Source organism: Sphingobium sp. JAI105 (assembly GCF_015752145.1).
In the GTDB taxonomy this organism is placed as follows: domain Bacteria; phylum Pseudomonadota; class Alphaproteobacteria; order Sphingomonadales; family Sphingomonadaceae; genus Sphingobium; species Sphingobium xenophagum.
Map to the genome: position 1 here is coordinate 3543013 of NZ_JADOUC010000001.1, position 42873 is coordinate 3585885.

The 42873-nt window shown below is 61.7% G+C and carries 41 protein-coding genes, 2 tRNA genes and 2 pseudogenes (1 of these 45 only partly in view); 24 read left to right on the plus strand and 21 right to left on the minus strand.

The genetic code is table 11. The features are described 5' to 3' along the window. Positions 1-502: the 3' portion of a peroxiredoxin gene (locus IWY39_RS17255; RefSeq protein ID WP_107123637.1), read on the plus strand. The gene continues 38 nt to the left of window position 1, outside the view; only the last 502 of its 540 coding nucleotides appear in the window; its start codon lies off the left edge, out of view; it ends in the stop codon at positions 500-502. Then, positions 499-1002, plus strand: coding sequence for a 2'-5' RNA ligase family protein (locus IWY39_RS17260; RefSeq protein WP_019051421.1), 504 nt, complete (start codon positions 499-501; stop codon positions 1000-1002). Before IWY39_RS17255 ends, IWY39_RS17260 begins: the two co-directional genes overlap by 4 nt. A 119-nt stretch (positions 1003-1121) precedes the next feature. Here the strand turns inward: IWY39_RS17260 and IWY39_RS17265 are convergent, their stop codons facing one another. Both IWY39_RS17265 and IWY39_RS17270 read right to left on the minus strand, forming a co-directional pair. Then, positions 1122-2348, minus strand: coding sequence for an NAD(P)/FAD-dependent oxidoreductase (locus IWY39_RS17265; RefSeq protein WP_107123635.1), 1227 nt, complete (start codon positions 2346-2348; stop codon positions 1122-1124). A 287-nt stretch (positions 2349-2635) separates the two neighbouring features. Next, a complete protein-coding gene (locus tag IWY39_RS17270) occupies positions 2636-3976 on the minus strand; it encodes a PAS domain-containing protein (RefSeq protein WP_107123634.1) in 1341 nt (446 codons plus the stop codon). Between the two features lie 188 nt (positions 3977-4164). Here IWY39_RS17270 and IWY39_RS17275 point away from each other — a divergent pair. The 10 genes and pseudogenes from IWY39_RS17275 to IWY39_RS17320 all read left to right on the plus strand — a co-directional run bounded on the left by IWY39_RS17275 (position 4165) and on the right by IWY39_RS17320 (position 13296). Then, a tRNA-Thr gene (locus IWY39_RS17275) sits at positions 4165-4240 on the plus strand. 130 nt (positions 4241-4370) lie between these two features. Further along, positions 4371-4911, plus strand: a pseudogene (locus tag IWY39_RS17280) (transposase). Positions 4912-5155: 244 nt separating this feature from the next. Beyond that, positions 5156-5935 (plus strand): glucose-1-phosphate cytidylyltransferase, encoded by a 780-nt coding sequence (rfbF, locus tag IWY39_RS17285; protein WP_026002289.1) that lies wholly within the window; start codon positions 5156-5158, stop codon positions 5933-5935. Next, on the plus strand, positions 5932-6999 hold the full coding sequence (gene rfbG / locus IWY39_RS17290; protein WP_196871621.1) for a CDP-glucose 4,6-dehydratase: 1068 nt from the start codon (positions 5932-5934) through the stop codon (positions 6997-6999). Before rfbF ends, rfbG begins: the two co-directional genes overlap by 4 nt. Continuing rightward, a complete protein-coding gene (locus tag IWY39_RS17295; RefSeq protein ID WP_107123632.1) occupies positions 6996-8237 on the plus strand; it encodes a class I SAM-dependent methyltransferase in 1242 nt (413 codons plus the stop codon). Before rfbG ends, IWY39_RS17295 begins: the two co-directional genes overlap by 4 nt. Next, the gene (locus IWY39_RS17300) at positions 8237-8779 is read left to right on the plus strand and encodes a dTDP-4-dehydrorhamnose 3,5-epimerase family protein (protein ID WP_107123631.1); all 543 of its coding nucleotides are present in this window, start codon (positions 8237-8239) and stop codon (positions 8777-8779) included. The genes IWY39_RS17295 and IWY39_RS17300 overlap by 1 nt, the downstream gene beginning before the upstream one ends. After that, a complete protein-coding gene (locus IWY39_RS17305; protein WP_107123630.1) occupies positions 8772-9677 on the plus strand; it encodes an NAD-dependent epimerase/dehydratase family protein in 906 nt (301 codons plus the stop codon). Before IWY39_RS17300 ends, IWY39_RS17305 begins: the two co-directional genes overlap by 8 nt. A 34-nt stretch (positions 9678-9711) precedes the next feature. Next, positions 9712-10464 (plus strand): cephalosporin hydroxylase family protein, encoded by a 753-nt coding sequence (locus tag IWY39_RS17310; protein ID WP_107123629.1) that lies wholly within the window; start codon positions 9712-9714, stop codon positions 10462-10464. 10 nt (positions 10465-10474) lie between these two features. Further along, positions 10475-11284, plus strand: coding sequence for a glycosyltransferase family 2 protein (locus tag IWY39_RS17315; protein ID WP_181316579.1), 810 nt, complete (start codon positions 10475-10477; stop codon positions 11282-11284). Further along, positions 11272-13296, plus strand: a complete 2025-nt coding sequence (locus IWY39_RS17320; RefSeq protein WP_196871622.1) for a GtrA family protein — start codon at positions 11272-11274, stop codon at positions 13294-13296. The genes IWY39_RS17315 and IWY39_RS17320 overlap by 13 nt, the downstream gene beginning before the upstream one ends. Here the strand turns inward: IWY39_RS17320 and IWY39_RS17325 are convergent. The 4 genes and pseudogenes from IWY39_RS17325 to IWY39_RS17340 all read right to left on the minus strand — a co-directional run bounded on the left by IWY39_RS17325 (position 13206) and on the right by IWY39_RS17340 (position 18115). Beyond that, the gene (locus IWY39_RS17325) at positions 13206-14279 is read right to left on the minus strand and encodes a glycosyltransferase family 2 protein (protein WP_315899104.1); all 1074 of its coding nucleotides are present in this window, start codon (positions 14277-14279) and stop codon (positions 13206-13208) included. The genes IWY39_RS17320 and IWY39_RS17325 overlap by 91 nt on opposite strands. Positions 14280-14341: 62 nt before the next feature. Further along, positions 14342-14509 (minus strand): annotated as a pseudogene (locus IWY39_RS24135) (transposase); the annotation flags it as partial. A gap of 181 nt (positions 14510-14690) precedes the next feature. Continuing rightward, positions 14691-17138, minus strand: coding sequence for a TonB-dependent receptor (locus IWY39_RS17335; protein ID WP_196871623.1), 2448 nt, complete (start codon positions 17136-17138; stop codon positions 14691-14693). Between the two features lie 86 nt (positions 17139-17224). Beyond that, positions 17225-18115, minus strand: a complete 891-nt coding sequence (locus IWY39_RS17340; protein WP_107123625.1) for a LysR family transcriptional regulator — start codon at positions 18113-18115, stop codon at positions 17225-17227. Positions 18116-18201: 86 nt separating this feature from the next. Here IWY39_RS17340 and IWY39_RS17345 point away from each other — a divergent pair, with 86 nt between their 5' ends. Further along, positions 18202-19347, plus strand: a complete 1146-nt coding sequence (locus IWY39_RS17345; RefSeq protein ID WP_107123624.1) for an acyl-CoA dehydrogenase family protein — start codon at positions 18202-18204, stop codon at positions 19345-19347. Positions 19348-19412: 65 nt separating this feature from the next. On the opposite strand, the gene IWY39_RS17350 is transcribed toward IWY39_RS17345, so the two are convergent. After that, on the minus strand, positions 19413-19751 hold the full coding sequence (locus IWY39_RS17350; protein WP_017182566.1) for a DMT family protein: 339 nt from the start codon (positions 19749-19751) through the stop codon (positions 19413-19415). A 63-nt stretch (positions 19752-19814) separates the two neighbouring features. Here IWY39_RS17350 and IWY39_RS17355 point away from each other — a divergent pair, with 63 nt between their 5' ends. Next, positions 19815-21416 carry a carboxyl transferase domain-containing protein gene (locus IWY39_RS17355; RefSeq protein WP_107123623.1) on the plus strand — a complete coding sequence of 534 codons (1602 nt, stop codon included), beginning with the start codon at positions 19815-19817 and terminating at the stop codon, positions 21414-21416. 38 nt (positions 21417-21454) lie between these two features. Here the strand turns inward: IWY39_RS17355 and IWY39_RS17360 are convergent, their stop codons facing one another. Then, complete coding sequence (locus IWY39_RS17360; protein ID WP_107123762.1) at positions 21455-21772, minus strand: GIY-YIG nuclease family protein; 318 nt, start codon at positions 21770-21772, stop codon at positions 21455-21457. A 67-nt stretch (positions 21773-21839) separates the two neighbouring features. Here IWY39_RS17360 and IWY39_RS17365 point away from each other — a divergent pair, with 67 nt between their 5' ends. From IWY39_RS17365 to IWY39_RS17380, 4 genes are all read left to right on the plus strand, one after another. Continuing rightward, positions 21840-23750: an acetyl/propionyl/methylcrotonyl-CoA carboxylase subunit alpha gene (locus tag IWY39_RS17365; protein WP_107123761.1), complete on the plus strand. Its 1911-nt coding sequence runs from the start codon at positions 21840-21842 to the stop codon at positions 23748-23750. Positions 23751-23989: 239 nt separating this feature from the next. After that, positions 23990-24442: a MaoC family dehydratase gene (locus IWY39_RS17370; RefSeq protein ID WP_107123622.1), complete on the plus strand. Its 453-nt coding sequence runs from the start codon at positions 23990-23992 to the stop codon at positions 24440-24442. 84 nt (positions 24443-24526) lie between these two features. Next, positions 24527-24602: transfer RNA gene (locus IWY39_RS17375), tRNA-Ala, on the plus strand. A 137-nt stretch (positions 24603-24739) separates the two neighbouring features. Next, entirely contained in the window at positions 24740-25726 is a 987-nt protein-coding gene (locus tag IWY39_RS17380; protein ID WP_107123621.1) for a threonine ammonia-lyase, read from the plus strand. An 11-nt stretch (positions 25727-25737) separates the two neighbouring features. Here the strand turns inward: IWY39_RS17380 and IWY39_RS17385 are convergent, their stop codons facing one another. The 5 genes from IWY39_RS17385 to IWY39_RS17405 form a co-directional block, all read right to left on the minus strand. Next, positions 25738-27054, minus strand: a complete 1317-nt coding sequence (locus IWY39_RS17385) for a DUF3422 domain-containing protein (protein WP_107123620.1) — start codon at positions 27052-27054, stop codon at positions 25738-25740. 91 nt (positions 27055-27145) lie between these two features. After that, complete coding sequence (locus IWY39_RS17390; RefSeq protein WP_019053788.1) at positions 27146-27904, minus strand: TIGR02186 family protein; 759 nt, start codon at positions 27902-27904, stop codon at positions 27146-27148. Further along, complete coding sequence (locus tag IWY39_RS17395) at positions 27904-28818, minus strand: sulfite exporter TauE/SafE family protein (protein ID WP_017182574.1); 915 nt, start codon at positions 28816-28818, stop codon at positions 27904-27906. Before IWY39_RS17395 ends, IWY39_RS17390 begins: the two co-directional genes overlap by 1 nt. 57 nt (positions 28819-28875) lie before the next feature. After that, positions 28876-29643 carry a hypothetical protein gene (locus IWY39_RS17400; RefSeq protein WP_229380572.1) on the minus strand — a complete coding sequence of 256 codons (768 nt, stop codon included), beginning with the start codon at positions 29641-29643 and terminating at the stop codon, positions 28876-28878. Between the two features lie 317 nt (positions 29644-29960). Continuing rightward, complete coding sequence (locus IWY39_RS17405) at positions 29961-31373, minus strand: glycosyl transferase family protein (RefSeq protein WP_107123618.1); 1413 nt, start codon at positions 31371-31373, stop codon at positions 29961-29963. A 98-nt stretch (positions 31374-31471) separates the two neighbouring features. Here IWY39_RS17405 and nhaA point away from each other — a divergent pair, with 98 nt between their 5' ends. Next, positions 31472-32665, plus strand: coding sequence for a Na+/H+ antiporter NhaA (gene nhaA / locus IWY39_RS17410; RefSeq protein ID WP_107123617.1), 1194 nt, complete (start codon positions 31472-31474; stop codon positions 32663-32665). A 121-nt stretch (positions 32666-32786) separates the two neighbouring features. Next, positions 32787-32966, plus strand: coding sequence for a hypothetical protein (locus tag IWY39_RS17415; protein WP_130754494.1), 180 nt, complete (start codon positions 32787-32789; stop codon positions 32964-32966). An 11-nt stretch (positions 32967-32977) separates the two neighbouring features. On the opposite strand, the gene IWY39_RS17420 is transcribed toward IWY39_RS17415, so the two are convergent. Then, a complete protein-coding gene (locus IWY39_RS17420) occupies positions 32978-33376 on the minus strand; it encodes a low affinity iron permease family protein (protein WP_026002083.1) in 399 nt (132 codons plus the stop codon). A 74-nt stretch (positions 33377-33450) separates the two neighbouring features. On the opposite strand from IWY39_RS17420, the gene IWY39_RS17425 reads away from it, so the two are divergent. From IWY39_RS17425 to IWY39_RS17440, 4 genes are all read left to right on the plus strand, one after another. Beyond that, on the plus strand, positions 33451-33774 hold the full coding sequence (locus tag IWY39_RS17425) for a hypothetical protein (protein WP_107123616.1): 324 nt from the start codon (positions 33451-33453) through the stop codon (positions 33772-33774). A gap of 146 nt (positions 33775-33920) precedes the next feature. Then, a complete protein-coding gene (sucC, locus tag IWY39_RS17430) occupies positions 33921-35120 on the plus strand; it encodes an ADP-forming succinate--CoA ligase subunit beta (protein ID WP_017181339.1) in 1200 nt (399 codons plus the stop codon). A gap of 96 nt (positions 35121-35216) precedes the next feature. Next, positions 35217-35966, plus strand: a complete 750-nt coding sequence (locus tag IWY39_RS17435) for an electron transfer flavoprotein subunit beta/FixA family protein (RefSeq protein ID WP_026002082.1) — start codon at positions 35217-35219, stop codon at positions 35964-35966. Continuing rightward, positions 35963-36892, plus strand: a complete 930-nt coding sequence (locus tag IWY39_RS17440; RefSeq protein ID WP_107123615.1) for an electron transfer flavoprotein subunit alpha/FixB family protein — start codon at positions 35963-35965, stop codon at positions 36890-36892. Before IWY39_RS17435 ends, IWY39_RS17440 begins: the two co-directional genes overlap by 4 nt. A gap of 59 nt (positions 36893-36951) precedes the next feature. Here the strand turns inward: IWY39_RS17440 and IWY39_RS17445 are convergent, their stop codons facing one another. From IWY39_RS17445 to IWY39_RS17475, 7 genes are all read right to left on the minus strand, one after another. Next, complete coding sequence (locus IWY39_RS17445) at positions 36952-37311, minus strand: glycine zipper 2TM domain-containing protein (RefSeq protein ID WP_017181336.1); 360 nt, start codon at positions 37309-37311, stop codon at positions 36952-36954. Next, positions 37311-37508, minus strand: a complete 198-nt coding sequence (locus IWY39_RS17450; RefSeq protein ID WP_017181335.1) for a hypothetical protein — start codon at positions 37506-37508, stop codon at positions 37311-37313. The genes IWY39_RS17445 and IWY39_RS17450 overlap by 1 nt, the downstream gene beginning before the upstream one ends. Before the next feature lie 96 nt (positions 37509-37604). Beyond that, positions 37605-37817 carry a hypothetical protein gene (locus IWY39_RS17455; RefSeq protein WP_107123614.1) on the minus strand — a complete coding sequence of 71 codons (213 nt, stop codon included), beginning with the start codon at positions 37815-37817 and terminating at the stop codon, positions 37605-37607. Between the two features lie 77 nt (positions 37818-37894). Next, a complete protein-coding gene (locus IWY39_RS17460; protein WP_006948571.1) occupies positions 37895-38110 on the minus strand; it encodes a cold-shock protein in 216 nt (71 codons plus the stop codon). Between the two features lie 1061 nt (positions 38111-39171). Next, positions 39172-39981: a DNA adenine methylase gene (locus IWY39_RS17465; RefSeq protein WP_196871624.1), complete on the minus strand. Its 810-nt coding sequence runs from the start codon at positions 39979-39981 to the stop codon at positions 39172-39174. A 146-nt stretch (positions 39982-40127) separates the two neighbouring features. Next, positions 40128-41216 (minus strand): phage portal protein, encoded by a 1089-nt coding sequence (locus IWY39_RS17470; RefSeq protein ID WP_231377540.1) that lies wholly within the window; start codon positions 41214-41216, stop codon positions 40128-40130. Positions 41217-41230: 14 nt separating this feature from the next. Next, a partial coding sequence (locus tag IWY39_RS17475) for a terminase large subunit domain-containing protein (protein WP_196871625.1) occupies positions 41231-42873 on the minus strand: 1643 nt, incomplete at its 5' end.

Genomic DNA, 42873 nt, shown 5'->3' on the forward strand with positions numbered 1-42873 from the left:
CCGCGTGCGCGACGAAAGCGTCGAGGGACCGAACCCGTTTCGCTGGGAGGATGTGCATACCGGCGACCTTTTCGCCGGCAAGCGGGCGGTGGTGTTTTCTCTGCCCGGCGCGTTCACGCCCACCTGTTCGACCGAACAATGCCCCGCCTTCGAACGCTATTATGATGATTTCAAGGCGCTGGGCGTGGATGATGTCTATTGCGTGTCGGTCAACGATGCCTTCGTCATGTTCCAGTGGGGCAAGCATCTGGGCGTCAGCAATGTGAAGCTGCTGCCGGACGGATCGGGTGATTTCACGCGCCGCATGGGCATGTTGATCAAGAAAAATCATCTGGGTTTTGGTGACCGCAGCTGGCGCTATGCGATGGTCGTGGACGATGGCAAGGTCGTCGCCTGGTTCGAGGAGCCGGGGATCAACGATGTGGGCGAAGATGACGATCCCTATGGCGAAACCCGGCCAGAACCCGTGCTGGACTGGCTGAAGGCGCATCCCGCCGGGTGAGCGCCCCGATTATCGTCAGCGCCCTGATGGGCGCGGCGGACTTTGCCTGGGCGGATGGATTGCGCCGCGCGCATTTTCCGCCCGACCGCAATGTCCTGTCCGCGCACATCACCCTGTTCCATCATCTGCCGCCTTCCGCACTGGCGGAGGTCAGCGCGCGCATCAAGGCGCTGTGCCGTGGCCCCGCGCCGGTCGCGCGACTGAGCGAGGTGATGCTGCTGGGGCAGGGGGTGGCCTTTCGGATCGACAGCCCGCAGCTGTCGGCGATGCGCGACGAAATGGCCGACGCCTTCACTGGCCTGCTGACGCCGCAGGACCAGGCCCGGCCGCGCCTGCATGTGACGGTGCAGAATAAGGTGAAGCCGGCAGAGGCCAAAGCGCTGGCGGAGGCCCTGCGCGCGGATTTCCAGCCGCGCCCGTTCGTCATCGCGGGCCTTGCCGCCTGGCATTATCGCGGCGGTCCGTGGGAACTGGCCATGAAGGCAAGTTTCCGGGGGTAGGGGACTTATCGCCCAATCCGTTCGGGCTGAGCCTGTCGAAGCCCAACCCTTCTTCGCCAGGAAGAACGCCCCTTCGACAGGCTCAGGGCGAACGGATCGTTATTTCGGTAGCTGGCGTTTCAGGCCAACCCGACTTCCTTCAAAGGCACACTCGCATCCGCCAGTTGCTCCGGATCGAGCGCCGCGCCCGCCAGCACATGCGGGCGGCCCTGGACATAATCCTTGACCATATTGACGCAATCCAGCGCGATCACCTTGCCGCCCTTGAGATATACTATCGAGAAGCTGCGCGCAGCCGGATCGCCACGCAGGATCGTCTGGTCATAACCGGTCGAAAGGCCGACGGTCTGGAGTTTCAGATCATATTGGTTCGACCAGAACCATGGCACCGCGTTATAGGCTTCTTCCTTGCCCATGATGTGCGCCACGGCGGTCTTGGCCTGGTCATTGGCGTTCTGCACCGATTCCACGCGCATCTGCGCGCCGCCCGCAAAGCGGTTGGCATGGGCGGCGCAATCGCCCACGGCATAAATGTCGGGCAGGCTGGTGCGGCAATATTCGTCGACATCCACGCCATTGCCCCCCGCAGCGCCCGCCGCGATCAGCGGGCCGGTTTCGGGGATGATGCCGATGCCCACGATGACCATGTCGGTGACGATCCGCTCACCATCGGCCATCAGCACGGCCGTTGCCTTGCCGTCTGTGACTTCGATGCAATCCATCCGCGCGCCGGTGCGCAGGTCGACGCCATGGGCGCGATGTTCCGCTTCGTAAAAGCGCGACAATTCCTCGCCCGCGACCCGCGCCAGCACCCGGTCGAGCGCTTCCAGAAGAACGACCTTCTTGCCGAATTTGGAGAGGACGGCGGCGGCTTCCAGCCCGATATAACCACCGCCGATGATGGTCACATGGTTTATGCTGTCGATCTTTGCCATCATCGCATCGACATCGTCGCGACGGCGCACGGCATGGACATTGGCCGCATCCGCCCCGTTGCAGGTCAACATCCGGGGATTGCCGCCGGTGCACCAGATCAGCTTGTTATAGCCGATTTCCTGATCCCCTACGGTCACGAACTTGCCAACGGGATCGACGCTCTTCACGCGGCGACCCAGCAGCATGTCGACATTGCGCTCACCCCAGAAGGCGGCGGGACGGATCAGGATGCGGTCGAAGCTCTTGTCGCCTGCGAAATATTCCTTCGACAGCGGCGGACGTTCGTAAGGCGGGTCCTTTTCGTCGCCGATCATCGCGACGGAGCCTTCAAAGCCCGACTGACGCAGGGAAATCGCCGCCTGTGCTCCCGCATGGCCTGCGCCCACGATCAATACGTCATAATAGCTCATTGGCCCGCTATCCTCTTTATCCCCATTGCGCCGCTGATTGGCGCGCTTTGCCGGTGGTGGCAAGGGCGATGTGCGGCAATTGCGGTCAAAAGAGCGACGCCCGTGCTGCGCCCCCGCGCTGTTCCGGCTGCGAATTGTGGCGCTTTGATCGCTCCGCAAGCGCGCTAAGGCGTCGAAAATGCCGGCAGGCCAGACCCGCGAAGGAAGCAGGTCATCGCGCCGATACAGTATATCGGTCGATTCGCGCTTCCACGCCTGCGGGGATCGCTCGCGGGTTGCTTTCCCGCTTAACGCGCGGCGGCGAGCATGACCCGTTGCGCCAGGTCCGATCCTTCGGGCAACTGCGCGACCAGCGCCAGGCTGCCGTCGGCTTCGCGCCGTGCGACGACAATCGCCAGCCCGTCTGTGTCCATGGCCAGGGCCTGCGGATCGATGGCAGCGGCGGCCTTCATCGCGTTTCGCGCCGTTTCGCGCTTGTCGGGGCGCGGGGGTGCCTCGGCCCGGCGCAACGCCCGCTCGTCGCGCACCAGCGCCTTGAGCCCGCCTGCATAGTTTGACAGATGGTCGGCCAGCATGCCCACGCCCAGGCCCAGGGCACGGCCATGGTCCAGAACGGTCGCATATTCGGTGATCCGCGTCTTGTCATATCCGGCGCCGAAAACCAGCTTGATGATCGCGGTCATCGGGCTGCGCGCCTGCACCTTGATGCCGCAATCGGCCAGCAGTTCGGCATAGTCGTCGGGCCGCGCCTGCGCCACCAGCGCAAAATCATAGGCCAGGCCGATCGCGCGATAGAGCGCGGCATGGCTGCGCGCTTCGCTGGTACGGAACTGGTCGGCACCGTCGCGCGCCAGCGCCAGCCAGTCGGCGAGCGGCGCGTCATCGGTCGGGCTTTCCATGCCGGACAGGTCCAGCGGCTCTTCATCGAGCGAAGCGACGGGCATGGGGGCGGAAGGAGCGGCGGAAGGGGGCAGGGGGGCGGCATCGACCGTGTCGCCACCCGCCGGGCCATCTGCCCATACGGGCACGTTCGTCGGCGCTGGCATGATGCTGGACAGCGCCGCGCTGACTTCCAGTTCCAGCGCCTGCCGCTCGTCGCGGCTGGCCAGTTCCTTCCAGTTGATCACGCCGAACACGAAATCGATCGTCTCGTCGTCGGACGAAAAGGGCATCAATATGCCGCGATATAATATCTCTGCATCGCGCTGGTTGACGAATTCGGCTTCGAACCCGATCGGCGCGGCATTGGCGATAATCTGGAGATAATGATCGGTCAGCCGCGACAGCAGCGACCGGGCGGGCACATCATTGATATAGCTGATGGACCCGTCAATTTCGCACTCCTGCCGCAAGGCGGAGCCAAGATATACGATGGCGGGATTGTCGAGCCCGGTGGAAAAATCCAGCAATACGCTGTGCGGACCGAAATCTTCCAACTGGTCAGGCGACAGATCCTCGATCGATGGCAGGGTGCGATCCCCCAGCAGCGACGCCCAGTAATTATAGGCGCGCACCTGCATCCGCCGCTCGTCCGATACCACCGTCAACGGTGCGTCGATCGCCGCATCATCGGCATAATCGAAATCGTCCTGGTCGTTGGCGACGTCATGCCCCCGCAGAGTGTCCATCCGGTCCGTCCCTATTTCAGGCAAAATTCTGCCTCTTTGGGACTCGACAGTGGCATCGGATGGTAAATTTGCCGTAAAGATGGCAGCGCCGAACGGCCATATGCCGTGCCGCCTGCAAAAAGACCGACCCGACAATGCAATTGCCCGCTTGTCCTAAGGCCCAACCACTGTTATCTGCCCGCCGCAACGCCGCTTTAGCTCAGTTGGTAGAGCATCGCATTCGTAATGCGGGGGTCACGTGTTCGAGTCACGTAAGCGGCACCAGTCCCTCGGTAGGGAATCCCTGAAATCTTTAGCAAAATTGCCTTTCGGCTGATGGTCGGGGGGTGTCTAGGGTCAGGATCCACTGATGTGGTGGGCGCGATGAGATTCAGGCTCCTTGAGGAGCCTGGATTTGAGAGATTTGTACTGGCTGACGGACGAGCAGACGGCGCGGCTTGAGCCGTATTTACCGAAGAGCCACGGCAAGCCGCGAGTAGATGATCGACGGGTTTTGAGCGGGGTTATCTTCGTTAGCCACAAAGGGCTGCGCTGGCTGGTTGCGCCCCAGGCTCCGAGCGCAACACGGTGATGATCGACGCGACCTATCTCAACCCGCACCGCACTACATCGGGCCTGGTGGTAAAAAGGGAATGCGAGCCGCCTGATCGGACGCACGAAAGGCGGCATGAACACCAAGCTTCATGCCGTGACGGACGCGAATGGTCGCCCGTTGAGCTTCTTTATGACCGCGGGCCAAGTCAGGGATCACGCCCTGCATCCTGGGCCGCAAATCCCGGAACACGGCCATCAAATATGACAAGCGCCGAAACCGCATCGAGATCATGTTCGGCCGCCTGAAGGACTGGCGGCGGGTCGCTACCCGCTATGATCGATGCCCAACCGCGTTCTTATCCGCCATCGCCCTCGGCGAAACCGTCATTTTCTGGCCCTGATCAGTGAGTCCTGACCGCTAACTCCTTCGTCGTCCAAAATAACAGGGATTTTGGACCATTCAGAAGGGGGCAGATCAAATTTCCTTCCCAGATATTTCCCGCGACAGCCAACCATTCTCAGGTTGATCAAGCTTTGCGACATAACCTATTTGTTAACCAAGTCATATTAGCAGCCATAAACCATAATTGCCCCGCCGACAGTAAGCTGCGGTGGGAAAAGCAGGCAGGAACGGGGCGAATATTAATGCAGGTAGCTCTTTTGTGCGGCGGTCTGGGGACACGATTGGGCGAGGAAACGGTAAACCGCCCCAAACCCATGGTCGAAATCGGTGGCAAGCCGATCCTGTGGCACATCATGCGCTTCTATCGGCAATTCGGACATGACAGTTTCGTCCTGTGCGCTGGTTACAAGCAGGAAGTCATCAAGGATTTCTTCCTCAATTACGACAATTATTCCAATGACTTGCTGATCGATTTCGCCAGTTCCTCGGTTTCGTTGCTGGGCGGCGAGCGAGACAGGATCGACTGGAAAGTTGTGATCCAGGATACCGGCGAAGCGACGTTGACTGCGGCGCGCCTCAAACGGGCATTGCGCCATATTGAGGGTGATATCTTCATGGCCACCTATGGCGACGGGCTGTGCGATGTCGACCTTGATCAGCTACGCACTCATCACGAAACGTCGGGTAAACTCGCCACGGTAACCGCGGTGCGCCCCTCTTCCCGTTTCGGTGAACTGGGGCTCGACGGCGATTCTGTCACCTCGTTCGAAGAGAAACCGCAGACCGGCAAGGGCTGGATCAACGGGGGTTTTTTCGTCCTGCACCGTTCGATCTTTGAACGCCTGCCCGATGATCCCAATCTCACTTTGGAGGCCGACGTGCTCCAGCCGCTTGCGCGCGAAGGGCAGTTGTCCGTTTTTCGCCATGACGGATTTTGGCAGTGTATGGATACGCCGCGCGAAAAGCACTTGCTTGAGAATTACTGGAAAGCCGGACGGGCACCTTGGAAAGTCTGGGCGTGAGCAAGAATTTCTGGAGCGGGCGATCAATTTTCCTGACCGGACATACCGGCTTCATGGGCGGCTGGCTGGCTGCCTATCTGATCCATTGTGGCGCCCACGTGCACGGCTATGCGCTCGCGCCCAATACCGAACCGGCCTTCTTCGATGCGACCGGTCTTCCGAGCAGGCTTGCCTCGTCCGTTCTGGCTGACATCGGCGACCTTGATCAGCTTTGCCGTGTGCTCGACCAAGCCGCTCCTTCGGTCGTGTTCCATTTGGCGGCGCAACCGCTGGTGCGCTATGCTCATGCCCACCCGATCGAGACCGTCAGGTCCAACGTCATGGGGACAGCCAATTTGCTCGAGGCGGTTCGTCGCAACCCTGGGGTGAAGGCCGTTGCCGTAGTCACTACCGACAAGGTATATCGTAATCTTGAGCGCGCTGAACCCTATACAGAGGACGACGAACTTGGCGGGCGCGAACTGTATAGCGCCAGCAAGGCCGCCAGCGAATTCATCGTTGATGCCTGGCAGCACTCTTATCTGAACGAACAGGGCAAGGGCCTCGCCACTATCCGCGCCGGCAACATTTTTGGGGGCGGTGATTGGGCGGCGGACAGGCTGGTGCCAGATGCCATCCGCACTTTTTCGACCGGCCAGCCGCTGGTGCTGCGCAATCCGACTTCGACCCGGCCGTGGCAGCACGTCCTTGACCCGCTGCGCGGCTATCTTGTTCTTGCGGAAGGACTGGTGAACCAACCAAAGCAATTTTCCGGCAAGTGGAATTTTGGTCCCGACGTGCAGGACTGTCGCCCAGTCGGCGATCTTGCCCACCTGCTCGCCGCTAGTTGGTCGGACGGCGCGCGCGTCGAGACGCAAGCCAGTGACAGCGTTTTTGAAGAACGGTTGCTCGCGCTGGACTCGTCAAAGGCCGCCGACCGGCTGGGCTGGATCCCGCATTGGCCGCTGGAAACCGGAGTTGAAAAAGCCGTGCAATGGTATCGAGCCTATGCCGCTGGAGCGGACATGTGGGACGTGACGATCCGCCAGATCGAAGCCATGGAACAGGGGGGCGCGAGCGCATGACCGAGACTTGCCGCTTCTGCGCGACCAAGCTGACCACCACCGTTGCGGATCTCGGGTTGACGCCGGTATCAAACGAACTTCGCAATATTCGCGACGCTGCCGGGCGCGGGCAGACCTTCTATCCGCTCAAGGCGATGGTGTGCGAGGCGTGCTGGCTGGTCCAGCTCACCCGTGTCGAGACGCCCGCACACTTTACCGAGGATTATGTCTATTTCTCGTCGTTCTCAGAAAGCTGGCTGCGCCATGCGCGGGATTACGCCCATGCCATGATTGCAGCACAGGCCCTAAACGGCGATTCCCTCGTTGTCGAACTGGCGAGCAATGATGGCTATCTGCTGCAATATTTCAAACAGGCCGGAATACCCGTGCTTGGCATTGATCCTACCGCAAACACTGCGCGCGCCGCGAAGGAAAAGCACGGTATTGAAACCGTGGTCGATTTCTTTGGTGTCTCACTGGCAGCAAGGCTGGCCTCGCAAGGGATTGCGGCAGACCTGATCGCGGCCAACAATGTCTTGGCGCACGTTCCTGACCCCAAGGATTTCATTGGCGGCATCCCGGCTATCTTGAAGCCAGGGGGCACCTTCACCATCGAATTTCCGCACATCTTGCGTATGCTTGAGAGCTGCCAGTTCGACACAATCTACCATGAGCATTTTTCCTACCTTTCACTGCTCACCGTTGAGCGGATGCTGGGCGCGTACGGCCTGGAGGTATACGGTGTGGAGGAGTTGCCGACGCATGGCGGCTCGCTTCGCGTATATGCCAGCCACGAGGGGGCCGGGCTTGGCAGTGTTGAATTGGCCGTTGGTCTTGACCGGGTCCGGTTGGCCGAGAAGCGCGCGGGGCTCGACAGTGCGGCTACCTATCGGGGCTTTGCGAATGAAGTTGAGCAGCGCAAGATCGAACTTCTCGATTTCCTCATCAAGACGAAGCGCGCAGGCAAGAAGGTGCTCGGCTACGGCGCGCCGGCCAAGGGCAGTACCATGCTCAACTATTGCGGGGTGGGTCCCGAACTGCTGCCATTCACCGTCGATCGCAGCCCGCACAAACAGGGGCACTATTTACCGGGCGTCAACATCCCGATTCTCGCACCTGAGGAATTGATCGAGGCACGGCCGGACTATGTCCTGATCCTGCCCTGGAACCTGCGCGACGAGATTGCGGCGCAGTTATGCCAGTTGCGCGACTGGGGCGGTCGCTTCGTTGTCGCTATTCCTCGGATAGAGATATTCTGATGCAGTTCACCGCGACCCCGATCGGTGGAGTTTTTGCCTTTTCCGGCGGGGTTCATACCGATGCGCGCGGCAGCTTCCAGCGCACCTATTGCAGTGCCGCGTTTGCTGAGCATGGTCTTGAGTTGGTGGAGGCGCAGGCGGCGATTTCGCGCAACACTGCAACGGGAACTTTGCGCGGTTTGCATTTCATTCCCGAGGCTGACGGCGAGGCGAAGCTTGTCCGCTGCATCGCTGGCCGGATCTTCGATGTCGCGGTTGACCTCCGTCCCGCGTCGCCAACATACCTCCAGCATATCAGCGTCGAACTTGATGCCGCACGAGGCAATGCGCTTTACCTGCCGCGCGGCGTGGCGCACGGTTTCATCACCCTTCAGGATGACTGCGACGTCCTCTACCAGTTCAGCAGAGCGCATCGGGCAGGCGTTGAAATGGGCGTGCGTTGGGATGATCCTGATCTGGCGATCAATTGGCCGATGCCGCCCACCGTTCTTTCCGATCGCGACCGGACGCTGCCCTTCGTCAAAGACTTGACCGGTGACTGACACGCGCTCCGACCGTATCCTTCTAACCGGCGCCACAGGTTTCATCGGGCGCCAGGTATTGAGAAATTTGCCCGCCGATGCGGATATCCACTGTACCACGCGCAAAACAGGCGGCGCTGATGTCGGAACCTGGCACAACATTGACCTGCGTAGTTCCGGCGCTTGCGCTGCGCTGATCGATACGCTCAAACCTGACATCCTGATCCACTGCGCCTGGACCACCGCACATGGTGCCTTCTGGCACGATCCCCAGAATGCCGCATGGCTCGAAGCGGGCATGGCCTTGTTCGATGCCTTCGTGCGACAAGGGGGCAGGCGGATCGTTGCCTGCGGCACCTGCGCTGAATATTCAGGTCATAGCACCGCTCCGCGCCGTGAGGATGAAACGATTGAGCCGGGGCAGATTCCCTTTCCCTATGGCCGCGCAAAATTCGCTCTGCTTCAACACCTGCGCAGCCTTGATGTAAGCCATGCCTGGGTGCGCATTTTCAACGCCTATGGTGAAAGCGAAGACCCGCGTCGACTGGTGCCGAGCGTGCTGCGCGCTCTCACTGCGGGCGAACCGGCCTTATGCTCCTCTGGCACGCAAATCCGTGATTTCCTCGACGTACGCGACCTTGGCACTGCCATTGCTCGCCTTGGCGCCTCCGATCTGGAGGGCGTCGTCAATCTTGGCTCTGGTGAGCACAAGACTATTGCGGAAATAGTCGAAGCGCTTGGCGGCATTGTCAAACGCCCAGACCTTGTCCGGCTAGGCGCCCTGCGCGACCGCGAAGGCGAACCACATCTGCTGGTTCCCGACATTACGCGCCAGACCAAGGAACTCGGCTTCGTGCCCCGGATCACTCTGCTCCGTGGACTGGTGGATGCCGCAAAGGCTTCGTTAGAGAAAAATTAACCATAATTTTACCAATCCCGCGCAAGGAGTTTATATGACTAGCACCGACATAGCCTTCGCGCAGCAACGCAGCGAACTCGTTGCCGAACTCGGCTCGAACGAGACAATGGCAGATCTTACCAATCACTGGCTGGGGAAGGCGCAGGAACTGGGTTATTCCTACAACTTCGACTGGCTCGGCCTGCCGATTATTCAGTACCCGCAAGACATTGTTGCCATGCAGGAACTGATATGGAAACTGCGCCCTGAAGTTGTGGTGGAAACTGGTGTTGCGCGCGGCGGATCGCTGATTTTCTACGCCTCGATGCTCGAACTGCTGCAGACCTGCACCGGAACAAGCGGCGGGCGCGTGATCGGTATCGATATTGATATCCGCGAGCCTAATCGCAGAGCGATCGAGGCCCATCCGCTCTCGCGCCGCATCGACCTCGTCCAGGGATCGAGCATTGATCCCGCCGTGGTCGCTCAGGTCGGCAAATTGGTTGGCGATGCCAAGCGCGTGTTGGTCTGTCTCGACAGCAACCACACCCACGATCATGTTCTTGAAGAACTGCGTGCCTATGCCCCGATGACCAGTTTGGGCAGCTATTGCGTCGTTTTCGATACCCTTGTCGAACATCTGCCCGATGAAGCCATCGGGGATCGCCCCTGGGGCCGCGGCAACAATCCTTTGACCGCGGTGAAGGCATATCTGGCGGAAACCGATATGTTCGAAACCGACAACGCGCTGCACGACAAGCTGCAGATTTCGGTTGCCCGCGAAGGCTACCTCCGGCGCTGCAAGTAAGAGCAGGCAGGTGGCCGCCTTCACCGTAGCCATACCCGTCTACAACGGCGAACGATTCCTTGCAGAGGCACTGCGTTCGATCGCGGTGCAAAACCTTGATGGTGTGGAAGTGCTCGTCAGCGACAACGCCTCGACCGATGGCACCGCCGCTATCCTGGCTGAGTGGCAGGATCGCTTGCCCCTGCGCGTGATCCGCCGAACACAGACCCTGCCAATGCGCGATCACTTCAACGCGCTGCTGGATGACGTGACCAGCGAAGCATACATGCTGCTTTGCCATGACGACTATCTGGCCGACCCCGCTGCACTGGACCTCGCCCAGGCAGCGCTGCGCGACAATCCCGATGTTGCCAGCGTCTATTGCGACCTCGTTTACGTCGACGATCAGCGCCGTACACTGGCGCATCGTCGATTCTCCCGATCGGGCCGGTTCGATCCGGATGCCACGGGCAGAAAATGCCTTGCGAGCGGGCGCAACCTGTTCGGCATTCCAATCGCCATCAGGCGCAGCGCGCTTGGCGAAACGCGCTATGGCGACGATTTTCTCTATGCAATGGACATCGACCTGTCTTGGTCACTGGCGTCTAAAGGCGGCGCTTTTCACATCGATCGGCCGCTGATCGCCAACCGCTATTCCAACGACAACATGACATGGAAACTGCTCGGTACGACGCTGAGTGAATATCTGGGCCTCGCGCGCAAGCACGATAGTGCTCCCGGCGCCATTAGCCGGGCCCGTTTAGCGGCGGTCTGCCAGTTCGTCACGGCGCAGAAATTAGCCTTCCGCTATTATGCCAGGGCCAGAGCGTGGCTAGGTTAAGCGCACGGACCAATCTGGCCCGTGAGAGCGGCCAATTGCTGCGTTTCATCATTGTAGGAGCGGCAAACACAGCCATCGCCTTCGCGATCTACGCGGCGGGTATCGCGCTTGGCCTCGGCTATCAGTTTGCCAGCCTCGCAGCGCTGGTTGCCGGGATTTGCAGCGGCTTCGTGGCTCAGGGCAAGGTCGCCTTCCGTTCGCAACTGGATAGTCGCTTCGCGCCGTTCGTGGCACTGTGGGCGCTGCTCTATCTCACCAATATCCTGCTCATCGGCGCGCTCGCTTTCTTCGGGATCGATCTCTATCTGGCCGGCCTGCTTGCCGCCGTCCCGGTGAATGCGGTTTCCTTTTTGGCCTTGCGCACAGTGATCTTTGCGCCGCAACCGATTTCTCTCCAGCGCACGGCCCTGCTATGGCTGATAGGTCTTTTGTTCGTGGCGCGGCTCTACGTGGTCACGCATCTGGCGTTGAACTGGGACGAGTTCCTCAACCTCTCCATGCTCTACGATTTTCGCCGCGGCGAAATGACCGAAATCTTCCAGACTGCTTTCGTCCACCTGTTCCATTGGTTGCCGATGGTCTCGACCAATGAGGTTGACCAACTCATCGCCGCCCGCTTCTTCACTCTCGGCTGCGCCGCTTTCACCAGTCTTGCCATTTTTCATGCCGCACGCCGGTTCATGGCCATCGATCCGGCGCTTGTTGCAGTTATCGCTTACAACTGCTTCGGGGCGTCCTTACTCTATGGCACCGATTTCAGGACCGACACGTTAGCAAGTGCGGCAATGATCGGCGCGATTGCGCTGGCAACGCATCGGATCATGACCTGGCCACAGATGGTCGCCATGGGCATACTCATCGCCATCGGCGGCGCGCTGACGATCAAATCGGTATTCTTTCTTCCTTCCATCGGCCTGTTGGTGCTGGTCAACGTCTGGGCGTCGCGCGACTTTGTCCGAACCGCTAAAATCATGGCCGTCAGTGCGGCGATCAGTGTGGCCGTGCTTGGCCTTATCCTCGGCCTTCACGCTGTCAGCCTGGCGAAGACAGCATCGGCCGCCAGCTTTCTTGGACGCACCGGCGGTGCAACGCTGCTGACAGGCGATTACTCCGTCCTGTCCGTCTTTTGGCCTGCGGCAGTGCTAGGCAATCTCGGCTTTTGGGTGCTTGTGCTGTGTGGGGCCGTCGCGCTTGCCCGCAATGACCAGTACGACGCGAAGTTGGGCGGGAGCGATCGTCTGGCGCTCGCTGCCTTTGCGATTCCCGCGCTCGTCCCTTTGATCTACAGCGAGGTCTATCCCTACTTTCACCCATTCCTGATTGCGCCGATTTCAGTCCTGGCCGGTTTCGGTTATGCACGTCTGCGCTGCGTGACACGGACGGCCCTGCTGGTCCTGCTGCTCTTTGGCGCCGCCAGTGCGGTCTGGCACCGGATCGACAACGGGCTTGCCCAGCAGCGCGCGACGCTGGCGCTGGTGCACAGCCTGTTTCCCCATCCCGTGCCCTATATTGACCATACCTCGATGGTCTCATCCTTTCCCAAGAAGGGCTTCTTCATGAGCCGCTGGGGCGTGACCGATTATCGCAAGAGCGGACACCCGGTGATGGCCGCCACTGTGCGGAACGATCAGCCCGCCTTCATGCTCCAGACGCGTGCGCTCCTGGCGGTTGATCGGATCACGCCGGAAGAATCGCAGCGATCCGAATACGGCTTGTTCGGCGCCGACCTCGATGTCCTGCGCGACAATTATATCCGTTACTGGGGGCCGCTGTTCCTGCCCGGCAAAATGCTGACTGGCAGCGGGCGGACGCGGATCGAGATCGGCGGCGCTTACCGCGTGGAAGGCCAAGGTCGCCTGGTCGCAAATGGCAGATCCTATTCGGACGGCGAGATAGTCCGTCTGAACCCCGGCGAATATGCCTATGCCGCCGATGGTCCGCTTCGTCTCTTCTGGGCAGCTCCACCGCCGCCTGCAACACCGCCCCCGGCTAGCCTGTTTTCGGGCTGGTAATCCTCGAGAAGGCTTCCTTGGGGGGAATCCGGCTCGGGATCGACAAAATATAGTGGCCTGCGCTTCACCTCGTTGTGGATGCGACCGATATACAGGCCCACGATACCCAGCATCAGCAATTGCAGACCGCCGAGCAGGGTCAGCACCAGCACGGTCGAGGTCCAGCCCTGCACAACATGATCGTTGAAGAACCAGCTCGTCAGGATGTATAGGCCGAACAGCAAGGCCAGGACCGAGATCGTCATTCCGAACCACAAGGCCAACCGCAACGGTACGTCGGAAAATCCCACCACCCCGTTTACGGCCAGCCGAATCATCGCGCGTAACGGATACTTGCTCTCGCCCGCGACGCGTTCGTCACGCTGGAACGGAACTTCTGTGGTACTGAAGCCCAGCCAGCTGATCATGCCGCGCAGGTACCGGTCCTGCTCCGGCATTCGTGCCAGAGCGTTGACGACCTTGCGATCGATCAGGCGGAAATCTCCTACGTCGAGCGGCATATCGACCGATGAGAGCCGCCGGATGAAGCGATAGAAAAGCGCCGCAGTGGTACGCTTGAACAAGCTTTCACCTGACCGAGCCACGCGCCGGGCAAGGACGATATCATATCCCTCGCACCATTTGCCGAGCAATTGCAACGCCACCTCTGGAGGGTCCTGCAAGTCAGCGTCCATCACTATTACCGCATCGCCGTTCGCGGCATCGATGCCGGCAGTAACCGCCGTCTGATGGCCAAAATTGCGGGACAGATTCACAATCCTGAACCGGTCATCCTGCGCCCGCATTTCACGCATGATCTTCAGCGAGCCGTCCTTGCTTCCATCGTTTACGAGAATGACTTCCGCCTTTCCCGTGACCTGATCAAGGATGCTCACCATACGTTGGTGGAGCAATGGCAGAGTGTCTTCCTCGCAATAGACAGGAATAACAAAGCTTACCAGACGTGCGTGCCTCACCAGTTTGCTTCCCCATCCTGTGTCCACTTCTCGGCCCTTACAGCCTTTGCCCAGTTGGACCAACAGGTCCAGAACATGGGGTCCAGATGATTGTTTCGAAAACCATCGACATCGGCCCTTCGCTTGATTTCCTTGTTTACCCTTTCCAGCGAATTGGTGGACGCGACCTGCGCCCAGTGGTCCTTCAGCAACGCCATGTAGGCAAGCACATCCTCGCCCGATCCGTCAGCAAAGGCAGGAGGGCTTTCCAGGAGGGCTCCGTCTCCGAAGGGTCGATAGATGCCCGGCACTTCGCGGCGGCCATCGGTGTTGACGCCAACAGCAACTATCGCCGCCGTCGAGCCGATCCGCCCGCGTTCGCGGACCTCCTCAATCTCCAGATCCATCAAACGCTCACCCGCGCCGGCGCATCTTGCACCGGCGCGGGTTGGGGCGTCGTCAGAATTTGTAGCCCAGCGTCATGCCATAGGTGCGCGGCGGCAGGTAGGTGACGCCGATGATGCGGCCGGTGGAGATCGCAAAGGTGCTGCTTTCGCGCAGCGTGTTGTTGATATTCTTGATCCACAGCGACGCCGTCACCGTTTCGGTCCGGTCGATCCAGCGTAATGAGGCGTCGAACATCGTATAGGCGCGTGTGCCTTCCACCAGTCGCTTGAACTCGGTGAAATAGACATTGCTCTTGCCCGACATGTCGCCGCTCAGCGTCATCGTCCCGGTTTCGGTCAGGATCGGCAGGTCGACCTCTATCCCGGCGCTATAGGCCCATGTGGGCGAATTGCGCGTGGGATTGCCGGCCAGCTGGATGTTGCACGGCGCATTGGCATTGAGCGCACCGGGGCCGCACGGCGCGCCAAAGGCGGTCGGATCGGGATTGGTGACGGGGTTATAGGCGGGCTGGCCCGCCTGCGCGACGTTGACGGGGTTGAGCGGGTCGACCGTGATGAAATCGTCATATTTGCTGTCGGTGTAGGACAGGGAACCGCGCAGGCGCACGCCATCCACCGGACGGGCCATCATGTCGGCTTCCACGCCGGTCGCCGACGTCTTGGCGGCATTTTCAAAGATGGTGGTAAAGCCAGCAGGTCCGCCGCCGATCGTCTTGTTGATCTGCAAATCGTCCAGCTTGTAATGATAGGCGGCCAGATTGATCTGCAAGCGCCGGTCGAGCAGTTCCGCCTTTATCCCCAGTTCGTGGTTCTTCATTTTTTCCGGGCGCACGATCGTGGTGCTGCCCGCCGCATTTTCGCCCGACCCGGCCTTGAAGCCTTCGGAATAGGTGTAATAGAGCAGCAGGTCACGATTGGGTTGCCATTGCAGGCCGATTTCCGGGGTGAAGTCCTTGAACGTCTTTTCGCGATAGGTGCCTTCGACGGTCGTCTTGCGCACCTGCGCCACGGCGGGGTTGCCATTGGCGGTCAAGATGATCGACGGGTTGGCGCTGTCGACCTTTTCATGGCTGTAGCGGCCGCCCAGCTTCAGCGACACGCCGTTCAGCCCAAATGCCTCACCCATGTCGAAATTGAGCTGCCCGAAAGCGGCATAGGCGCGGGTGCCAAGGCTGGATTTCAGGCAGACGCGGTTGAGCGAAGTGCCGGCCGGGAAGTTGCACATGGCCAGCGCTTCGGCCAGCGTCACGGAACCCACGGGCGCAGCGACATTGTCGACGAAGGTCGGCCGCGTCGCCAGCACGGTGATGTTGGACGCCAGATCGTTGGTCGAACTCAGGCCCACCTGATCGCGCGGGCGCTGCCGTTCGTGAAAATAATACAGGCCGACCACGCCCTTCACGATGGCGCTGTCATATTTGAATTGCAGTTCGTTGCTGAACTGCTGCGCGTCGATGGTGCGGGTCTGGATCGACGTCGAGTTGGGCAGGGTGGCGACCAGCGCCGACCCGTCGAGATCCTGGATCAGTTGCGTCTTGAAATCGCGATAATTGGTGATGTTGCCGATGCTCAACGCATCGCTCAGCTCAATATTGAGCGTGCCGGTGACCGAATAGCTTTTGGTGTCGACCGAGGGCGGCTCGTCGCTGCCCAGATCGCGCGGTTTGCTTGCAAAGCCGCCCGTACCCGTCGGGGCCAGCCGGGGGACACCGGGGAAGGCGGGGCCGCGATAATGCACCGCGCCGCTATTGTCGTTCTGACGGAAATATTCGCCCGACAGCAGGAAATCGACCTTGTCCGACGCGATCAACTGGATCTGCCCGCGGACCATATAGCGGAACAGGTCATCGACATCGCTGCCGCCCTTGAACGGATTTCCGCCAAAGCCGTCCCGCGCCTCGACCTTGCCTGCCAGGCGGAAGCGAATCGCATCGATGATCGGGCCGCCGACCGCGGCTTCGGCAATCATCGCGCTATAATTGCCATAGCCGATCCGGGCATAGCCGGTGAAATCGGCGGTCGGCTTGGCCGTGATGAGGTTGATCGAGCCGCCGACCGCGTTGCGGCCATACAGGCTGCCCTGCGGGCCGCGCAGCACTTCCACCCGCTCCAGATCGAACAAGGATGTCAGTTGCGCTTCTGCACGCGCGACATAGGCGCCATCGACATGCAGCGCGACGCCGGTGCTGGACCCGGTGGTGGACGTATTGGCCCCCACGCCGCGAATGAACACCTTGGCCTGGTTGAAATCATTGCCGAAGGTGACGGATGGCACCAGCTGCTGGATGTCCTGCAGATTGTTCACCCCGGCATTGGCGAGTGCATCGCCGCTGACCGCCGACACGGCCAGGCTGACATCCTGCAAGGACTGGCTGCGCTTTTGCGCGGTGACAATGATGTCCATGCCGTCGGTCTGTGCCTGCGCTACGGGCATCAGCCCGATGCTGGAAACCGATGCGAACAAAGCGCACATCGCACGTGCATTGATGGATGCCTTCAAAGCGTCTCTCCCTGGAACCGGACATCGTTGATTTGTGTCCCAGGAATACAATTAGCATGGTCGATATTGTCATACAATCGGCCCCATTACCTGTCTTTTGGGGAATGTGGCTTTTCAGCAACAATCGCTTCCAGCGCCGTCAGGATGGGCGGCATCGCTTGGCTTAACCCCTGTGCGCGCGCGCTGAACAACAGGCCGATCGTGCGTCGTGCGCCAAAATCGGCCAGCGCAGCGCGCACCATGCCCGGCCAGCTATAGGCCATTGGCATGACTGTCACGCCCAGGCCCACCGCAACCATCTGCATCACTCGCTCGTCGTTGGTCGCGCGAAAGGCGAAATGCGGACGCACGCCACGATCGACGAAATAGCGGCTGGTGGCCGACAGCGCCTCGCAATGTCGCCGCACGATCATCACCTCGCCTGCCAGTTCCTCCGCCGCGATACGCGCCCGGCCGGCCAGATTGTGGCTGGAGGGCAGGGCCAGTCCATAGCCTTCCTGCATGATCGGTCGCGCGGCATAGCGATCCACCCCGTCGCGCACCACCGTCAGCGCAACGTCGATCCGCTCCGCATCCAGCCGCGCCAGCAGTTCGCGCTCCGTCCCCGGCACCAGTTCCAGCGCCTGCGCGTCGCCGGGGCTGCAAGCGGCCACGGCCTGTGCCACCAGGGCGCCGGGGATGCTGGTCAACAGGCCGATCCGCAGCGGCGCGCCCTGCGTCGTCCGGGCACCCGCCTGTTCGGCCAGGTTGAATTCCCGCTCGATCCGCCGTGCATGACCCAGTAGCCGCGCGCCGGCCTCGGTCAGTTCGACCCGCTGGTTGCTGCGCAGGAACAGCGGCGCGCCGACCGTCTGTTCCAGTTTCGCGATGCCCACGGACAGGGTCGGCTGCGACACATGGCAATGCGCCGCCGCGCGGGAAAAATTGCCCTGGTCGACCACGGCCAGGAAATAGCGCAGCAGATAGCGTTCGATCATAGACAGAAACTATACACTAAGCACTGTCCTTTCAATTTTTCTCTTGGGCGCGCTGGCGCTAGGATAGGGGTAATGGAGAGACGCCAATGACCGATTTCGATTTCGCCCTGGGTGAGACTGCGGACATGATCCGCGACAGCAGCCGCCGCTTCGCCAATGACCGCATCGCCCCTCTGGCCACCCGGATCGATGCGGAGGACTGGTTCCCGCGCGCGCTGTGGCCGGAAATGGGCGAACTGGGCCTGCACGGCATTACGGTGGAAGAGGCCGATGGCGGCCTGGGCCTGGGCTATCTGGAGCATGTCGTCGCGCAGGAGGAAGTTGCCCGCGCGTCGGCGTCCATAGGGCTGAGCTATGGCGCGCACTCCAACCTCTGCGTCAACCAAATCCGCCGCTGGGGCAATGCCGAACAGAAGGCACGCTACCTCCCCAGGCTTATTTCGGGCGAGCATGTCGGTTCGCTCGCCATGTCGGAAGCGGGGGCCGGTTCTGACGTGATGGCGATGAAGCTGCGCGCCGACAAAAAGGGCGACCGCTACGTCTTGAACGGCACCAAATATTGGATCACCAACGCGGCCGAAGCCGACACGCTGGTCGTCTATGCCCGCACCGGGGACGGCACGAAGGGGATCACCACCTTCCTCATCGAAAAATCCATGCCCGGCTTTTCGATCGGGCAAAAGATCGACAAGGTCGGCATGCGCGGATCGCCCACCGCCGAACTGGTGTTCGACGATTGTGAAGTGCCCGAAGAGAATATCATGGGTCCGCTGAACGGGGGGGCGGGTGTGCTGATGTCGGGGCTGGACTATGAACGCACCGTGCTGGCGGGCATCCAGCTTGGCGTCATGCAGGCCTGCCTCGACGTCGTGCTGCCCTATGTCCGCGAACGTCAGCAGTTCGGCAAGCCGATCGGCGCGTTCCAGCTGATGCAGGCCAAGATCGCCGACATGTATGTCGCCCTCAACAGCGCCCGCGCCTATGTCTATGCCGTCGCCAAAGCTTGCGACGCAGGCCGCACCACCCGCTACGACGCGGCGGGCGCGATCCTGCTGGCCAGCGAAAATGCGGTGAAGGTCGCGCTTGAAGCGGTGCAGGCGCTGGGCGGCGCGGGCTATACCAAGGACTGGCCGGTCGAACGCTTCATGCGCGATGCCAAGCTGCTCGACATTGGCGCAGGCACCAATGAAATCCGCCGCATGCTGATCGGGCGAGAGCTGGTCGGGGCATAGAATATGGTCGGGTCATGCTGTGACAACCTCGTCCGTTTGTTTCGAACGGAGGTTGGTTTGACGGATCAGTTCTTGCCCACGAACAGGAACGCGACCCCCGCCATGATGCAGGCGAAGGCGGCGAAATGGCGCCAGTGCAGCGGTTCGCCCAGCACCGTCACCATGAACCCGCCGAAGATCAGCAGCGCGATGGCCTCCTGCGCGATCTTGAGCTGCCCTGCGGACCAGCCATGGGCAAATCCGATGCGATTGGCAGGGACCGCAAAACAATATTCGACCAGCGCGATGCCCCAGCTGATCAGGATGACCACAACGAGCGGCTTGGTCATTCCGCCTTTCAGGTGCCAATACCAGGCGACGGTCATGAAGAGGTTTGAAATGACAAGGAGAGCGATGGTGGGCATGAACGGCCTCGAACAGGGCAGGGGGAACCGCACTGCCACCACCGGGCGCGGGAGCGCAAGGGCATGAGCGCGCCGGTCCTCGACACCAAATTGTTCCCCGACAGCGAAGCCTTCCGCAACAACGCCGCGCATAACCGCGCGCTGGCGCAGGAATTGCGCGCCAAGGTTGCGGCGGCCGCAGCGGGCGGGTCCGCCAGCGCCCGCGACAAGCACACAGCGCGCGGTAAACTCCTCCCCCGCGACCGCGTCGAGCGGCTGCTCGATCCCGGTTCGCCTTTCCTGGAAATCGGCCAGCTTGCCGCCAACGGCCTCTATGGCGATGATGTCCCCGGCGCGGGCCTGATCGCCGGCATTGGCCGCGTCGCCGGTCGGCAAGTCATGATCGGCTGCAACGACGCCACGGTGAAGGGCGGCACCTATTATCCCGTCACCGTGAAGAAGCATCTGCGTGCGCAGGAAATCGCGCTCGAAAACCGGCTGCCCTGCATCTATCTGGTCGACAGCGGCGGCGCGAACCTGCCCAATCAGGCTGAAGTGTTTCCTGATCGCGACCATTTCGGCCGCATCTTCTATAACCAGGCGAACCTGTCGGCGCAGGGCATTCCCCAGATCGCCTGCGTCATGGGCAGTTGTACGGCGGGCGGCGCCTATGTTCCCGCCATGTCCGACGAAACCGTCATCGTCCGCAACCAGGGCACGATCTTCCTCGCCGGCCCGCCGCTGGTGCAGGCGGCGACCGGCGAAGTCATCTCTGCGGAAGATCTGGGCGGTGGTGACCTCCATGGTCGCAAATCGGGCGTGGTCGATCATGTTGCCGACAATGACGATCATGCGCTCACCATCGTCCGCGACATTGTTTCGACCCTGCAACCCGACCGCAAGCCGGACCTCAATCTGCGCGAACCCCGCCCGCCCAAATATGACGCGAGCGATCTTTACGGCATCATCCCCGATGATGTCCGCGCGCCCTATGATGTACGCGAAGTCATCGCCCGCATCGTCGACGCCTCCGAATTTCATGAATTCAAGCCGCTCTATGGCACCACGCTCGTCTGTGGTTTCGCCCATATCTGGGGCATGCCCGTCGCCATCCTCGCCAATAACGGCGTCCTGTTCAGCGAAAGCGCGCAAAAGGGCGCGCATTTCATCGAACTCGCCTGCCAGCGGCGGATACCCTTGCTCTTCCTCCAGAATATTTCCGGCTTCATGGTCGGCGGCAAATATGAGGCGGAGGGGATCGCCAAACATGGCGCGAAACTCGTCACCGCCGTCGCCACCGCGCAGGTGCCCAAAATCACCGTGCTGATCGGCGGCAGTTTTGGCGCGGGCAATTACGGCATGTGCGGCCGCGCCTATCAGCCCCGTTTCCTCTTCACCTGGCCCAATGCCCGCATCAGCGTGATGGGCGGCGAACAGGCCGCGTCCGTCCTCGCCACCGTCCACCGCGACGCAGACAAATGGTCGCCGGAGGAAGCCGAAGCCTTCAAGGCGCCGGTCCGCCAGAAATATGAAGAGGAAGGCAATCCCTACTACGCCACCGCGCGGCTGTGGGACGATGGCATTATCGACCCTGCGCAAACCCGCGACGTACTGGGCCTGGCCTTCGCCGCGACGCTGAACGCGCCGGTGGCTGAGAGGGCGCAATTCGGCGTGTTCCGGATGTGATGGGGGTGGCCAAACTCAGCCGTCATGCTGAACTTGTTTCAGCATCCATTGGGCAGCAAAGGCGGAAGCCCGATCGAAGACGCAAGGTCCGCCCAATGCGGATTGTCGCTCTCGATCAGGTTGATCTTCCATTGGCGATGCCAGCGCTTGAGCTGCTTTTCCCGCAGGATTGCACCCTCCATATCGCCGAACATCTCGAAGCGTACCAGATGATGGACATTGTACCGGCTCGTGAAGCCCGGACAACTGCCGGTACGGTGTTGATAAAGCCGACCGAGAAGGTCGGATGTCACACCGATGTAAAGCGTCCCATAGGGCGCTCTACTCAGAATATAGACGCACGGTTGCTTTTCCATCGCAGCACCGAGCCTGCCGCCAAATGGATGCTGAAACAAGTTCAGCATGACGGATTGGGAGATCCCTGTGCTTGAATCCCTCCTCATCGCCAATCGCGGCGAAATCGCCTGCCGCATCATCCGCACCGCGCGTGCGATGGGTATCCGCACGGTCGCCGTTTACTCCGACGCCGACGCGCAGGCGCTCCACGTCCGCTCCGCCGACGAAGCCGTCCATATCGGCCCGGCCCCGGTGCGCGAATCCTATCTGCTGGGTGACCGGATCATCGCCGCCGCGCTCCAGACCGGGGCGCAGGCGATCCACCCCGGCTACGGCTTCCTGTCCGAAAATGCCGAATTTGCGCAGGCTGTCATCGACGCGGGGCTGATCTGGGTCGGTCCCAACCCGTCCTCCATCACCGCCATGGGCCTCAAGGACGCGGCCAAGCAATTGATGCAGGACGCCGGCGTCCCCACCACGCCCGGCTATCTGGGCGCGGATCAGTCCCCCGCTCATCTGGCCGCGCAGGCCGACGCCATCGGCTACCCCGTCCTCATAAAGGCGGTCGCGGGCGGCGGTGGCAAGGGGATGCGCAAGGTCGACAGTCCCGCCGATTTCGCCGACGCGCTCGCCTCCTGCCAGCGCGAAGCGGCGTCCAGCTTTGGCAACGATCATGTCCTGCTCGAAAAATGGGTCACCAACCCCCGCCATATCGAGGTGCAGGTGTTCGGCGACACGCATGGCAATGTCGTCCACCTGTTCGAACGCGACTGCTCGCTCCAGCGCCGCCACCAGAAGGTGATCGAGGAAGCCCCGGCACCCGGCATGGACGCCGCCACCCGCGAAGCCATCTGCTCCGCCGCCGTCCGCGCCGCCAAGGCGGTCGACTATGTCGGCGCAGGCACGATCGAATTCATCGCCGACGGATCGGAAGGCCTGCGCGCCGACCGTATCTGGTTCATGGAAATGAACACCCGGCTTCAGGTCGAACATCCCGTGACCGAGGAAATCACCGGCGTCGATCTGGTCGAATGGCAACTCCGCGTAGCATCGGGCGAACCGCTGCCGAAGCGGCAGGAGGAACTGAGCATCAACGGCCACGCCATGGAAGCGCGGCTCTATGCTGAAAATCCGGCAACCGGTTTTTTGCCATCGACCGGGCAGCTTGATCATCTGACATTGCCGTCAAACGAGCGTATCGAAACGGGCGTGGAGGAGGGCGACGTCATCTCGCCCTTCTATGACCCGATGATCGCCAAAATTGTTAGCTGGGGTCAGAACAGAGCTGAAGCTCTCACCGACCTCCGAACGGCCTGCGGAGCGGTAGAATGCGAACCGGTCAGGACAAACGCCTGGTTCCTTCGGCGATTGCTGGCCGAGCCAATGTTCGAGGAGGGCACAGTAACCACCGCCTTCATTGGCGATCATATTGATACGCTCTGCGCGCCGCCTGTGCCTTCCAGCGCTTTGCTACAATATGCGGCCGATGATCTCGCCTTCAGCAGCGACCATATGCCCGATTCTTATGGAAGCCCAAAATATGAATTGACCAAGACATGCTTTGGCTTCCGTCTGAATGCCCCTGCGAATCCTTCGGTGCGTCTGCTGGTCGACGGGGTCGCTACCGAGGTTTTGGTAGGCGAAAAGGCATTGTGGCATGATTACGCGCGAACAATTGTCAGCGATGGTCGGGAAACCACCTATTTTGAAGCTGGGGCCAGCTTCGTCATCTCGGCTTGCCGCCATGAAGGCGCGGGCGGCAATTCAGCTTCCGACGGCGCGATCCTCTCGCCGATGCCGGGCCGCATCATTTCCGTGTCGGTCGCGGCGGGCGACGCGGTGGTCAAGGGCCAGAAACTGCTGACGCTGGAAGCCATGAAGATGGAACACAGCCTCATCGCCCCCTTCGACGGCACGGTGGCCGAACTCAACGCCAGCGAAGGCGGGCAGGTGAGCGAAGGCGTGCTGCTGGCAAAGATCGAGAAGGCGGAAGGGTAAGGCGCGCATCACGCCCTCCCGCCGTTCGTTTCGAGCGAAGTCGAGAAACCCATGCGCGCCGTTTCTCGACTTCGCTCGAAACGAACGGGCCGTATGTCCTATTGGGCAGAGAGACGGGCAGCCCGCTGTCCTACCGAACTTCCATCTGCTATAACCAACTGTAATCACTAAACTTTCGATTAAATCCCATCGATCATACGGGCGAAGATCGAAAAGTTAGACCCAAAAAGGGGGCAAAAATGGCCGGACGCTATTTCGACCAGTGGACCATCGGCGACAGAATCGCTCATGACATCCGCCGCACCGTGACGGAGACGGACAATCTCCTCTTCACGACGATGACCCATAATTCCCAGCCGCTCCACCTCGACGCGGAAGCCGCCAAAGCCTCGGAATTTGGCCAGATTCTCGTCAACGGCACCTTCACCTTCGCGCTGATGATCGGCCTGTCGGTGGGCGACACGACGCTCGGCACGCTGGTCGCGAACCTGGGCTATGACAAGCTCGTCATGCCAAGGCCGGTATTCATCGGCGACACCATGCGCTGCGAATCCGAAGTCACGGACCTGAAGGAAAGCCGGTCCCGCCCGGACGCGGGAATCGTCACTTTCACCCATCGCCTGATCAACCAGCGCGACGAAATCACCTGCCAATGCCTGCGCATGGCGCTGCTCAAAAAGGCGACGGCCTGAGCGATGATCGGGTGAGCCATGGCCAATATTTTGCGCAAAAGACCGTTGCCAGCCCGATTTCCCTCGCCTATAGCCGCGCACATCGGGGCCTTAGCTCAGCTGGGAGAGCGCGTCGTTCGCAATGACGAGGTCAGCGGTTCGATCCCGCTAGGCTCCACCAATATTCCCGAAAAGCCGGATTTCGCGCAGCAGCGAAGTCCGGCTTTTCCCGTTGGTCCCCGGCTCCAGTCTGGCGGCAATGGCCCTTCTCCGGTCGGCCCTGCCGCACTAGATCGGCAGCAATAGGGGTATCAGTCCATGTCCAACGCATCTTTCGCCATCACCGCCCACGACGTTACCGATGCCGCCCGCATCATCGCGCCCGCCGCCATCATCACGCCCTTGCTTGAAAATGCGGCACTCAACGCATTGGCTGGCCGCCGGGTTTTCCTGAAGTTCGAGGGCGCACAGCATACCGGATCGTTCAAATTTCGCGGGGCCTATAACCGGCTGGCCCGGCTGAATGCGGTAGAACGTGCCGCTGGCGTCGTTGCCTGGTCATCGGGCAATCATGCGCAGGGCGTGGCCGCAGCCGCCCGGCTGCTGGGCATCCCCGCGACCATCGTGATGCCCGTGGACGCGCCCGCGATCAAGCTGGCCAACACCCGCTCGCTGGGCGCAGACGTCGTGACCTATGACCGCCTTCGCGAGAGCCGCGAAGCGATAGCGACCCAATTGGCGAATGATCGGGGCGCGACGATCGTGCCCTCCTTCGATGATCCTCATATCATCGCAGGGCAGGGGACAGCCGGACTGGAAATATTGGCGCAGGCGGATGCGGCGGGCGCGTCGGTCGGCCAGATATTGGTGTGTTGCGGCGGTGGTGGGCTGACCGCCGGGATCGCGACCGGCGTGAAGGCGCAGTCGCCTGCCACCGCCATCTACAGCGTCGAGCCGAGCGATTTTGACGATACCGCCCGGTCGCTGATCAGTGGCATGCGCGAACAGGTCGCACCCGGTGCGCGCTCCATTTGCGACGCCTTGCTCTCGCCCAGCCCCGGCGCATTGACCCTGCCGATTATGCGCGCATTGGTGACCGCTGGGCTGACCGTCAGCGACGATCAGGTGCGCGATGCGATGCGCTTTGCCTTTTCGACGCTCAAGCTGGTGGTCGAACCGGGTGGCGCGGTGGCGCTGGCGGCGATGCTCGCGGGCCTCGCACCGCCATGCGATGGTGCGAGCGTTGTCGTCATGTCGGGCAGCAATGTCGATCCGGCCATGTTTGCGGAGATCATCGCCGGATGATCGAAGGACTGTCAGTGCGGTGCAGCCTCGCCACGCGCGGGCGGACGCTTCACCTTCCTGATCTGCCGGACGCCCAGCCATACTGTCACCAATGTGGCCGGCAACAGCGCGATGTCGATCCAGCCGGGCAGATGCGCGCCCTGGCGTTCCAGCGCTGCTTCAAGATGATGCCACAGGCCCAGCGCATAATAGCTGATCGCGACGACCGACAGTCCCTCGACCGTATGCTGCAAGCGCAGTTGCAGGCCGGTGCGCCGGTCCATCGACGCCAGCAAATCGCGATTGCGCCGCGCCAGCGCGGTGTCGACGCGCGTACGAAGCATGGCGCTGGTCCAGGCGGTGCGTTGCGACAGATCCTCCAGCCGCCGGGTGAAGGCGTCGCAGGTACGCATGGCCGGGAGCAGCCGCCGTTCGGTAAAATCGTCGAGCGATCGGAACCCGCGCACCGTCGCCATGTCGAGCCGCCGGATGCGGTCGAAGCAGAGTTCGGCATAGGCGTGCGTCGCGCTCATGCGATAACGGGTGTGGGCGACGATCTGCGCCAGTTCGGCACTGAGCGCGGACAGTTGCGCCAGCACGCTGTCGGCGTCCGCGTCCTTTTCCGCGACGCGCGCCGTGATATTGGTCAGCCGCTGCTCCAGCGCGGTGACGACCGGCGTCGCCCGCTGCGCTTCGGGCAGGCCCAGCAGCGCCATCTTGCGATAATTGCCCAGTTCCTGAAGCCGCTGAATCAACTGCGATGGCTCCGCACCGGCCAGCCCGTTGTCGCGGATCAACAGGCGACCAAAGCCATTGGCGTGCAGGCGAAAGTCGCTCCAGATGCGGGCGCGGCCCTGCGCCACGTCGGAAATGATGAGGTCATCGGTCGCAAAATGGCTGGCGATCATGGCGTCGGATGGGGGCGTCCTGACCAGCGCGATCTGGGTCGATCGGATGATCCGCCCCGGCAGGCCAGCGATCCACTGTGCCGTCGCGGCAAAGGGCGTCAGGTCGAAAGGGTCGCCATCGCCGTCCGCGATAAAGCTGTACGTCATGAATTCGGTGTGACGTTCGCAGGAAAATTCGAGCATGCCAAGGCGGCAGGTCAGGAAGCGGTCGCCAGTATCGGCGGTGACGCCATGGGCCGCGAGCAGCGCGGCCAGCGCCCCGCTGCTCTCACGCGCTTCGCCCTCATCCACCAGCAGGACGAATTGCAGCAGGCGGGCCGGGGCGGACAGCCGGGGCATGGTGCGCACATGCATTTCCTGCGACAGGGGCGCGCGCAGGGGATGATCGCGCAGTTGAAGCGTCGTGAAAGGATCGTCCCGGTGCTGCGCGTCGTCGGTCATGTTTTTGCTCCCCCTGATCGGCTTCTAGTCTGACAAAAGGCGCCCGCGCAATTGGATCATGCCAAAGGATGAGAGGCGATGGCCAGCGTCGTCAGACGCGCCGGGCGATGGCCCCCGCGGCCCAGCCCATGCCGACTGCCAGCGCAATGGCGGTCAGTCCGTAAAGGAAGGACCATTTCTCCGCCGCAACGGCCATGAACTGTTCAAAGCCGGATTTGCGCACGGTAATGTCACGGACGGCGGCGGCGACCACGCGCCCGTCCTGCACCAGAAAGGTCTCCGCAGTATAATCGCCCACGATCACGCGCGCCGATAGCGGCAGGCGCGCCCGGTACAGCACGCCGTCACTGATTTCGACCGTGCCGGGCCGTTCGACGAAGAGGCCGGATCGTTCGCGCAGATCGACCAGCCCTTCCTGGAACCGGCTGAGTTCCGCGCTGTCGTTGAGCGAAGATGGCGACAATTGCAGCTTGTCGACGCCCAGTTCATATATCGCGGCGGTACGTTCGTCGACGATGCGGTCGATCGGGCGGGACGATGCCATCGCGTAGAAACTGGGCGCTGACCGGAAGCTGGCGCGATCGGCATTGACCCAGATGCCGGCCACCTTCTGCTTTTCGCGCATGGTGATCGACTGTTCCGGCCCCTTGAGCACCACGACGATATCGGCGGGCTTTTCCGGGCGGTTGCCATCGGGATAGACGATCGCGCCGAACAGCAGCAGGTCAGCGCCGGTGAAACTATACTGGATCTCGATGTCGCGCTGCGACACATCTGGCACCAGTTGCGGCGCAGCGGCCGCGCCGAGCAACAGGACCGGCGCCAGCCGCCAAAGGTCACGCCTCCGCATCAGTTCAACTCAATCGTGAAGATTTCATCGGGCCGCCAGCCCAGTCCCAGCGCCATGCGCGCAGCGACCAGCAACACGATCAGCGCGAGCAACACGCGCAGATATTCGGGCCGGATCGTCATCGACAGCCGCGTGCCGACCTGCGCGCCCGTGACGCTGCCGATCAGCAGCAGCATCGCCAGCACCAGATCGACGGCCTTGGTCGTCATTGCGTGCATCATCGTCGTCGCCATGGTGACGAACAGGATCTGGAACAGCGATGTGCCCACCACGGACTGGGTGGTCATGCCCAGCAGATAGAGCATGGCCGGGACAAGGATGAAACCGCCGCCCACGCCCAGCAGCATCGTCAGGATGCCGGTCGCCATCCCCAGAAGCAGCGGGGCGAGTGGCGAGATATAGAGGCCGGAGCGATAGAAGCGCCAGCGCATCGGCAGCGCCGCGACGAGCGGGTGGTGCCGCCGTTTGCGCGCCTGCGGACGCCTGCCGGTCTTGAGCGCGATCAGCGCCTGAATCGATTCCTTGGCCATCAACAGGCCGATGCCGCCCAGCATCAGCACATAGAGGATGCCGATGACCGTATCGATCTGCCCAAGATATTGCAGCAGGCGAAAGATCAGCACGCCAAGCCCGGCGCCGACCACGCCGCCAGCGATCAGAACGCCGCCCATGCGAAAATCGACAGTGCCGCGAGATATATGGGTGAAAACACCCGATACGCTGGCCCCGGTCACCTGCGACGCGGCGGATGCGGCGGCGACGGTGGGGGGGATGCCGTAAAAAATGAGCAGCGGCGTCGTCAGAAAGCCGCCGCCGACGCCGAACATGCCCGACAGCAGACCCACGATCCCGCCCAGGCCAACAATGACCAGCGCGTTCACCGAAAGATTGGCGATGGGCAGGTAAAGATCCATGGCCCGACCGGGGTAGTGGCAAAATGTGTCGAGTGAAAGCGCGCGATGCGCCCAGCGTCAAAAATCCGCAGCCAGGGTGATCGCAAGGCCGGACGAGGGCGCGGCGCGACCGGCAATGCGTTCCCGCCATTCGACCGCGATGCGGGCGGGGATGTTGGGCAATGGCAATCGGATCTGCATTTCCGGGCCAATGTCGATCCGCTCGACGCCCGGCTGCGCTCCGCCGGACAGGGCCGCACCGATTCGCAGCTTTGTCGTGTCGATCGGGGCTAGCAGTGAGAGTTTGCCGTCGATGAAAGCGTCGCGCTGGTTCAGCCCGACCATGCCTGCCTGCGCATAGGCTTCCGCCTCCAGCCCGCCGCCGATCCGTGTGGGGCCAAAGCCGCCCACGGCCATGATCGCCATCGCGTTGCGCGCCCGCTTGTCCAGCGCGATCCGGCGTTCGACGGCCAGGCTGACTGGGACGGTACGCGCGGGCTGGATCGAAAGGCCGATCGCCGCTTCCGGGGCAGACGGGCGCTGGAGCGCACTGGTCGCGCGGGCATAGGCGACGGTGCGGATCGGGGCGGAAGGGGTCAGGTCATAATCGACGCGCAGGCCAGCCTGCGACGCGCCCAGCCGACCAAGGGCGGCATCGGTCGGTGACGTGCCATTGTCCCGCCACAGTATCCATGCGCTGCCATGCCAGCGATCCGGCCGCGTCGACGCCGAGCGCAACAGCGGCGCGGGGGAGGGAGTGCCGTAATTAGCATCCGAATCGCTCGCATAGTGGCGGTTGGCAAAGGCTATGGAAAAGGCGATGAAATTCAGCAGGTCGACCGGCATGGCGTCTTGGACGTGCGCTTGGGTCGGGATTGGACCGGCTGAGTGGAGACGGGCATTTGTCGTGATCGGGACGGCCGGGGACACAAGGGAGGCCAATTGGGCTGGCCACGGCCTGAGCGGCAAAGGAAAGCTCATTTCGGTGGCATTTCCCGACCTTGTGGGTTGCGACGCTGGCAGGCGCGTGGCTGCCGATGCCGCGAGTTTCTGGTGGGCTATCAATGGCAGGGGTGGTTCCGGCTGGTTCCACAGCCGGATTGCGATCCAGCCGACCATCAAGAACCCAAAGAAACGGAGTGGACGGCCACTGGCGGTTGCGATCATGGATCGGACTGCATGTCGGGAAAGCGATGCTGGGTCTTGTCCCAGGCAAGCGGACGGCCCAGCAAGGACCGCACATATTGGAAGATGGCGCGCCGCGCCGCGAGTATGGCGATGAGATTGGCGATGAAGGTGCGCGGTACTGCACCAAGGCCGTGACGCCAGCCATAGGCCTGTCCCACGAACAGCACGCGCATCAGACCGCGCCAACTCATCAGCCCGACATTGATCCACAGGAGGGCCACGATCATGGGTGTCAGCGGACGCGGCGGGATTGGCAGGACGAGGCTGATGAGCCAGAGCATCCCCCATAGAGCGATCGTCAGATAGGCGGCGAACAGGACAAAGGCGGACAGGGCCGCGCGCCGATCGCGCAGGCGCATCCACCATTCGAACGGGCCGCCGCGCCAACCCATCCGGTCCCATCCCGCCAGAGAAATGCCCACGATCCAGCGGGCTTTCTGTCTGACGGCGCTGTCGATCGTGTCCGGAAAATATTCGCGGGTCGCAACCAGTTCGCCGTCTGCGTCGCGCATCCGGACGAATATGCCGCGCCCGCCATTGTCGCGAATCCGCAAGCCGGCTTCATAATCCTCCGTCAGCGATGACGGATCGAACGGACCATGGCCTGGATCGCGGGCGAGCGCTGCGAGCGTGTCCCGCTCGAACGCGCAGGCGACCCCGGCGGACGGCACGGACGCGCCCAGCGCCTCGCGGATGGTCAGATATTTCCCATGGCTTTCTGCGAACTCGTCGCAATAGTGATTGGCGATGGCGCGGGAGAGCCAGTTGCCTTGGCCCGGCAGCGGCAGCACGGGCAATTGCACCAGTTGGAACCGGTCGATCATCACGTCGAACAGGCGAATCTCATCGGCATGGACGACATCCTCTGCATCGTGGAGCACTATCGCCTTGTAACGGAATCCTTCGCGCGTCTCTTCGTCCAGCATCGCCTGCCACAGAAGATTGAGGCAATCGGCCTTGGTCGTGGGACCGGGATGGGGGGTGATGCCCAGCAGGATGCGCGGATCGCCCTGCGCAACGGCGGCGATGGCGTCGATCGTCGCGGGGTCGTTGGGATAGGCGCCGACGAAAATGCGATAATCCGCATCGCCCCAGCGCCCCAACGCATGGCGCAGCATCGGTCCGATCACGTCCGCTTCGCGCCAGGCTGGAACGAAAATGGCGATCCGGCCGGGATTGGGCGATGGTGGCAGGGTTGCCGTCGTCATACGGTCATGGCGACCATATATGAACAGATCGCGCCATGCCTTGCGCGCCAGAAACAGCAGGTCGATCAGAAAATCGTCCACACCGCCGATGGCCAGTCCAACGGCGGCAAATAACAGGATTTCATGATGAAGGAGCGCAAGGCCAGCGACCAAAATGTCCCCCAAAGCCTTGACCCCCATGCCTCGACAGGGGAGAGGATGGCATTGGTGTCAGCCGCTTCCAAGTCTTTTGCGCAAATTGCGCAAAAGGGAGGCAAAAAAACAGGAAGATCGAAAGAATGACAAAGCCACGCCCATCAGTATTACGCGAATTCCTTGCCAGTCAGGCGGGCAGCGCTGTGTTGCTGATGATCGCGGCGACGCTGGCCATGGTTCTGGCCAATCTGCCGGGTGGCGGTCATCTCTATCACGACCTGATCCATGCGCAGCTTGGACCGGAACTGACCCCGAAGCTGGGGCCGATGACCGTTCATCTGTGGATCAACGATGGGCTGATGGCGATTTTCTTCCTGCTCGTCGGACTGGAGATCAAGCGGGAGTTTCTGGATGGCGGGCTGTCGACGTGGGAGCGGCGGCGGCTGCCGATCATCGCCGCCGTTGCGGGCATGGTCGTGCCAGCGCTCGTCTACCTCTTGGTAACAGGTGGACAGCCGGAACTGGCCAATGGCTGGGCGATCCCCGCCGCGACCGACATTGCCTTTGCGATCGGCGTGCTGGCGCTGCTGGGTAATCGCGCGCCCGCCTCCCTCAAGCTGTTCCTGACGGCGGTGGCGATCGTTGATGATATGGGCGCGGTGGCGATCATCGCCCTGATCTATACGCAGGGTCTCGATATGGCCGCGCTTGCCGGGGCGGCGGCGGTGCTGGTCGTGATGTTCGGGTTGAACCGGGCAGGGGTGAAGTCGCTGATCCCCTATCTCATCGGTTTCGTGCTGTTGTGGTATTTGATGCTGCTGTCGGGCGTTCATGCGACGGTCGCTGGCGTCCTGGCGGCCATGACGGTTCCGATCCGCTGCACGCCGGGCGCGCCCGACGCGGAGGACAGCCCGCTGCACAAGCTGGAACATGCCGTCCATCCCTGGAGCGCCTATCTGATCGTACCGCTGTTCGGCTTTGCCAATGCCGGGCTGGCGTTGAACGCCCAGGTGTTCAGCGCACTGCTGGACCCCTTGCCGATGGGCGTGGCGCTGGGCCTGTTTCTGGGCAAGCAGCTCGGCATATTTGGCAGCGTCTGGGCCGCGGCGCGACTGGGCATAGCGGAACGGCCGAACGGTGCGAACTGGGCGCAGATCTATGGCATGGCGATGCTGTGCGGGATTGGCTTTACCATGAGCCTGTTTATCGGCGCGCTTGCCTTCCCCGGATCGGCGCTGCTGGTCGAGGAGGCCAAGGGCGGCATCTTGATGGGGTCGATCGCCTCGGCTCTTGGTGGCTATGCCCTGTTGCGTTGGGCTGCGCCATCGCTGCGCTAGGTCGGTTCGCCAAGCCGATGTTCCTGTGCTATACCCATACTCGCTGCATGGCTGCGCGCGTCGCGCCATGCCGCCAATAATCGACCAATTCTTCTAGTCGCGATACCGGAGGAGGGCGAATATGAGTATGGAGACGGACATCAATTATCTGCTGCACCGTCAGCAGATGTCGCTGATCAAGGCGCAGGCCAGCCCTTCACGCGAAGGGCGCACCGCCTATGAAGATATGGCGCAGCGCTACATCGAACAGGTCGATGCCTATCGGCAGGAAAATGAAAGGCTGATCGTCCGCGCCCATTGATGGTGCGGACGTCAGCGACGCTCAAGCAATCGCTCGATCGCGAGATGATGGGTCGCGTCGTCGCCACATTCCTTTTCCAGCACGGCCTTGATCCGCTGCAATTCGGCTTCGGTCAGATGTTCGATGCCGATAAAATCGTTGCGCGCATTGTCCACGGCGCGGATCAATTCGTCCAGCTTTGCCTGGATTGCTGATCCGTCCCGATTTTGCGCATTCTGGATCAGGAACACCATCAGGAATGTGACGATGGTGGTGCCGGTATTGATGACCAGTTGCCAAGTGTCGGAATAATTGAAGATCGGACCCGTGGCGACCCAGACCAGCACGACGGCGCTTGCCAGAATGAAGGCCAATGGTTGTCCGGCCCAGCTGGCGACCCGGTGCGACAGGGCGGCGAAAAATCTGTCCATCATGCTCTATTCCTTGGCACGCCGCGCGGCGTGCATTTATGCTGCGTTCAGGCGCTAGTTGCCATGAAGCGCGCATGACAGCCATCGCTTTTCGCGCGCTTGCCTGCGCTCTCACCGCATCCTTGCTGGCGTCCTGTGCTACTGTTTCGCCCGAATCACGTCTGCGCGGCGGACTGGTGGAAGCCGGATTGTCGCCCCGGATGGCGGGCTGCATGGCCGAACGCATGGTCGACCGGCTCAGCCTGACGCAGTTGCGCCGGCTTCAGTCGCTCGCATCGCTCCGCAAGTCTCACATGGGCGAAATGAGCGTGGATCGGTTCCTCTATAAGGTGCGCGCGCTGGAGGATCCGGAGATTTTTCTGGTCACCAGCAAGGCAGCGATCAACTGCGCTCTCTAGGCGTTATTTTGCAATAATCCGCGCTGACGCTTCGCAAAGGTTTTGCAATTTTGCAAAGTCGTTTTGCGAAATCACTCTGGCCCTGCAATCCTGTCTGTGCTTTAGCCGTCGCCATCACGGTTCGATGGAAAAGGACGGCACGCTCCATGAATATTCATGAATATCAGGCGAAGGAACTGCTCGCGAAATATGGCGCGCCGATCGCCGCCGGTTATGCCGCTTTCTCGGTCGAGGAAGCTGTCGAGGCCGCCAAGAAGCTGCCCGGACCGCTTTATGTCGTAAAGTCGCAGATCCATGCCGGTGGCCGCGGCAAGGGCAAGTTCAAGGAACTGCCCGCCGAAGCCAAGGGCGGCGTTCGCCTCGCCTTCAATCTGGATGAGGTCAAGGCGCACTCGGCCGACATGCTGGGCAATACGCTGGTGACGATCCAGACCGGCGACGCGGGCAAGCAGGTCAACCGCCTCTACATCACCGACGGCGCCGACATCGACAAGGAATTCTACCTTGCCCTGCTGGTCGATCGCGCCAGCAGCCGGATCGCGTTCGTCGTATCGACCGAAGGCGGCATGGATATTGAGGAAGTCGCCCATTCGACCCCTGAAAAGATCCACAGCTTCTCCGTCGATCCGGCGACCGGCTTCATGCCGCATCATGGCCGTTCGGTGGCTGCCGCGCTGGGCCTGACCGGTGATCTGGCCAAGCAGGCGTCCAAGGTCGCAGGCTCGCTCTATGCCGCCTTCCTGGACACCGATGCCGAACAGATCGAAGTCAATCCGCTGGCGCTGACCAAGCAGGGTAACCTGCTGGTGCTCGATGCCAAGGTCGGTTTCGATGGCAACGCCATGTTCCGTCACAAGGACATCGCCGAACTGCGCGACCTGACCGAGGAAGATGCGGCCGAAGTCGAAGCATCCGAATATGACCTCGCCTATATCAAGCTGGACGGCAATATCGGCTGCATGGTCAACGGCGCTGGCCTGGCGATGGCGACGATGGACATCATCAAGCTGAACGGCGAATTTCCCGCCAACTTCCTGGACGTCGGCGGCGGCGCTTCGAAGGAAAAGGTGACCGCAGCGTTCAAGATCATTCTGAAGGACCCGGCGGTCAAGGGTATCCTGGTCAACATTTTCGGCGGCATCATGAAGTGCGACATCATCGCCGATGGTATCGTGGCCGCAGCCAAGGAAGTTGACCTGTCGGTCCCGCTGGTGGTTCGCCTGGAAGGTACCAATGTGCAGCAGGGCAAGGACATTCTCGCGGCTTCGGGCCTGGCCATCGTCCCGGCGGACGATCTGGGCGACGCAGCACGCAAGATCGTCGCAGAAGTGAGGAAGGCAGCCTGAGGCCGCTTTTCACCTGAACTGACACCATTTGGGTGCGGGTAGTCCGGTTTCGGGCTGCCCGCGCCCGTGTTGGCATTTATAATGGAGGATGTTGAAATGAAGATCCTTGTCCCCGTGAAGCGGGTGATCGACTATAACGTAAAACCGCGCGTCAAGGCGGACGGGACGGGTGTTGATCTGGCGAACGTCAAGATGAGCATGAATCCGTTTGACGAGATCGCGGTCGAAGAAGCCATCCGTCTGAAGGAAAAGGGCGTGGCGACGGAGGTGATCGCGGTATCGATCGGCGTTGCCAAGGCGCAGGAAACGCTGCGCACGTCTCTGGCCATGGGCGCCGACCGGGCGATCCTGATCCAGACCGATGACGAGGTCGAGCCGCTGGGCGTGGCCAAGCTGCTCGCCAAGGTGCAGGAAGAGGAAGGCGCTGGCCTGATCATTCTGGGCAAGCAGGCGATCGACGATGACAGCAACCAGACCGGCCAGATGCTGGCGGCGCTGCTGAACCTGCCGCAGGGCACTTTTGCATCGAAGGTAGAGGTTGAAGGCGACAGCGTGTCGGTGACCCGCGAAGTCGATGGCGGGCTGGAGACGGTCAAGCTGTCCACCCCCGCGATCGTCACCACCGACCTGCGTCTGAACGAGCCGCGCTATGCCTCGCTGCCCAACATCATGAAGGCGAAGAGCAAGCCCCTCGCCCAGAAAACACCGGCCGATTATGGCGTCGACATCGGCGCACGGCTGGAAACGCTCAAGGTCGTCGAACCGCCCAAGCGCACCGCGGGCGTCAAGGTCGCCGATGTCGATGAACTGGTTGCCAAGCTCAAGGCTATGGGAGTTGCCGCATGAAAACGCTCGTTTGGGTCGAACATGACGGCGGTGCCGTCAAGGATGCCACGCTTTCCGCCGTCACGGCAGCGGCAAAGCTGGGCGAAGTGCATTTGCTGGTCGCTGGCGAAGGCGTCAGCGCGGTTGCTGATGAGGCTGCGAAGATTGCGGGCGTTGGCAAGGTTCATGTCGCTGATGACGCGGCCTTTGGCCATGCACTCCCCGAAAATGTCGCACCGCTGATCGTGGAACTGATGGGGCATCATGATGCCTTCGTTGCGCCCGCCACCAGCAACGGCAAGAATATCGCGCCGCGCGTCGCCGCTCTGCTCGACGTCATGCAGATCAGCGACATATTGTCGGTCGAGAGCGAAGACACGTTCACCCGGCCGATCTATGCGGGCAACGCGATCGCGACGGTCAAGTCGAAGGACGCCAAGAAGGTGATAACCGTGCGTGGCACGGCGTTCGACAAGGCGTCGCGGGATGGCGGATCGGGAACGGTGGAAGCCGTGAGCTCGACTGGCGACAAGGGCATGTCGTCCTTCGTGGGTGCGGAAATCGCCAAGCTGGAGCGTCCTGAACTGACCAGCGCCAAGATCATCGTGTCGGGTGGCCGCGCGCTCAAGGATGGGCCGACGTTCGAGGAAGTTATCTTCCCGCTGGCGGACAAGCTGGGCGCGGCTGTCGGCGCGTCGCGCGCGGCGGTCGATGCAGGCTATGTGCCCAACGACTATCAGGTCGGGCAGACCGGCAAGATCGTCGCCCCGGAAGTCTATGTCGCGGTCGGCATTTCCGGCGCGATCCAGCATCTGGCCGGCATGAAGGACAGCAAGACCATCATCGCGATCAACAAGGATGAAGATGCGCCGATCTTCCAGGTGGCTGACATCGGCCTGGTTGGTGATCTCTTCAAGGTGGTGCCGGAACTGACCGGCAAGCTGTAATCAGGCAAACGCCAATGAAAAAAAGGGCGCGGGTGGAAAATCCCGCGCCCTTTTTGATGTTATTCGCAGCTTACGTCGTTCCGATCGATGGCCCGTCCGGCAAGGGCGCCTGCGCCGCCGCCAAGGATCGTGCCGAGCGTCTTGGAACCGCCCGGAGCAATGACATTGCCCAACACGCCGCCGGCAATCGCACCGACTATCGTGCCGGTCGTGCCGTCGTCGCGCTTGCAGTAGTAGCGGCCATCGCGATCACGGTAGATCTGTTCGTCATCGCGGATCGGACGGCGCTGGTAACGGGGCGGGCCGCGGCGATCACCGGGGCGATCATAACCATAGCCGCGGTTTCCGCCACCATCCGATACGCAAGCGCCCAGCGGCAGCATCGCGACCATGGCTATGGCCAGGAGAGGTTTGCGCATCACGAGACCAGCGGACTGGTGTTGTGGTTCACCTGCGTCACCGGCTTGCTGTCGGCGACGCGCTGGTCGGACAGGTCGGCCTTGGCCTGATTGTAGCGGGCGACGAGATCGTCGCGGAACTGGTCAAGCTTGCCGTCGTCATACAGCTTCTTGCCGACATAGCCGGCGATAGCGCCGAAAATCAGGGTGCGGATCATGGAGTGGCTCCTTTGTTGGTGTCCAAGATGTCGGCCGATCAACGGGCGGCGACGCCATGGGTTCCGGCGGGGCGGACAACAAAGAGAGCGGGAAAGTTACTCGGCCTCGTCGGACAGCCGTTCGGCGCGGGCGTCGGCAGCGGCGGCTTCCCGACGGGCGCGGGCCGTGTCGGTCAGATCCTGACGTTTGGCCATGGCCAGCCAGGCGGCTTCGGCGCGAAGGCAGCGGTCACGGACATTGGCAAGCGTCGCGGCGTCAGCATCGGAGCGGGCTTGCGCGGCGAGGCTATGATAGTCGGTAACGGCCATTTGGCTCTCCTTGATGTCAAAGGATGAATGGGCCGGGCGCGAAGGAAGACCCCCGCGCCCGATCCGGGCCGTCTGAATTATTCAGCGTGGGCGATGTTCACCGCAGCCATCTTGCCGCGCTTGTCCTGCTCCAGGTCATAGGACACGCGGTCCTTTTCACGCAGGGTAGCCAGGCCAGCGCGCTCGACGGCGCTGATGTGAACGAATGCGTCTGCGCCGCCATTGTCGGGGGCGATGAAGCCATAGCCCTTGTCGGCGTTGAAGAATTTGACGACGCCAGTGATGCTGCTCATGTGGTATTCCTTCTTTCTGTGCGGCGAACCCCGTGTGGACGCGCCGGGTTGCTAAGGGGCAGGGAAAGAAGGAAGTAGGTGCCGCAAAGCGCCGAAGACCGTCGATTTGCGACTGTAGCATCGCCCATGTAGGGCAGGCGACGGCAAATAGCAAATCACGCAACGATCCGCGGCCTCCCGCGCAACCCGATTCACCCGATCGGTCATCCGGCTTGACCAGCGCGTCCTCCCGGCAATCGCGACAATCCAGCGGCGATCGACACAGCGACGCTGCAACTGGGCGCTCACGAAGGATAAATGTCTGGAAAATGGTAGCGGAGGAACGCTACCGCTTGGATCATCCGATCCGCCGCTTTCACGTTTGACGGCTTAGATTAGGCCGCCAGCTTAGCGGCCGAGCGACAACGGCATTCTCATCCCGTTCGCAAGGATCTGCAAGCATCCCCTCCCGCACCATGGCGATTAGGCTTCAACCTGAGGCTAGCGGAAAAATGCGCGGCAATGCGTCAGCATGCTATAAGTGCTGGGTATACGTCGCAAACACCTAACATTCCTAACATGGACGTCTTTTCAGATACTTAGCACATAACAAAAACATAACATTTATATAATGAGATTATGTCTATCTAATGTAATATCCACCGACAAAATTATGTAGCAAATACAAAGGGATAAGGATTGGTGACCAATAATATTAGGTCATATTATGTCGCAGACCTAATCCCTTAAATGGCGGTTTTCTGCGGGTTCGAGGGCAGTTTTCTGGCCACATTAGGAATGTTAGGTCGCTGCGACGGCCAGACCCGGCCATCAAGGCGCGGGCAGAACGCTTGTGATGCAAGGAAATCGATGATGAAGCCGAAAGCGAGGCGTGGGGGTGAGCGCGGCGCGCGGGGTCGGACGGCAGGCATCCGGCAGGCTGCTAGTCGCCCAGGGCGGCACAGGGGCGTGATCAGTCGATGTGGGTGGGTGGGGACGCGTCAACGCCCCGAGGCGGCCTGTGGCGGCCCCACAGGGCGGCAATCGGGCAGGAGCAACCTCGCTCCCGCCCCCGCCGCCTGTCAGTTTGTAATGATGACCTCGCGGGCAGCCGTCGCCCCGCGCGCACCGACCGTATAGCTCAGCTCTTCGGTGCGGAAATCAAACCCGGCGAAGATCCGCCGCACCTCGACATGGGCATTGAGCGACAGGATGAACCGCCCACGAATCGAGCGCAGCTGCTCCGCCATGGTCTCGAACTGCCCGCGATCGAACAGCGCGCGGCCATAGTCGCCTTCTGACCCGTAATAGGGCGGATCAAAATAGAAGAGTGTGCCTGGCCGATCGTAGCGGGCAATGAAGTCCGCCCATGGGAGTCGCTCGATGATCACCCCTGCCATGCGTTCGTGCACCGCTTCGATCATCGCGCCCAGCTGCGTCACGTCGAAGCGCCATGGCCGTTCGGTCGCGACGCCAAAGTGACGCCCCGCTACCTTCCCGCCGAAGGCAAGCCGCTGGATGTAGAGAAACCGCGCCGATCTTTGCATGTCGGTCAACGATGCAGGCTCCAGCGCCAGAAGCTTTTCGAAGTTGGCCCGGCTCGTGATCTGGAACCGCATCATGTCCAGAAACGCCACATAGTGATGCTGTATGACCCGGAAGAAGGTCGCAACATCCTCCGACCAGTCGTTGATCACCTCGCTTTTCGGCCGTCGATCGCGGCGCAGGAACACGCCGCCCATGCCGACAAAAGCTTCGGCATAGGTCTGATGATCGATATCGTTGATCAGGCGGATGAGCCGGGCGGCAAGCTGGCGCTTGCCTCCGATATAGGGGGCCAGTGGCTTCGCCGGTTGCACCGGATCGAGGCCAGTTTGAAGAGTCGACTCCATGTCATTGTTTCCATACGAGTCCGCGCGCCGAGTCGGCAGGCGGGGTGGTCCCGTGGCGGGACCGAACGGGATCATGACGAGCTAGTATCGTCGGGCTTGGGGCGTTACCGCGCCCCGGCCCCCCGCCTTTTACGGCGGGGGAATCTCTAGCGCGTGCCTGCGGGCAGCTTCTGGAAGCTGTCCCCGACCTGACGGATTATGGCCCCGTCGGCGCACACATAATCGGCAAAGGCCAGTATCTTCACCCCGAACCATGCATTCATGCGCAGCATCCGGCGGGCGATCGGCACGATCTCCATTTCATAATAGGCATCGCGTGTTTCGCTGATCTTGCCGAAGCCGCCATTATTCTGCGGGATCACGCCGATCATCTGGGGCGGTGTCCTGTGGCCAGCCAGTAAATCGTCGCGGCTGATATTCTTCACATTGGTGAATTCATCCTTCGCCGTCACGTCGGCGATCGGCATGATCTGGATGCCGTCCTTCTTGCCCTTGGGGATATGCACGAACAGGTTTTTGAAGTTGCCGACGCCTTTGGCCTGGCGCAGCTTTTCCTTGATCGCTTCGGCGGTTTTTACATCTGCCAGCGGCTCGCTCAGATAGAGCAGGAACCCGGCATGCGCGCCATTGAGATAATAGCGGCGGCGAAAGATGGTCGCGTTCTCGCTCAACAGGCCCGATTGCAGAGCCGCCAGCCATTCCGGCATCCCATAGATTTCCTGCGCCACATCGGGCTGCTGCAGGTGGAAAATCCGCCCAGCCTCATATTCATGCATCCCGCCCACCGGCCCGTTGACGAACCAGAATACGCCTGGCTTCACCCCAACCCGCGTATGCACAGCCGGGCTGTGCGCCGCCTGCGCCACGCGCCCCGCCATATTGGGCACCCACTCCAGATAGCCATTGCCCATCTGAACGAAATCCAGCGCAAAGCGCTCGAACGTGTCGCTGTCCAGCCACCGGCTAGTCACCTGTTGCGACACCAGAAGATTGACCTTCAGCGCGACGGCGCTGCGATGATAGGGCGACATGTTGAAAGTCTGGGCCAGCCTGCCCATTGGCAAGGGCGGCTCATACCAGCGGCCATTGTGCCAGACCTCGAAATATTGGGCGAGCTCCCGGCGATCGAGGACGCCCTCTGCATCGCCGAAACTGAACATGTCGCCGCCCGTCTTCAGGCGCACTTCATCCGCTTCGACCTGCTCGATCACGTCGGTGGATGGAACTTTGGTCATCAATCTGGCTCCTGTCAGTCGAAGAAGGTCACCGAACCGCCATCGCCTTCGCTGGCGCTACCGGCGTCGAGTGGTTCGTTGGAAAGGGCGTGCAGCAACGCCCAGGCAAGGTCGGCATGGCCGATCTCGCCGTTGCGCTTTGCGGTATAGGTGACGCCGCGCTGGCTGCCGGTCAGCGTCGGGCGGATCGCCATCAACGCCTGCATCAGGTCCGTCCAGCCCGCGTCGAACTCGATCCGCTGGGCGCGGAAGATGCTTTGTGCCTTGATGACCAGCGCTGTCTTGCTTGCCACCGAATATTCGATCTTGCGCGCGGTCGGAAACCAGTTGGTCACCAGCTCGAACACAGCCTGACCGCTGCCCGACGTGTCGATCGCGATGTCGGTGACTTCGTAGCGCGCGGCGACATCCTTGATGAAATCGGCCTGCCCCTGAAAGTCCCGGTCATTGAGCCTGAATTTTTCGAGCACGCGGAATTTGCCCCGGCCCACATCATCGGGCGGCGCAACCACGACCAGCGCGGCATCGTCACGACCCTGTTTGTTGGGATCGTAGCCAATCCAGACGGGATTTTCGCCAAAGGGCCGCGCGCCGGGAATGTCGACCAGCGCGGGCTTGAAGTCGCGCCATTTAAGAAAACTGTCGACGCGCGCGGGCGCAATGCGGGCATAGGGAAAGCTGCTCTCGCTATCGTCGACATCTTCGCATTCGAAGAGGTTGCGGAATGCATCCTCTCCGTAGTCGCGGCGCAGCTCGTCGACATCGACGAGCTTGCCCAAGCCGCCGGCGGCCGCGTCGTGGATGGTCAATATCTGTTGCCACGATCCATCGGGCATCCGCGCACCCTTGCGCAGATTCTTCAGGCTGATGTCGAACGGCTGCTGCTGGCCCTTTGGACGGCCCCTGTTCCATTCCTCGCCTGACCAGAAAGCATAGCTTTCATGGGCTTTGGTCGATGGCGTGGAAAAATAGGTCCTCTTGTAAATCTTGTGTGTCGCCATCGCGCTGGCGACTTTGCTCAGCTGCGCGAAACCATGGACCCACGCATATTCGTCAAAGTAGAAATCACCGCTCTCGCCCTGTGCGGTCGCGCTATTGGTGGATAGAAAGTAAAAACCGACCGGATCGAGCGACGGGCCGCTGGCCTCGCCCTCGTCATCGACCGGATACTGCCCGACGAAATCGAGCATGATGATCTTGCCGGTCAGCTCCACCCCGGTAACGCGCCGCACCCACCCGACAATCTCGCGCCGGAACTTGAGCGCCTGGCGCTCCGAGGCCGACAGGAATATCTGGTTGCGCGGGCGCTCATCCTCTTCAAGTGCACCCGCGCCAATGCCCTGCAGCACGGCCTCGGCCACCTTGGCCAGCGCCTCGCGCGCGAAATACCATGTCGCGCCGACCTGACGGCTTTTGCGCAGCTTGCGGGTGCGCTCGTGCCGATGTTCCCACCAATGTTCCTGATAGTCGAAATTTCTGGCGTGAAAGTCGTCCAGCAGCGCCTGCCACTGCTCCAGCGTCAGGAAATTCTTGCGCTTGTCGGCCCGCTTGGCCTTGGCCTTGTCGTCGTTCCGCGCGCCGATCTTTTCGTTCAGGTCTCCCTCTTTGCCGCTCTCGCTATATTTGCGGACCCGCGCCGCCCGCTCCAGCTGGCGCA

Bases quoted from the DNA above. Each gene is read 5' to 3' on its own strand.
- IWY39_RS17355 (WP_107123623.1), top strand. From the start codon at position 19,815: ATGAGCGCGCCGGTCCTCGACACCAAATTGTTCCCCGACAGCGAAGCC.
- IWY39_RS17360 (WP_107123762.1), bottom strand. From the start codon at position 21,772: ATGGAAAAGCAACCGTGCGTCTATATTCTGAGTAGAGCGCCCTATGGG.
- IWY39_RS17380 (WP_107123621.1), top strand. From the start codon at position 24,740: ATGTCCAACGCATCTTTCGCCATCACCGCCCACGACGTTACCGATGCC.
- IWY39_RS17460 (WP_006948571.1), bottom strand. From the start codon at position 38,110: ATGAGCAGCATCACTGGCGTCGTCAAATTCTTCAACGCCGACAAGGGC.
- IWY39_RS17270 (WP_107123634.1), bottom strand. From the start codon at position 3,976: ATGGACACTCTGCGGGGGCATGACGTCGCCAACGACCAGGACGATTTC.
- IWY39_RS17465 (WP_196871624.1), bottom strand. From the start codon at position 39,981: ATGGAGTCGACTCTTCAAACTGGCCTCGATCCGGTGCAACCGGCGAAG.
- IWY39_RS17470 (WP_231377540.1), bottom strand. From the start codon at position 41,216: ATGACCAAAGTTCCATCCACCGACGTGATCGAGCAGGTCGAAGCGGAT.
- IWY39_RS17415 (WP_130754494.1), top strand. From the start codon at position 32,787: ATGAGTATGGAGACGGACATCAATTATCTGCTGCACCGTCAGCAGATG.
- IWY39_RS17405 (WP_107123618.1), bottom strand. From the start codon at position 31,373: ATGGGGGTCAAGGCTTTGGGGGACATTTTGGTCGCTGGCCTTGCGCTC.
- sucC (WP_017181339.1), top strand. From the start codon at position 33,921: ATGAATATTCATGAATATCAGGCGAAGGAACTGCTCGCGAAATATGGC.
- IWY39_RS17450 (WP_017181335.1), bottom strand. From the start codon at position 37,508: ATGATCCGCACCCTGATTTTCGGCGCTATCGCCGGCTATGTCGGCAAG.
- IWY39_RS17395 (WP_017182574.1), bottom strand. From the start codon at position 28,818: ATGGATCTTTACCTGCCCATCGCCAATCTTTCGGTGAACGCGCTGGTC.
- IWY39_RS17425 (WP_107123616.1), top strand. From the start codon at position 33,451: ATGACAGCCATCGCTTTTCGCGCGCTTGCCTGCGCTCTCACCGCATCC.
- IWY39_RS17350 (WP_017182566.1), bottom strand. From the start codon at position 19,751: ATGCCCACCATCGCTCTCCTTGTCATTTCAAACCTCTTCATGACCGTC.
- IWY39_RS17345 (WP_107123624.1), top strand. From the start codon at position 18,202: ATGACCGATTTCGATTTCGCCCTGGGTGAGACTGCGGACATGATCCGC.
- IWY39_RS17300 (WP_107123631.1), top strand. From the start codon at position 8,237: ATGCAGTTCACCGCGACCCCGATCGGTGGAGTTTTTGCCTTTTCCGGC.
- rfbF (WP_026002289.1), top strand. From the start codon at position 5,156: ATGCAGGTAGCTCTTTTGTGCGGCGGTCTGGGGACACGATTGGGCGAG.
- IWY39_RS17310 (WP_107123629.1), top strand. From the start codon at position 9,712: ATGACTAGCACCGACATAGCCTTCGCGCAGCAACGCAGCGAACTCGTT.
- IWY39_RS17435 (WP_026002082.1), top strand. From the start codon at position 35,217: ATGAAGATCCTTGTCCCCGTGAAGCGGGTGATCGACTATAACGTAAAA.
- IWY39_RS17340 (WP_107123625.1), bottom strand. From the start codon at position 18,115: ATGATCGAACGCTATCTGCTGCGCTATTTCCTGGCCGTGGTCGACCAG.
- IWY39_RS17445 (WP_017181336.1), bottom strand. From the start codon at position 37,311: ATGCGCAAACCTCTCCTGGCCATAGCCATGGTCGCGATGCTGCCGCTG.
- IWY39_RS17400 (WP_229380572.1), bottom strand. From the start codon at position 29,643: ATGCCGGTCGACCTGCTGAATTTCATCGCCTTTTCCATAGCCTTTGCC.
- IWY39_RS17295 (WP_107123632.1), top strand. From the start codon at position 6,996: ATGACCGAGACTTGCCGCTTCTGCGCGACCAAGCTGACCACCACCGTT.
- IWY39_RS17420 (WP_026002083.1), bottom strand. From the start codon at position 33,376: ATGGACAGATTTTTCGCCGCCCTGTCGCACCGGGTCGCCAGCTGGGCC.
- IWY39_RS17440 (WP_107123615.1), top strand. From the start codon at position 35,963: ATGAAAACGCTCGTTTGGGTCGAACATGACGGCGGTGCCGTCAAGGAT.
- IWY39_RS17390 (WP_019053788.1), bottom strand. From the start codon at position 27,904: ATGCGGAGGCGTGACCTTTGGCGGCTGGCGCCGGTCCTGTTGCTCGGC.
- IWY39_RS17385 (WP_107123620.1), bottom strand. From the start codon at position 27,054: ATGACCGACGACGCGCAGCACCGGGACGATCCTTTCACGACGCTTCAA.
- IWY39_RS17265 (WP_107123635.1), bottom strand. From the start codon at position 2,348: ATGAGCTATTATGACGTATTGATCGTGGGCGCAGGCCATGCGGGAGCA.
- IWY39_RS17455 (WP_107123614.1), bottom strand. From the start codon at position 37,817: ATGGCCGTTACCGACTATCATAGCCTCGCCGCGCAAGCCCGCTCCGAT.
- IWY39_RS17370 (WP_107123622.1), top strand. From the start codon at position 23,990: ATGGCCGGACGCTATTTCGACCAGTGGACCATCGGCGACAGAATCGCT.
- nhaA (WP_107123617.1), top strand. From the start codon at position 31,472: ATGACAAAGCCACGCCCATCAGTATTACGCGAATTCCTTGCCAGTCAG.